Raw genomic sequence first — 57,671 nt, forward strand, 5'->3', positions numbered from 1 at the left:
AAAGCTTTTTTAGAAAGAGCTCTAATTGATGGTTTTTTCTCTTTTATTAAACTCATTATTAACACAATTAAAATTTCTTTTATCTTTTTTCTTAAAGAAAAATCTGGTAGAATATTAATGACCATAGTTTTCACCTCCCGGGGTTTGGATGTTATCTCTTTCTAATCTAATTCTAACCCTGGGAGGTTTTTCTTTTCAAAAACTGATTACAGGTCAGCCAATTATGATTCTTGACAATATACTAAAGGTAGTGTATAAATTTACTTGAGGTTTGAGCCGTTAGCTCAACAGGTAGAGCACCTGACTCTTAATCAGGGGGTTGCAGGTTCGATTCCTGCACGGCTCACCAAAATTGAATATAAGGTGCGAGGGTGGCGGAATGGCAGACGCGCTAGACTTAGGATCTAGTGGGGAACACCCGTGCGGGTTCAACTCCCGCCCCTCGCACCAAGTAAATGATGCGGGAGTAGCTCAGGGGTAGAGCGTCTCCTTGCCAAGGAGAAGGCCGCGGGTTCAAATCCCGTCTCCCGCTCCAATTAAAAAAGAAAACTATATTAAAAACCTCAGAGTAAAATCTGAGGTATTATTTATTTTATAGGAGGGAAAGGATGAGTTTTGACGAAAGAAGTATTAGTTATAATATCAAAAGAGAACCAGGAAGTGTTTTAACAATTGATGTACAAATAGATTCTTCAAAGAGGGATGAATTTTTAAATGAAGCTTATAAGAGTTTAGTAAATAGGGTTGTGGTACCAGGTTTTAGAAAGGGTAAGGCTCCAAGACCCATATTAGAAAAATTTTTAGGAGAAGATTTTTATAGAGAGGCAATTAGATTAGCAATAAGGAGCGCATATAAATACATAATATCTAAAGAAAACATAAAACCATATACAGATCCAGATTATACATATATTCAAGAGAATTGGAATGAAAATGAAAATCTTAATTTTTCTCTTAAGGTTGAGATTTTCCCAGATATTAAAGTAGGGCAATACAAAGGTTTGAATTATGAGTTAAAAGATGTTGAGGTTAGTGAAGAAGAATTTAGTAAGTTTTTGGAGCAATTAAAATTACAGAATAGTAAACTAAAGCCCATAGAAGATAGAGAGATAGGAGAGGGAGATTTGGTTTATGTAGAGAGGGAAACCAAAGATGGAATAAAGTTAGAACCCCTCTGGATTAGATTGAATGGAAGTTATGATAAAGAGATTGAAAAGGAATTAATTGGAATGAAAATTGGAGAACAGAAGATAATAGAGACAAAAATCTCTGATGATTATCCAGATACAAAATTTGCAGGTAAAGTTATACCTGTTATATGGAGAATTAACAAGGCTTGGTCTTATGATGTGATTAGCGATGAAGAACTTGCTCAAAAATTAGGATATTCCAATGTTGAGGAAATGTATTCAAAGATTAAAGAGGCGCTAATAAAAAACAAATCAGATGTTGAAAAAGAGAAAGTTTATAATGAGATTGTTAATAAGATAATAGAAGATAGTGAAATAGATCCTCCTGAAACTTTAGTTTTAACAGTTGCTCAGGCTATGTTTCAGGAATTGTTTAATGATTTAGCAAGAAGTGGAAAAGATTTTGAAGATTACTTGAAGGAGATTGGGATGACTAAGGAACAATTTATTGAAGAAATAAAAGAGAGGGCAAGAAAAAGAATCCAATTAGAGTTTATATTTGAACATATTGCTCAGGAAGAAAATATCAAAGTAACTGAAGAAGAAATAGATGAATATTTAAGTAGGTTTACAGAAGAAGAAAATAAATCTGTAAGTCAAATTAAAGAGGAATTAGAGAGAAGTGGTGATTTAAAGACTTTAGAAAAAAATCTTTTGAGAAGTAAAATTGTAGAGTTTTTAATAGAGGAAAACACAAAGAAGGGGGAAGGTTAATATGACATTAGTACCAATTGTAATTGAGCAGACACCACGTGGCGAGAGAGCATATGATATATATTCTCGCCTTCTAAAAAGTAGGATAGTTTTTTTAGGAACTGCTATTAATGATGAAGTTGCAAATCTGATTATTGCTCAACTATTATTTTTAGAATCTGAAGATCCTGAGAAAGATATTTATCTTTATATAAATAGTCCGGGTGGTGAAGTATCTGCTGGACTTGCTATTTATGACACTATGAGACATATAAAGCCAAAGGTAGCAACTGTTTGTGTGGGGCAAGCAGCAAGTATGGCGGCAGTTTTGTTAAGTGCTGGTGACAAGGGAAGAAGATATGCTCTTCCTCACTCGAGAGTAATGATTCATCAGCCATTAGGCGGTGTTTATGGACCTGCAGCTGATATAGAGATTCACGCTAAAGAAATATTAAAGATTAGAAATGTATTAAATGAGATTTTAGCTTACCATACTGGTCAGCCTCTGGAAAAGATTCAAAGAGACACTGATAGAGACTTCTTTATGTCTGCGCAAGAAGCTAAAGAATATGGTATTGTTGATGAAGTACTTGAAAGTAAGAAATGAGGTGTAGTTATGTCAAATAAGGAAATTAGATGTTCCTTTTGTGGTAAAAGTCAAAAAGAAGTAAAAAAATTAATTTCTGGTCCTGGTGTTTTTATATGCGATGAGTGTGTTTCTCTTTGTTATGATTTAATTAATGAGGACGAAGAGAAGATTGAACAAAATAATGATTTTGTTTTGCCAACCCCATCAGAGATTAAAGCATTTTTAGATCAGTATGTTATAGGGCAGGAGAGAGCCAAAAAGGTATTATCTGTTGCTGTTTATAACCACTATAAAAGGATATATTATGGTAATAAAATAAGTGAAGATGTAGAACTTCAAAAAAGCAATATTTTGCTTATAGGACCTACTGGTGTTGGTAAAACTCTTCTTGCAGAAACCTTAGCAAAATTTTTAAAAGTTCCTTTTGCTATTGCAGATGCTACCACTTTAACAGAAGCAGGTTATGTAGGAGAAGATGTAGAAAACATTCTCCTACGTTTAATACAAAATGCAAATTGGGATGTTAAAAAGGCTGAGAAAGGTATTGTGTATATTGATGAGATTGATAAAATCTCGAGAAAGTCAGAAAATCCATCTATAACAAGGGATGTTTCCGGCGAAGGAGTACAACAAGCTTTATTAAGAATAGTAGAAGGTACAATAGCAAATGTGCCTCCTCAGGGTGGAAGAAAACATCCATATCAGGAATTTATACAGATCAATACTAAAAATATATTATTTATTGCAGGAGGCTCCTTTGAGGGAATAGAAAAGATAATTGAAAAAAGATTGGACATTGAGAATATCGGGTTTGGTTCAAAAGTAGAGCCTAAGAAAAGAAGAAATTTATCCTCTATATTGAATCAAGTTTTACCAGAAGATCTATTAAAATTTGGTATGATACCTGAGTTTGTGGGAAGATTTCCTATAGTCACTGTTTTGGATCCTCTTGACGAATCCGCTCTTTTGAGAATTCTCACAGAACCAAAAAATGCTTTAGTTAAGCAGTATAAAGCTTTACTTGCCTTAGATGGAATTGAATTAGAATTTACAGAAGAAGCATTAAGGGCTATAGTTAAGGAAGCTCAGGAAAAGGCTACAGGAGCAAGAGGATTACGTGCAGTAATTGAAGAGGTTATGTTGGAAGTAATGTATGAATTGCCCAGAAGAAATATTAAAAAGTTTGTAGTTACGCCAGAATTGGTATATAATCGAAGAGGTTTGTCTTGGGAAAATATTCTTAAAAATGCAGGATAAAGGAGGCGAATTAATGAAGGAGGAGCTTCCTGGTCTTTATAATTTTAAGGATGTAGAAGATAAATGGTATAAGTTTTGGATTGAAAAAGGATATTTTCATTCAAAAGTTGATTATAATAAAAAGCCCTTTACAATAGTTTTGCCTCCTCCTAATATCACAGGTTCTCTCCATTTGGGACATGCCCTAAATGCTACTATTCAGGATATATTAATTAGGTGGAAAAGGTTGCAGGGATATAATGCTCTTTGGATTCCTGGGACTGATCATGCTGGAATAGCTACCCAAGCTGTAGTGGAGAGAGAATTATTAAAAGAGGGAAAAACCCGTTGGGATTTAGGAAGAGATGAATTTTTAAAGAGAGTTTGGGATTGGAGAGAAAAGTATGGACAAACAATAGTAGAACAATTAAAGAAGCTTGGGGTTTCATGTGATTGGAATAGATTAAGATTTACTATGGATGAGGTTTATTCGAAGGCTGTTATTACCGCCTTCGTTAGATTATATAAAAAGGGATATATCTATAGAGGAGAAAGAATTATAAATTGGTGTCCTCGATGTAGAACTGCTCTTTCAGATTTAGAGGTCAGGTATGTAGAAGAAAATTCCTATCTCTGGTATATAAGATATCCGCTGGCAGATGAGGATGGAGAGATAATAATTGCTACCGCAAGACCTGAGACTATGTTGGGAGATACCGCCGTTGCAGTAAATCCTAATGATGAAAGGTACAAGCATTTAATAGGAAAATATGTTATCCTTCCTCTTATGGAAAGAAAAATTCCAATAATCGCGGATGAATCAGTAGATCCTGAGTTTGGAACTGGAGCATTGAAAGTTACTCCTGCTCACGATAGTGAGGATTTTGAAATAGGAATGAGGCATAATTTGGAATTTATACAAGTTATTGATGAAAAGGGATTTATGAATGAAAATGCTGGGGAGTTCAAAGGCTTAGATGTTTATTCAGCAAGAAAGGCAGTTGAAGAGGCGCTTAAAGAGAAGGGATTTTTAGTGAAAAAAGAACCCTACACTCATGATTTAGCCACATGTGATAGATGTGGAACACCAATTGAACCTCTCATATCAAAGCAGTGGTTTATGAGGATGAGTGAAATTGCAAAACCAGCTATTAAAGTTGTTGAAGAAGGAGTTGTTAAGTTTATTCCTGATAGATGGAAGAAAATTTACTTTGATTGGATGTATAATATCAAAGACTGGTGTCTATCCCGTCAATTGTGGTGGGGGCATAGAATTCCAGCATGGTATTGTCAAGATTGCGGTCATGTAAATGTGAACATTAATACCCCTACTAAGTGTGAGGTTTGTGGTAGTACAAATTTAAAACAAGATGAGGATGTACTTGATACATGGTTTAGTTCTGCTTTATGGCCTTTAGGAACATTAGGTTGGCCAGAGGATACAGAAGATTTAAGATACTATTATCCAACCTCCGTACTAAGCACAGCAAGGGACATAATAAACCTTTGGGTAGCAAGAATGATTATGATGGGGCTTGAGTTCAAAGGGGATGTTCCCTTCTATCATGTCTATATTCATCCTACAGTTCTAACAAGAGAAGGCAAAAGAATGAGTAAATCAAAAGGAACAGGTGTTGATCCATTAGAACTTATAGAAAAGTATGGCGCAGATGTTACAAGGTTTGGCTTAGCTATTCAATGTACTGAGATGCAGGACTTGAGATTTCATGAGGAAAATTTTGACAATACTAAGAACTTTGCAAACAAGATTTGGAATGCTAGTAGATTTGTAATTATGAATTTAGACGATAACGTGGATTACAATAATATAGATTTGCTTGCTCATACATTGTCTCTATCAGATAAGTGGATTCTTAGTAGATTACAGAAGGAAGTAGAAGAAGTTACAAAATGTTTAGAGGAGTATAAATTTAGTGAATATGTGAAGACAATTTATAACTTCTTTTGGACAGAATTTTGTGATTGGTATATAGAACTGGTAAAACCAAGATTAGCAGATAAGGAAGATGCAGAAAGTAGATTAATAGCTCAGACAGTTTTATGTAAAGTTTTGAAAACTAATTTATTACTACTACATCCTGTAATGCCATTTATTACTGAGGAAATTTGGCAGAAGCTTCCAAATACTTCAGAAAGTATTATGATTGATAGCTGGCCAAAGGTAGAAAGTGAGTTTTTAGATGAGGAAAGCGAAAAAAATATGATTTTTATTCAAGAGGGTATTAGGAGTTTAAGGGCAATAAGAGCAGAATTCGAGATACCACCATCAGAGCTGATTAATGTATATTTCTATACAGAAAATCAAATGGAAAAAGCCTTAATTGAAGGATATTCAGGATATTTCTTTAATTTAGCAAAGGTAAGGTTAATCTTATCTCCATCTATGATTGAAGAGAAGAATACAGCTCACAGTTTAGTAGGAGATACCAATTTCTTTGTTAAATTAGCTGGCTTAATAGATATAAGTAAGGAAAAGGAAAAAGTTTTGAAAGAATTGAAGGAATTAGAAAAGGTAATTGTAAATTTAGAAAATAAATTGAACAATAAAAATTTCTTAGAGAAGGCTCCCATTGAGGTGGTTGAGAAAGAAAGAGAAAAATATAATACTCTCTTAGAGAAGAAGGAATTACTTTTGAGAAGGCTAAGAGTTCTTGAATGAAAGGGAGGAGGAAGTTATGAAAGTTTTTAGCTTTAAAGGGGGAGTTCATCCTCCTGAAAAGAAGGAGCTTGCGAAAAATTCTCCTATTTACTCAATTCCTATTCCTGAAAAATTATATGTTCCTTTACTGCAACATACAGGAGCTCCAGCGCAACCCTTAGTAAAAGTTAAAGACCATGTTTATAAAGGACAAAAAATAGGAGATGCTCAATCTTATGTTACAGCTCCTGTTCATGCTCCAACTTCTGGAACGGTTAGAAGAATAGGTCTTCATCCTCATCCAACAGGAAGGAATGTGCTTACTATTGAGATTGAAAGTGATGGCAAAGATGAGGTTTACCCAGAGATTAAACCAATAGACTGGAAAAATTTATCTCCTGATGAGATTAGGAATCATATAAGGGAGGCTGGTATTGTAGGATTAGGCGGTGCTGCCTTTCCAACCCATGTTAAAATCACTCCCCCGAAGGAAAAAAATATAGATACTGTTATATTAAATGGTGCAGAATGTGAGCCATATTTAACCATTGATTATAGATTAATGTTAGAAAAACCCGAGTGTATTGTAGAGGGCTTAGAGATACTTATGTATGTTTTGGGAGTTAAGCGTGGAATTATAGCAGTTGAGGATAATAAGAAGGATGCTTACGAAGTGTTAAAAAAGCATGTAAAGAGTGGAATGGATGTTGTTTTAGTAAAAACTAAATACCCTCAGGGTTCCGAAAAACAATTAATTAAGGCTGTTTTAGATAGAGAAGTTCCATCTGGAGGACTTCCTTTGGATGTTGGGGTTGTAGTAAATAACGTTGGAACATCCTGTGCAATATCGGAGTATTTTAAAACTGGTTTGCCTTTGATATCACGGGGTGTAACAGTAACAGGAGAAGGTGTTAAAAATCCTAAAAATTTGAATGTTCTAATAGGAACACCAGTTTACAAGTTAATAGATGAGTGTGGAGGTTTTGTAGATACACCTGGAAAAGTTATTTTTGGGGGACCAATGACGGGGGTTGCGGTTTATAGTTTGGCTACTCCTATTATTAAGGGAACCTCTGGTGTATTAGTTATGCCAAGAAGAGATGTAAAAATATATGATCCAATGGCTTGTGTAAGATGTGGGAGATGCGTGGATGTATGCCCAATGCATTTAAAGCCTACTATTATTGCAAAATACTCAAGACTGAAAAAATTTGATTTAGCAGAGGAAGAAGGAGCTTTAGATTGTATGGAGTGTGGTTCTTGCAGTTATATATGTCCTTCAAGAAGACCATTGCTCCAATATATAAGGATAGCTAAATCTGAAATATTAGCAAAAAGAAGAAAATAGGGGGAACTTATTATGATGGAGAAAGAATTAATAGTTTCATCTTCTCCTCATGTTTTTGCTGATGAAGATGTAAGCAAAGTAATGTTGAATGTGGTATTTGCGCTTATTCCTGCTACGGTAGCAGGAATCTATTTTTTTGGCTTATATTCTCTTCAGGTTGTTTTAGTTAGTGTAATATCCGCAATTTTCTGGGAAGGGATATCTCTTTTTGTTAGAAAAAAATCTTTAAGAAACCTGCTGGATTTTAGCGCATTAGTTACTGGATTATTACTTGCACTCACCTTGCCTCCAAATGTTCCTTTATGGATCCCTGTGGTAGGAAATTTTGTAGCTATTGTCATAACAAAACAAATTTTTGGTGGTCTTGGTAATAATTTTTTAAATCCAGCATTAGTTGGAAGAGCTTTTCTATTAACATCTTATCCTGCCATAATGACTCATTGGATAGCTCCCATAAGTTCTTTTATTTCTTCCACAATACCTATAACTTCCGCAACACCTCTTGCTATTGAAAAACTTAAATTACCATACAATTTACCTTCTTATTGGGATTTATTTATAGGTAGAATACCAGGATGTATAGGTGAGACATCCGCACTACTTCTTTTGATAGGAGGTCTTTGGCTTATATATAAAAATATAGTGGATTGGGTGATTCCAGTAAGTTTTATATCTACAATTATGGTAATTTCTCTACTATATGGAAAAGACCCTATTTTTCAGATTTTAGCAGGTGGTGTTTTCTTAGGAGCTTTCTTTATGGCTACTGATTGGGTTACAACTCCTTTAACGAGAAAGGGAAGATTAATATTTGGTATTGGGGCAGGCTTTCTTACCATGATGATTAGAATTTATGGGGTATACCCTGAAGGAGTTTCCTATGGAATATTGGTTATGAATGTATTAACTCCATTAATTGATAGAAGTATAAAGTTAAGAAGGTTTGGTGAGGTGCGAAAATGAAGGAAATAATAACATATGGTTTGATTTTAATGCTTATTTGTGCTATTGCTGCTGGAGCTTTAGCCTATACATATATTCAGACTCAAAAAGTAATAGCACAGCAAAAGGAAAGAGAAAAACTTCAAGCCTTACAAGAGTTATTACCAAATGCAAAAGAGTTTGAAAAGGTATCTAATCTTCCAACTCCAAAGAATAAATTAGTCAAAATCTTTGATATTTATATCGGTAAGAATAATGATAAATTTATTGGAAAAGTTTTTGAAGTAAGTATTAGAGGTTATAGCAGTGATATAAATCTAATGATTGGAATAGATAGCAGTGGGAAGATTGTGAAGGTAAAAGTGATTTCTCAACAAGAAACACCAGGTCTAGGTGCAAACATAGTAAAGGATGAATTTTTAAGTCAGTTCATAGGAAAGAGTTCTCCTAATTTAGAAATTAAGAGGGATATTCAACCTGTAACGGGTGCTACAATTTCTTCTCGGGCAGTTTTAAATGCTGTAAAGGAAGTTTTATCTTTGAAGTGAGAGGTGATTATTTATGTTAAGAGAATTCTGGAAGAACTTTGTAAATGGTATTTTTAGAGAAAACCCTGTATTAATATTAATGATCGGACTTTGCTCTGTGCTTGCGGTTTCAACTAATGTTGCAAACGGTATAGGAATGGGACTTGCCTTTTCTTTTGTGATGGTCTTTTCGAATATTTTTGTATCATTACTCAGACCTATAACACCAAGAAATATAAGAATTCCCATATTTATAATAGTTATTGGAACTTTTACAACTATAACAGATTTGGTTATGTCCGCTTATCTTCCAGAATTACATAAATCCTTAGGAATATTTATTCCTTTAATAGTGGTAAATTGTATTATTATTGGTAGGGCTGAGGCTTTTGCCTATAGAAATAATGTTATTAACTCTATTGCAGATGGTCTTGGAATGAGTGTAGGATACTTTTGGACTATAGTGGTTTTATCTGCTATGAGAGAGCTTTTAGGAGCAGGTACTTTAATGAATATTCCTGTTATGCCATCTTTTTTTAAACCAGCGATGGCTTTTATAATGCCTCCTGGAGCCTTTTGGGGAATAGGACTTTTGATTGGAATTTTAAATTGGTCCTTTAAGAAAATTAATAAAAAGGAATAGGAGGTAACAATGGGGTTATTAGGAAAATTATTCACTTTATTTTTATTTGCCTCATTGGTTGATAATATTGTATTCATGAGGTTTTTGGCTTTATGTTCTTACGTAGGGATGACATCCCAATTTGATGCGTCTATAGGAATGGGAATAGCAGTAACTTTTGTTACTGTAATGGCATCTGTAGTTACCTTCTTTATTTATTATTATATTCTTCTGCCATTGAATTTAGTTTTTTTAAAAATTATAGCCTTTATTTTAGTAATTGCAGCGTTAGTTCAGTTAGTTGAAATGGTTATAAGAAAAACATCCCCATACTTATATAAAGCAATGGGTATATATTTACCATTAATTACAACAAACTGTGCTATATTGGGAGTTACCTTTATAAACATAGATATGTCCTATAATCTTCTTGAGGTAATAGTTTACTCTATTGGAGTATCTATAGGATATACTTTAGCTTTAATACTTTTGGCATCTATTAGGGAAAGATTAAGTTTTGCTGAAATACCAGATTTTTGGAAAGGATATCCTTTAGTCTTTATAACATCAGGGCTTCTTGCTTTAGTATTTTTAGGTTTCCAGGGGATGGCTCATTAGGAGGAGGTAAGAATATATGAATGTAGTAGTATTATCTATGATAGTTTTAGGGGGAATTGGTTTAATTTTTGGTAGTAGTCTTGCTTATGCAGGTAAAAAATTTGCTGTTAAAGTTGACCCAAGGGTTGAAGAGGTTTTAAAGGTTTTGCCAGGGAGTAATTGTGGGGCTTGTGGTTATCCTGGTTGCGAAGGATTAGCAAATGCAATAGTAGAAGGAAAAGCTCCAGTTACTGGTTGTGTGGCTGGTGGAGAAAAAGTTGCAAAGGCAGTAGCTCGAATTATGGGAATAAAGGAAGATATAACAGTAGTTAAAAATGTAGCCTTTTTGACTTGTCAGGGAGGAAAGGATATTGCAAAAGAAAGGTTTATTTATGAAGGAATAAAAACTTGTAAGGCAGTAGATCTGGTACAAGGAGGACCAAAGGGATGTATAAATGGCTGTCTTGGATTTGGAGATTGTGTTGAGGCTTGTCCTTTTTCTGCTATATCAATGGGAGAAGATGGATTACCTCATATAGATGTAGAGAAATGTACAGGTTGTGGTTTATGTGTAAAGGCTTGTCCTCGCGGTGTATTGACCCTTTTACCTGTAAATATCCCACTTCTTTTAGGCTGTAAAACAACTCTTCCTGGTCCTGATGCAAGACAAGTTTGCTCAAAAGCTTGTATTGGATGCGGAATTTGTGAAAAATCCTGTCCTAAGGGAGCTATTAAAATGCAGGGCAGATTACCAGTAATTGATTATAATTTATGTGATGGATGCGGTATATGTGTTGAAAAGTGTCCAACGAAGGCTTTAATATTGCTTAAGAAATAAATGTTCAGAAGGTATTTTCTATTTATTATTCTGTTAATTTTTATGTTTTCTGTTGCCTATTTGATAAAAGAGATTCCAAGAGAAGATTTTGCAGAAAAGCAAGGCATATTAATGGACACCTATGTTGTTATAAGAATTAAAGGAGTGGAGAGTCAAAAAGTCGTTTCCAAGATTTGGAATTTGTTAGAAGATTTAGACAAGAAATTGGATAGATTTAAAAAGGAAAGTGAGATTTATAAGATAAATAACAATGCAGGAAAATGGATAGAAGTCTCGAAGGAAGTATTGGAAGTTATTAATAAAGCATTGTACTTTGCTAAGATATCAGATGGATATTTTGATCCTACAGTTGGACCTTTAATGGAGATTTGGGGATTTTACAATAGTTCTTATAGATTGCCAAGGGAGAGTGAAATTAAAAGGGCTTTAGAATTAGTAAATTGGAGATATATAGATATTAAAGATAATAAAGTAAGGCTATTGAAAGATAAAGCTTCAATTGATTTAGGAGGAATTGCAAAAGGATATGCTATTGAAAAGGCTTTGGAAATTTGTAGGGATAGTAAGATTGATGAAGTTTATATTGATTTTGGAGGTAATATAGCTGTTTTAGGAAAACCTGAAAGGGGAGATTATTGGGAGATTGGAATAAAACATCCTCGAAAAGATGGAATAATTGGCAAAATAAAAATCAAAGAAGGTGTTGTTGCTACATCTGGTGATTATGAAAGATATTTTGTAAAGAATGGAATAAGGTACTGTCATATAATGAATCCTAAGAACGGTTTTCCAGCATCTGATGTTATGAGTGTGACTGTAATTTCAAAAAATGGGATTGAAGCTGATGCTCTATCAACAACATTTTTTGTATTAGGAAAAAGAGCTTTGGATTTTAGAAATAAGTTTTTTCCAGATGTAGAATTTGTTATGATAGATAAAAACGGAAAAATTATTAGGACGAGCGGAGTTATTTTTGAATTAGAAAAATGATGAAATTTAATAAGAGTATAAATTATATAACTTTTTTGGGAGTTATGCTTTCTTTGGCATGTATCTTGTATTATATTGAAGCATTATTTTTGAATCCACTAACCTCTTTACCTGGCTCAAAACTTGGTATTGCTAATATAATAACTTTACTTACAATCTACTGGATAGGTTTAAAAGAGGGCTTAATAATATCCTTTTTAAGAGTAATTTTGGTTAATATATTATTAGGTGGGATTTTTGGACTTTCATTCTTTTTGAGTTTAACAGGAGGAGTTGTAAGTGCCTTTATAATGGGGATTTTGGAGAGAAATAAAAATTTAAAAATTATATATGTTAGTATATTTGGGGCATTGGCCCACAATATTTCTCAGTTGATTGTGGTCTCATTTTTTATATCTCATAAAAGTATTTTATTTTATTTTCCTTTTTTAGTATTTTTTGCTTTTATAACAGGAACATTTAATGGAATTTTGGGGGAGTGGGTGATGAATAAAATTAATGCCATTTTAGGAGGGTAGGAATGAGAAGGAATAGATGGTCTACAAAGTTTTTAATTTTTTTGATAATTTTAGGAATGATAATGGGTGGAGTTTTAGCAGAAAGTTTTAAAGAAAAATTGCAATTTTTATCCAGTGGAATAAACATAGGTTTTTCTCCCTTTACTTTGGATTTATATTTTTTGAACTTGACATTTGGGTTGAATATAAGGTTTAATTTAGGTAGTGTTATAGGTATACTTTTAGTTTTAGTTTTCTATAGCTTATAAACATGGAAATTTTACATGATATTTATAAAGGTTGGAAAAGTTTTACAAAGAAAAGCTTTTTTCTGGTTGCAGGTTTATTTGTCTTTTTTGTTATTTTTATAGTTTTAATTGTATTTATTACATCAATAAACGGCTCTCTTTTAATATGGCAAGATAGAATAAAAATTTATGTATTTTTTGCTCCAACTATTCCTGAAAAGGATATATTTAAACTGCAAAGTGATATTCAATCTAAGTATCCTATCCTAAGTATGAGTTATATAAATCAAGAAGTTGCATGGAATAAGTTAAAAGAAGCATTGGGTAATGAAAAGGATATTTTTGCATGGGGATCTCCATCAAACCTTCCAAAAGCTTTAGAGATAAGTCTAATTAATTTAAGTGATATGGAAGATTTCGTTAGTTGGATTTTAGCTAATCCCTTAGTAGATGATGTGAAATATTCCCTGGAATTAAGAGATCAGTGGATTAATATTTATAAGGTTGCAAAAGTATTGAAAAATATATTTGTAATCATGGGAAGTCTTTCTTTTGTAATTATTATTATTGAACTATTGGCACATTCTCAGATTGCATATCCAAATTATTCAATTATCACACAATTTTTTGAGAATTTCTTTACAGTTTTCTTTCCAGCAATATCCTCCTTAGTTTTAATTTATTATATATTATTTTTCATAAAAGATGCTGTGGAAAAGATTCTCCCATACATCCCTTACGTAATTGACTTAAAACATTTCGTTTTATGGGGTGTGTTCTTCTTTTTATCCAGTCTAATATTAAGTTTTTCTTCCGCATTAATAGGTTGGTATAGATTAAAAGAATGAGAAAGAGAACCTTAAGAATTTTATATTTTATATTTTGGTTCTTATTTATATTCATGAATTTACTCCAGTCCTCTGATGTAATTTTGCAAAAACAAAAAGAATTGCAAGAAAAGAGACAGAAAATTAACGCTTTGAAAAAACAAGTGAAAGTCTTAGAGAGTAAGGAACTTAGTATTTTAAGAGAAATCAATAATATTGATTATCAATTAGATAAAACAGAGAGGGAACTTTCAAATGCTGAAGCAAGATTAGGGGAAGCGCAGTCAAATCTATTGGTTTTGACCAATCAATTGAAGATAATGGAAAGAAATTTAAAAAATAGGAGTCTAAACTACAAAGACATGTTAAAGGACGTATTTAAGGAAAATAATACACATGATGATATATGGCAAGTCTTTTTAGGAGAAAAATCATCCTTTGATTTTCTGGCGATACCGTATTATGTGCGATGCATGTTTAAAATTGAAGCTAATAGACTGAAAACTATTGATCAACAAAGAAGAGAAATAGCAGAAAAAAGAAAGGAATGGGAAGAGGAGAAGAAAAGGGTAGAAAATCTTGTAGAAGAAATAGAGCAGAAAAAAGCTTATATAGAAAAGATGAAGAGTGAGAAAAGTGCTTATCTTGAAGATATAAGAAAGCAGAAAAGACTCCAACAGCAAACAATAGCAACTCTTGAGAGAGAGTCAAAAGAGATTGAAGCCTTGATTAATAAACTTGCATCGGATAAGGTTGCAAAGGCAAAAAAAGGAAACTTATCATGGCCTGTTATAGGAAGCATTACCTCTGGTTTTGGAATGAGAAGACATCCACTGCTCGGTGGTGCTCCCATGTTTCATACTGGTATTGATATCTCTGCAAGTTATGGAACTCCTGTAAAAGCTGTTGCACCAGGTAGAGTTATATTTGCAGGATGGTATGGTGGATATGGGAAACTGGTTATATTAGATCATGGAGGTGGTATTTCTACTTTATATGCTCATTTATCAAGAATTGTTGTAAACTTAGAGGAGCAAGTAAGTGAAGGGGAGGTTATAGGATATGTTGGAAGTACAGGACTAAGTACTGGACCTCATTTACACTTTGAGGTAAGAGTGAATGGAGAGCCTAAGGATCCAACATTATGGTTAAAATGAATAAGATAGGAGGAGATAAATTATGAAGCGGGTTAGGAAATATATATTAATACTTGGTATTTTTATTTTATCTATTTTCCTTTTTACAAAGGTATGGGCAGCAAAAGAGATCGTATACGAGGATATAAAAACCTTTCTTGAGGTACTTTATTATGTAAAAAATGCATTTTTGGAAAAGGATTTGAATGGTAAAAAATTAGAGTATGAGGCGATTAGGGGTTTATTGAAGGGGCTTGATGATCCATATACTCGTTTTCTTGAACCTAAAGATTTTAAAACATTTACCGAAGATATGAGTGGTAGTTTTTACGGAGTAGGAATGAGATTAGAACAAAAGGAAAATAAAATATTAGTAGTTTCACCTATAGAGGGAACCCCTGCTTATAAAGCTGGTATAAAGCCAGGAGATCAAATAATTGAGGTTGATGGGATTTCTATTGAAGGAAAGGGGTTAGATGAAGTTGTGGCTATGATTAGGGGGGAACTCGGGAAAAAAGTAAAGATTAAAATATATAGAGAATCTGAGAAAAAGACTTATGAGTTTGAACTCGTTAGGACAAAAATAGAAGTGCCTGTCGTTGAAGATAAGATTTTGAAAGATAGCATAGGATATATAAAGTTCTATGAATTTACACAAAATGCTCCAGAAAAATTGAGATCATCCATAGAAAATATGAAGAAGAATAATGTCTCGGGAATCATATTGGATTTAAGAAATAATCCTGGAGGAGATTTAAGGTCCGCCATAGAAATTGCCAGTTTCTTTATCAGCGATAAGGATAGTGTAACTACTGTTATAAAAGATAAGAATAATAAAGTGGTTGATACCTTTGTTACAAAAGGGATTGTCGTTTATAGAGAGGATAGAGATGGTAATAGATGGGGAGAAAAAGTGAGAGGCAATGTGATTTGGGATAAACCATTAGTATTGCTTGTTAATAGATACTCCGCCAGTGCTTCAGAAATTTTATCAGGTGCAATAAAGGATTACAAAAAAGGTATATTGGTTGGAGAGAAAACCTTTGGGAAAGGTGTTGTACAAAGCATATTCCCACTATCAGATGGTTCCGCCCTAATAATAACTACAGAAAGGTATTTATTACCTTCAGGAAAGAATATTCATAAAGAAGGAATTAATCCAGACTATGTAGTAGAAATGGCACCGGAAAATGTTGGGAAAGATAATGATATACAGCTAAACAAGGCTATTGAGATTATTAAAGAGCAAATATCTTTAAAAAATAAGAAGACAAAAGAAGGAAAGTTATTAATTACTAATAAAAGTTGAAAATGGATGATAAAACTAAAAAATATTTATTCTATATCGGAATATTTTTACTAATTGTTTTCTTTACCTTCTCCTTAATGAATAAAGAAAATAAAATAGAAAAGGAAGAGGTAGAAAATTATATTGTAGTACATATTGCAGGAGCGGTTAAAAATCCAGGTGTTTATAGATTGTTAGAAGGATCAAGAGTTATTGATGGAATAAGGTCTGCAGGAGGAGCCCTTCCTTCTGCAGACCTTGATAAACTAAATTTGGCAAGCTATTTAGAGGACGGTGCAAAAATCTATGTCCCAGAAAAGATTTTGCCAACTCAAAATATAAATGGAAATAGTGAAGTAAAAAAAGCTTCTAATTCTGGTAATAAAAAGATAAATATAAATACTGCCTCAAAAGAAGAGTTAGAATCTTTACCTGGTATTGGTCCTTCTTTAGCCCAAAGAATTATAGAGTACAGAGAAAGCAATGGGTATTTTAGCTCTTTAGATGATCTTGAAAAAGTAAAGGGAATTGGACCTAAGAAAATAGAACAAATAAAAGATTATATAGATTGGTAAGTGGATAAAATTCCTCCCTCTTGTTATTTTTTAGCATATTTTTTATTAGGAATTTTAGTTTATAAGATTACGGGTCTTTTAATCCCTGCTATAGCGATTTTCTTGATATCAATTATTTTAATTCCCAAAAACTACTATTTTTTGATTCCTTTATTTTTAATATTTGTCTTATTAGGCTACTATTCTGCAAAAAATTCTCTTCCTGAATTTTCTTTCTATAAGGATTTTCCTATACTTAAAGGTTTTGTTGTGAATGCTGAGGAAAAAGAAAAGAGTATGGAGGTTATTTTTAAGTCCTATAATTTTAGAGAAAAAATACTGCTTCGTGTTAATAAAAAAATAGATATAAACGTGGGGGACATAATAATATTAAAAAATCTACATGTATATCCGTTAAATAAGGAAAATTTGGCTTATTATTGGACAGATGAGATTATATATTATGGCATATTTAATGGTTTTTATAAGGTGGGAAAGGCTAAATTAGGGCTATGGGCAAAGATCTCTTTGTATATAAAGGAATATATTAGAAGTGTTTTTAATATACTTTCGGAGGAGAAGAAAAGATTTATTTATGCAGTTTTATTAGGGGAGACTGGAGGTTTATCAAATGAGATTAAAGAGCTCTTTTCAAATACAGGAACCTCTCATATTCTTGCCATTTCTGGTCTTCACATAGCAATATTAATTTCTTTTTTGAGTTTATTTTTTAGAACTAAGATAATGAGGCTATTTTTAGCTATCTTACTATTTTTTTACGCACTTTTAGTAAGTAAACCGCCTGTTTTTAGGGCATGGGGTATGTATATGTTTTTTACTATTGCAGAGATAATCCTTAGAGAGCAAGATTCTCTAAATACTTTATGTTGGACTGCCTTAATCTCTTTGCTTTTATCTCCACTAAACTTGTTTAATATTAGTTTTCAACTATCATATATGGCTATTTTAGGTTTAATTTTATTTAATAATAAACTTGATATGAATTTATTTACAGGCTATATAAAAAACATTATTCAAAATTCTTATATTTTATTCTTCTTTCTTTTACCAATTAATATTTACTATTTCCAAAAAATTACAATTTCATCCATGGTTGCCAACATGTTTTCAATTCCTCTTTTTCAATTAATTCTAACCTTATCATTCTTAATGATAGGTACATCTTTTTTTATGCCATTGAATTTAGTGCTATCAAATTTACTTGATTTCTTCATCTCCATGTTATTTAATGGTTTGCAATTGATTGTTATTAATTATAAAATTAGTATAATTGTATCGGTGATAATATTATTGATACCGATTTTGAAAAGGATGATGAAAAATGAACTACTGGGAGTTTAGAAGATTAATAAAGGAGAAAAATATTCCCTCAGTATACCTATTTGTTGGAGAGGAGAAGTTTTTGATGGAGGATGCCCTTCAGGCTTTAAGAAATAGGCTGAAGGGAGCATCATATCATGCATTTTTTGGGGAAGATATTACTTGGAAAGAGATAATGCCCTTTTTGGAGACCTCATCACTTTTTGGAGTACAAATGGTTGTTATTAGACACGCCCAAAATCTAAAAGAACCGTCAGATAAAGATAGAATATCCCTTCTCTTCAAAAAACTCACTAATACCTTTATTGTATTCATGGCAAATGCAGAGGAGGAGAAAACAAAAAAGAACTACTTACTAAAATTAGTTCCTCCACAAGGTATAGTGGAATTTTCTAAATTAAAATCCGATGGTATTAGAAGATGGTTAAATGAAAAAATAAAAGAGTTTGGTAAAGAGATTGACCAAGATTCTTTATATTTCTTGACTGTGTCATGGGGGGAGAACTTAGCTCTGCTGTATAGAGAATTGGAAAAGGTTGTATATTATGTTGGAGATAAAAAAGAGATTACTTTAGAAGATGTAAAAGCCACAGCATCTCCAAGAGAAGTTGCCTTCTTTACTTTCTTAGATGCTATACAGAAGAGAGATGTTTATACTGCATTATGGGGATTAGATACCTTATGGAATGAGGGTATGTTTCCAATGGTAATATTGGAAATTATTATAAAACAATTTAGACAACTTCTTAGAGTTCATACTCTAAAAAACGAGGGTTATTCTGAAGAAGAAATTGCTAAAAAGCTTGATTTACATCCTTTTGTAGTGAGAAAGACCATATGGGCTCTTTCAAATTATACTGCCGCAGAACTACTAGAATTCTACATGCTTCTGCGGCAGTTAGATATGGAGTTTAAATCAACAGCTAAAGATGAAAGAATTCTATTGGAAAGATTTTTAATTAGATTGGGAACTAATTTAGCTGGCTAATTTAAGCTTCTCATTAAGTAGCTTCATTAAACGGGACTTCTTCCTTGCAGCAGTGTTTTTGTGTAATGTCCCCTTTTGTGCAGCCTTATCAATTGCACTAATAGCAAGTGGTAGTACTTGTTTTGCTTCTTCTATTTTATTCTCTTCCAATAACTTTAGAAACTTTTTAGTGTAGAACTTAATTCTACCAAGTCTTAATCTGTTTCTAAGTCTATTCCTTTCACTAATTTTTATTCTTTTAATTGCAGACTTTGTATTTGCCATATCTCCCTCTCCTTCATATAATTTTTTACATGGGAATTATATCACAAGTTAATTTAAAAGAAAAGAAAAAATTGTAATTTATAGTATAATATTAAATCATGTGGAGAGATATATCTAAAATTAGAAATTTTAGCATTATTGCACATGTAGACCATGGGAAGTCTACATTGGCGGATCGTTTTTTAGAAATTTCAGGAGCTATTGATAAAAGGAAGATGAGAGATCAAGTTTTAGATACTTTGGATATTGAAAGAGAGAGGGGAATTACAATAAAGGCTCAGGCAGTTAGATTCTTTTATAAAAGCAAAAATGGAGAGGTTTATGAATTCAATCTTATAGATACTCCTGGACATGTAGATTTTACATATGAGGTCTCGAGAAGTCTTGCTGCATGTGATGGGGCAATTTTGGTTGTAGATGCTACTCAGGGAATTGAGGCTCAAACAATTAATAATTTGTTTTTAGCCTTAGAGAACAATTTAGTAATTGTACCTGTAATTAATAAGATTGATTTACCTAATGCAGAACCTGAAAAGGTTGCAGAAGATGTTAAAAATCTTCTTGGGAAGGACTATATAGGTGAGACCTTTTTTGTTAGTGCAAAGGAAGGATGGGGAATTGAAGAATTAATGGAGGGAATAATTAAATATATTCCTGCTCCAAAAGGAGATGTTAATGAGCCTTTAAAAGCTTTAATTTTTGATGCTGTCTATGATAGTTATAAGGGTGTTATAGTGTTTGTGAGAATTTTTCAGGGAGAAGTTAAGCCCTTGGATCAAATATTATTTATGTCTACGGGAATAACATATGAGGTGCAGGAAGTAGGTACATTTACTCCTGAAATGACTCCTACTGACAAGCTTTCAGTTGGGGAAGTGGGCTATATAGTTGCAAATATCAAAAACATTCATGAGACAAGGATTGGAGATACTATAACAAATGTCTTGAATCCAGCAAAAGAGCCTTTGCCTGGATATAAAAAGATACAGCCTATGGTATTTTGTGGTATTTATCCTATAAATAATGAAGACTATCCTGATCTTAGAGAGGCTTTGGAGAAGTTAAGCCTCAATGATGCTTCACTTTATTATGAGCCTGAAACCTCGCCTGCTTTAGGTTTTGGATTTAGATGTGGATTTTTGGGACTTTTACATTTAGAAATTGTTCAGGAAAGATTAGAAAGGGAGTTTGGTTTAAATATAATAACTACAGTACCATCTGTTGCTTACGAGATAATAACTATAAAGGATGAAAAGAAATTGATTCAGAATCCCCTGGACTTACCTCCACCTTATGAGATCAAAGAATTTAGAGAACCATATGTTTTTGCAAATATCATCACGCCTCCTGAATACCTTGGAGCTATAATGGATCTTATTGATAGAAGAAGAGGAATTTTTAAGAATATGGAGTATTTAACTCAAGAAAGAGTTTTAATAACTGCAGAACTTCCTTTAGCGGAGATTATTACAGACTTCTTTGATCTATTAAAGTCTTATACGCGAGGATATGGCTCTTTAACTTATGAATTCATAGGTTATAGAGCCAGTGATTTGGTAAAGCTTGACATATATATTAATGGAAAACCTGTTGATGCATTGTCCATAATAGTACATCGTGATAAAGCCTACGAGGAAGGTAGGAAGATAGTACAAAAATTAAGAAATGAGATTCCAAGACAATTATTTGAGGTAGTGATACAGGCAGGAATTGGCGGTAGAATAATTGCAAGAGAAGAGATTAAACCATTGAAAAAGAATGTTTTACAAAAATGTTATGGTGGAGATGTTACAAGGAAAAAGAAATTATTGGAGAAACAGAAAGAAGGTAAAAAGAGGATGAAAAAAATTGGTCATGTGGAGATTCCTCAAGAAGCCTTTTGGTCAGTTTTAAAGAGGGATTGAAGAATGATTATTTTCCTAACAAATGATGATGGAATAAACGCAAAACAAATTAATATAATGATAAATAAGCTTCAGAAAATAGGGGAAATTTATGGAGTTTTCCCTGAAAGAGAAAGAAGTGGTGGAAGCCATGCAATAACTTTACATAAACCATTAAGAGCAAACAAAGAAATCTCTCAAGATAAAGTGAAAATTTGGTCAAGTAATGGTACTCCTGCAGATTGTGTTTTGTTAGGTTTATTCGCTTTACTACCAGAGAGACCAAATATAGTAATATCAGGTATAAATAGGGGTTATAATCTTGGATGCGATATTATATATTCAGGAACAGTAGCAGGTGCTCGGGAGGCTGCTCTCCATGATATTCCTTCTATAGCTATTTCTGTTCCTCATAATGCTGACGTTGAAGACTTTGAATATGCAACAGATTTTTTGTTAAAGATGATTCCAAATTTTATTAAAATAATTCCACCTTCAGTATTTCTAAATATCAATATACCTCCTACAAAGAATAGAAATAATATTGATTTAGAATTTACATTTCAAGGTAAAATGCATTATAAAAATATCATAGAAAAGAGGATAGATCCGAGAGCTCAAGAATATTTCTGGGTACATGGCGAGGCAGAATTAGAGGATGAAGAAGGATCAGATATTTGGGCTATAAAGAGAGGAAATATCTCTATTACCCCACTCCAATCTAATATGACCGATTACTCCTTTTTAAAATATTTAAAAGATAATTTTCCGTATAAGTAAAAATTTATGAGAAGAATTGGGATTTATATACATTATCCCTTTTGTATTCATAAGTGTCCTTACTGTGATTTTGTATCATTTAGACATCCAGGAAAAGAAGATGAAGATATTTACGTTGAATACTTGATAAAAGAAATTGGAATGCGTAAGGATGATGAATTTATAGTAGATACAATATATTTTGGGGGAGGAACTCCATCTCTTTTATTAACAAGAAATTTAGAGTTAATACTAAATTTCATTTCAAAAAATTTCAAGATGGATTCTAATTTAGAGATAACTATTGAGGCAAATCCCGGAACAATAAATAGTTTTAAACTAAGACACTGGACTGAGCTTGGGATAAATAGAGTAAGCTTGGGAGTACAAAGTTTTCTTGAAAAGGAACTAAAATTCTTAGGTAGATTATATCTACCAAGAGATATTTATAAAAGCTTTAATTTTTTAAGAGATTATGGTTTCAATAATATCAATTTTGACATAATCTACTCGTTACCAGGTCAAGATTTAATGGGTCTTTCTTTTTCATTGGATAAAGCTGTAGAATTAAATCCAGAACACATATCTTTGTATAATCTAATGATAGAAGAGGGAACACAATTTTATGAAAGATATAAAAGAGGAGAGTTAAAGCTCTTGAGTGACGATGAAGAGGCTAAGCTTTACGAGTTTTCTATAGACTTTCTAAATAGTCATGGATATACCCAATATGAAATTTCAAACTTTTCAAAGATGGGTAAGTTTCCATGTAAACATAATCTCAAGTATTGGAGACATGAAGAATTTTTAGGATTTGGAGTATCTGCTTATTCCTTTATTTCTTCATGTAGGTATGGAAATTATAAAGACCTTTATGTATACTATGAAAAAATCAGAGAAGGTAAGTTCCCTTTTGAAGAGATAGAATATTTAGTAGATGATGATTTAGCTAAGGATGAGATTTTCGTTAGATTAAGATTAATGGAAGGTATAAATATGGATGAGTTTAAGAAGAAGTATAATAAAGATTTAAGAGAATATTTCCCAAATTACGAAATGTTCATCAAAAAGAACTTCTTGAAAGAAGAAAAAAATTATTTAAAATTAACAAGAAAAGGTTTATTATTGTGGAATGAAATTTTGTTAGATATATTTTAAAGGAGGAATATAGATGAAGCCAATAAGAGTAATAATTGCAGAGGATGAGCCCATAGTTAGAATGGATTTAAAGGAGCTCCTTGAAAGTCAAGGATATATTGTAATAGGGGATGTAGGAGATGGAAAATCCGCAGTAGAGCTGGCAAGAAAGGAGAAGCCAGATGTTGTAATTATGGACATTAGAATGCCAGAAATGGATGGCATTACTGCTGCAAAAATATTAACCGAAGAATTGATAGCTCCTGTTATATTTCTCACTGCCTATTCTGATAAAGAACTGGTTGAGAAAGCAAAAGAGGTCGGAGTAGTTGCTTATTTAGTAAAGCCTTTTAAGGAAACAGATTTATTCCCTGCAATAGAGATTGCTATTGCAAGATTTAAAGAATTTTTAGAACTTAAGGAACAAGTTAAGGATTTACAGGATGCTTTAGAAACGAGGAAATTAGTTGATAGAGCCAAGGGGTTACTAATGGATATAGAGGGATTAAAAGAGCATGAGGCTTTTAGACTTATCCAAAAAGCGAGTATGGATAAAAGAAAGCCTATGAAAGAAATTGCACAGGCTATTATTTTGGCTTATGAATTGAAGTCTAAAAAGGAGAAATAACTATGTATTATTCATTTATATTATCTTTGATTATATCTTTAATTCTAACTCCTTTTGTAAGAAATTTCTCAAATAGATATCAAGTTTTTATAGATAAGCCTGCTGAAAGAAAAGTACACAAAAAACCAATCCCAAGAATTGGCGGACTTTCCTTTTATATCTCAATTTTATTAGTCAACTTAATTTTTAATAAATCTGTGATGATTGAAAAAATCCTTTTAGCAGGATCATTAGTTTTTATTATTGGTTTAATTGATGATTTTAAAGAGTTGAAACCAGCCCCTAAATTTATTCTTACTTTCTTGGCAATACTATTTGCATTCTTTTTGGGTATAAGATTAGAAAGTTTTAAGATTCCATATACTTCTATTACGGTTAAAGGATTTTGGGCTTACTTATTCTCTTTTTTATGGCTATTAGGACTTACGAATGCGATGAATTTTATAGATGGATTGGATGGGCTGGCAGGAGGAACAGCTGTTATTTCTGCCTTCTCCCTTATGATAATCTCCTTGCTTTTAGGAAGATTTGAATCAGTTATATTTTTGGCATCTATGCTGGGTGGAGTTTTGGGCTTTTTGTATTATAACTTTCCACCTGCATCGATCATTATGGGTGATTCTGGAGCAATGTTTCTGGGATTTCTTTTGGCATCTATTGCTATAACAGGAGTTTTAAAGTTTAGTACCTTGATTACCTTATTAGTACCTATATTGATATTAGGTTTTCCCATATTAGATACTTTATTCTCTATATTCAGAAGAATTCTTATGGGAAAAGCTCCTTGGAAGTATGACAAGGATCATATTCACCATAGGTTTTTAAAGATTGGTATGGATACTAAACAAAGTATAGGATTTATATATTTAATAGATTTTTCTATGAGTCTCATTGCTATAATATTAGCCTTGTCTCAAGATTTTGAAATCTCTATGCTAATCTTAATTGGAGGATTAAGCTTAATAATATTCATTCTTGCAAAACTTGGAATATTGGAGGTAAGAAAGAATGGAAAAGTTTGATGTTATTGTGGTAGGTGGAGGACATGCAGGCTGTGAAGCAGCATATGCGTCAGCAAGACTTCACGTTAATACTCTCTTAATTACTATGAATTATGATACCGTGGGTTGGTTGCCATGTAATCCTGCTATGGGTGGTCCTGGAAAGGGGCAACTTCTTCTTGAGGTGGATGCATTAGGTGGTGCTATTGGCAGAATTACTACAAGGAGTATGTTACAGATAAAATGGTTGAATACATCAAAGGGTCCAGCTGTTAGAGCTTTGAGGGCACAAGTAGATAAATGGCTTTACCCACGATTAATGAGGAAGTTTTTAGAAGAACAAAAATATTTGAAGATTTACCAGGGCGAAGTTGTAGATTTAATTGTTGAGAATGATGAGGTAAAAGGTGTGATATTATCCACAGGTAGGGAAATCTATGCTGAAAGGGTTGTTATTACACCAGGCACTTTTATGAATGGTGTAATTCATATTAGTACTTGGTCAAAACCTGCTGGAAGAATGGGAGAGTTTCCCTCTGTGGGTTTATCTGATGCTTTAAGGAGATTAGGATTAGAAGTGGGAAGATTTAATACAGGGACTACTCCAAGGGTAGATAAGAGAACAGTAGATTTTAGCAGATTAATACCTCAATATGGAGATGAATCTCTTCCATCTTTTTCTTTTTGGGAAGAACCAGAATATAGAGAGCAAATACCATCCTATCTTACTCGTACTACATTAAAGACCAGGGATATTGTTTTATCCAATATACATCTAACAGCTTCTCGAGTTGGAGGGATGGTAAAAAAAGGACCAAGATATTGTCCTTCTATTGAGGAAAAATACTTATGGTTTCCTGATCACGAAACTCATCAGGTATTTTTAGAACCAGAAGGTAGGGATTCCATTGAGCTTTATGTACAAGGAATTTATACAAGTTTGCCGGAAGAAATACAAATTAAATTATTAAGAACGATTCCTGGTCTTGAAGAGGTAGAATTAGTAAGACCAGGTTATGCTATTGCTTATGATTTTGTTTATCCTCATCAGTTAAAGCTAACATTAGAGACTAAAAAAATTAGAGGGTTATATCTTGCAGGACAAATAAATGGGACAACGGGGTATGAGGAGGCTGCTGCTCAAGGGATAGTTGCTGGAGCAAATGCTGCCCTTAGCTTAATAGGCAAAGAGCCATTAATAATTGATAGGAGTGAAGCTTATATAGGAGTTTTGATTGATGATTTAGTAACAAAAGGAGTAGATGAGCCATACAGAATTTTAACCTCAAGGGCAGAGTATAGATTGATTTTAAGATGTGATAATGCAGATCAAAGGTTAACCCCAAAAGCTTACAAATTAGGATTAATAAGTGAAGATCAGTGGAAAATGTTTCAGGAGAAAATGGAAAGATTATCTAAGGAAAAGCAAAGACTTGAAAAGACCATCATTTATCCATCTCAGGATGTTAATAAATATTTAGTGGAGAAAGAGACATCCCCTCTTTTAAATCCAATCTCATTATCTAATTTGCTCAAGAGACCAGAAATTACCTACGAAGATATAGAGAAGTTAGGTTTTGGAGAAGATCTAAGGAAAGATTTAAAGTATATTGTTGAAACAGATATAAAATACGAAGGATATATTAAGAGAGAGATGGAAAAATTGAAAGAGTTTAAAGAATATGAGGATCTTTTAATACCGGATGACTTTGATTATGAGAAAATTCCACATCTTTCCAGGGAAGGTAGAGATAAATTAATGAAGATAAGACCAAGAACTTTTGGTCAAGCCCAAAGAATACCAGGGGTAAATGTAGGAGATCTAACTATACTACTATATTATCTGAGAAAGAAATATGGAGAGAAGCAAAGATTGGCGTGACGAGTATTTCAGTAAAGCCTATTATAACTTTTTCGCAAGGCATCTAACTCAAGAAAGAACAGAAAAAGAAGTAGACTTTTTAGAGGTCTCTGTTCCTATAAAAAAAAATATGATGATCCTTGATTTAGGTTGTGGTTTTGGTAGGCATAGTATAGAACTTGCAAAAAGGGGATATAAAGTTGTAGGCGTAGATAGATCTAATGAACTTTTAGAGATAGCAAGGGAAAATGCTAAGAAGGAAGGTCTTATTAACTTGGAATTTTACTGTATGGAATATAAAGATTTATCACAAATTAACTATCTTTTTGATGTAGTTTTATGCTTGTATACAAGTTTTGGCTTAAATTCTTACAAAGAAGACAGAGAAACCTTAAAAGAAGTTTATAAAATTCTGAAACCAAAAGGTAAACTACTTATTGACATAGAGAATAGGGAGGCTTTACTCCGTCACTTTATTCCTTACTCATGGGACATAATGGAGGATTTTGTTCTTCTTACTGAACATAAATTTGAACCTGAAACTGGTTATTATACATCTCGTAGAATCATATTTGAACGTAGCACTGGAGAAGCAAGAGAGTATATTAGAAAAATATATCTTTATACTGCAAGTGAATTAAGTAATCTTTTAGAAGATACTGGATTTAGAGTTATAAAATTCATAGGAGATTATGAAGGACATAAGTACAGTATTGCATCTCGAAGATTGATTTTGTTGAGTATAAAAGAGGGGTAGGGGAGGTTAAGTACTCCCCATTTATTTATTATCGTTCTTATCTTTACTACTATCTTTCTCTTCAGATGACTTCTTTTTATAATCAGTAGTGTAAAATCCTGATCCTTTAAATACTATTCCTACAGGATGAAAAACCTTTTTTAATGTACCTCCACATTTAATACAGACTTTTGGGGGTTCATCCCCTAAATTTGTTATTATTTCATAGCGCTCATTACAATTAGTACATACAAATTCATAAATTGCCATTATTATCACCTCCTATTTTTTCCATAAAATACTATAATTATATTTTACTTGTAGAAAGTAAATTGTAAATCCTCTCTTTTACTTCTATTTGCTCATACATGGAGAGATAAGCGAGAAGATATACTAACAATGATTCTGCTCCTTGATTTAAATTTACTCCTTTAGGAGTTAAACCATCAAAACATCCACCAGTTTCTTCACAATAGACAGGTTTATTATGTCTGTTTTTTCCAAAAAACCAATCAAAGGAAGTCCAGGCTAAATCTAAATATTTTTTATTGGATGTAATATTGTAAGCAGTTAAAAATAATAGAGTCATATATCCAGCCTCTATAGGTTGATGGTCATATTCACTTTTAACCCCATTCTTATAATACCATCCTCTATTACCTATTGGATCTAAATATCCGTTTTTAATTAGTGTCTCTACTAAAAATTCTGTGCTCTCAATGGCGGTATTTAAGAACTCGATTTTATTACTTAATTGATAAGCATAGAACATACCCATAGGTAAGATCGCATTTCCATATGTTAAATATTCCTCAAACCATCTCCAATATCCATCCTTTGTTTTCTCAAACTGTTTATAAAGGCTATTTGCCAAGTCTATTGCTAACATTTTATACTCATTATTATTAGATTTGGTTAAGAAATGATAAATTCCAATAATAGAGTAAGCCTTTGCTCTTGGAGATTGTATTTTTGGAGCATTTATGATGGCTTTATCAAATATTTCCTTAGCTATCAAATCAATATTCATTTCTGAGAAATTACCAAAGACATATCCAGAAGCCCACACACATCTTCCCCAGCAATCTTCAGAAACTTTCTCATCTATAAATCTCCTTTCATAATTCATAAAATTATTAAAAAATCCATCTTTCCTTTGAGCATGATAAATAAAACTTAGATATTTTATGAGCAGTTCTAAAATATTTTGGTCATTTGTTAATTCATAATACTTTGCAGAGACTATTACAGCTCTTGCGTTATCATCAGTGGTATATCCCATATTTCTGTCAGGAATAGTATACTTGGCATGTTGCAGAATGCCCGTATCATCTGTTAATCTGTAAAGATGTTTTAAAGAGAGGGGTGGATATCCTGGTATCTTAATCAATTCTATCACCTCCCCCTTCATGCTACTTGCACTTTTCTTGAGTAAATTACCTCCTTAAAAACATTCACATATTGTTTTGCAATATTAGACCATTTCATTGTTTTTCCTAACTCATATGCATTTCTTTCTATTTCATGTAAGAAGTTTTTGTCTCTAATTAATTTCTCCAAGGCTTCTGCAATAGATTTTGAATCTTTAAAATCTACTAATATTCCTCTATTAGCTGAAAGCATATCTATTGCATAAAGGTAAGGAGTTGATATTATTGCTTTCCCAAAACCAATAGCGTAGGCTAATGTTCCACTGCAAATCTGCTCCCTATTGATATATGGCGTAATGTAAACGTCTGTTGCTATTAGGTATTCAATTAATTCTTCCTTTGTTAAATATTTATTTACAAATACCACATTTCTCTCTAAATTTAACTCTTCTACTATTTTTAGAAGTTTATTTCTATAATCTTCTCCATATAGCCTTTTTACTTTTGGATGTGTAGTACCAAGTATTAAGTAAAGTATTTCAGGATATTTATCTTTAATGTCGCCTAATGCATATAAAGCATATTCAATTCCCTTTCCTGGATTTATTAATCCAAAGGTAGATAGAACAAATCTGTTTTCAATTCCTAATTTTCTTTTAATATCTTCTTTTGATAAATTATCATATTCTGGAACTCCATGGTGTATTAGGATGATATTATCTTTTGTTATCTTATAAGAATCCCTCAAGATATCTATTGCGGATTTACTTAAGACTATTACCTTTTCACTTTTCTCTACCAAAAATCTTGTTATTTCCTTTTTAAGCTCGTCAGGATTTGTTAGAACAGTATGTAGAGTTGTAATTATGGGCTTTCTTAATGCATTTACAAAATATTCTATATATGAGCCACTTTCTCCTCCAAATAGCCCGAACTCGTGCTGAATGTTTACTACTTCAATATCACTTTCATTAATAAACTCTGCTGATTCCATATAAGTTTCAATATCAGAATCTTTAATTTTAAAAACTACTTTATTATTGAAATTATAAGTTCTATCCTTTTCTTCTATAGCTATAATATTGGTTTCGACATTATTATGGGTTTTATCTATTGCATTCACTAAATCATAAGTAAATGTGGCAATACCGCACTCTTGAGGAGGGTATGTACTTAAAAATGCAATTTTTAATTTTTTCATTGTATCACCTCCTTTATGCAACAGCATTAGATATAATTTTTTCATTATCAGATATGGTGCGATGACTTGCTATAACAGAATTCTCAACATATGCATTTTCTCCTATCTTTGCATTATCCCAAATAATACTTTCTTTTATTTTGGCATTTTTCTCTATGATTACATTATTACCTATCACACTCATAGGATGTATTTCAGAATTTTTATCTATAACTGTATTGTCGCCAATTATGACTGGACCCTCAATTTTTGCTTTTGGATGTACTTCTGTGTTTTCGCCCATTACAATCTTATTAGTTGTAATCATTTTGCTTGTTGGCAGTTTTATTTTTCCTAAAAGCATGTCTTTATTTGCCTTTAGATACTTATGTAAATTACCAATATCAAGCCAGTAACCATCAAACTCAAAACCATATATTGGTATATTCTCCTTTAAAAGAACAGGATATATCTCTTTTTCTAAGGATACTTCTCTCCCTTTTGGTATGTAATTTAAAATTTCTTTCTCAAAAACATATATTCCAGCATTTATTAGGTTTGAAGGTGCTTCTTCCTTTTTTGGTTTTTCGATAAAGCTCTTAATTTGGCTTGATTCGTCAAGTAATACAACTCCATACTGAGAGGGATCTTCAACCCTCGTGAGTGCTATAGTTACAAGTCCCTTCTTTGCTTTGTGATAATTAATAAGATCTTCTAAATCTATATCTGTTAATATGTCACCATTAAAGATTATTATTTGATCATCAATTAAATCTTCTGCATTTTTAATAGCCCCACCTGTACCTAAGGGCGTGTTTTCCTCAACATAATAAATTTTTACTCCAAAATTCTTCCCATCATCAAAATACTTTTTTATCTCTTCTCCTTTATACCCTAAACTCAATATTATCTCATTTATTCCATAACTTTTTAAATATTCTATAAGATGATGCAAGAATGGCTTATTAACAATAGGGACCATAGGTTTTGGAAGTACTTTTGTTAAAGGTAAAAGTCTCATTCCTTTTCCACCAGCCAAAATTAGTGCTTTCATTAAGAACCACCTCCTTTGCTTTTTGGATTAGTACATTGAATTGAAGAATTAAATTGATGAAATTGGTTGATATATATATTCTATTTATTTATATACAATATAGAAACAAGTTTTGTCAAGTTGCACAAGCCATTGTAATAATTGAAATTTTGTTGTAAAATGAAACTAAGAGAATGGGAGGTGTTATATAGTAATGAGAAAAATTTTTTTGTTTTTTATATTAATATTTCTTTTTATAATAGCTGGGTGTGTAAAACCTTTGTCAATAACTCCTTCTTATATTAGCAAGGAAGGTATTGATATAAAAGTATCCATCCTTGATTCCTATGATTGGAGATTGCTTGCAAAAGATATATTAGTATTAAACTTGGAAATTTTTAATGGTAGAAATGAACCTATATGGGTATTTCCATTAAGTAAGTCAGTAATAATTGATTCAAAAAATAGACAATATTTTCCTGTAAGAGAATTCCAGTATGTTAAAACGGATACAAAACCAAAAGTTTCTTTTGAAATTACCTTTTCCACTCAGGAACCTCCGCAAGGTAAACTATCAATTTCCTTAGGAGATGAAAAAAAAGATGAAGAAATTCTTAAATTAATCAACAAATATGAGGTTTTGAAATTCAAAGATGGAAAAATACTTGAAGGTGCTTCAGTTAGTGGTATAATTATATTCTATATGCCAAATTATATCTCATCTGCAAAATATATAATTCCTGAGGTTTATTTAGAAAAATCAAATAGGTATGTGGATTTTGAATTTATATTTGAGAGGTAAGGAGGTTGAAAATGCCTAAGGCGATTGGTGTTGATCTTGGAGGAACTAAAATAAACGTTCTGTTAGTAGATGAGAAGGGAAATATATTGGCAAGAGATAAAAGACCTACAGAACCTGAAAAGGGGAAAGATCAGGTTTTAAATAAGATTAAAGACATGGTTTTGAATGTTTTAAAAAGTGCAGACTTAAGTATAAATGATATAGAGGGTATAGGGCTTGGCTTTCCAGGTATTATTGATAGGGAAAGAGTAGTTACTATGTATGCTCCTAATTTAGGGGATGATTGGAAGGAAGAAGTTCCGGTTGGTGAAATATTATCTGAGTTTTTTGATGTACCTATTGAATTGGAGAATGATGTAAACTTGATTGCATGGGCGGAGTGGTTGGTAGGTGCTGGAAGAGGAACAAGAACTATGATTACAGTAGCAATTGGCACAGGAATTGGATCAGGAATTATTTTAGATGGTAAAATTTGGAGAGGGGCTCATGGTATAGCTGGAGAATTTGGTCATACTACTGTTCTTCCTGATGGTCCTCTTTGTGGATGTGGCAATAGAGGATGTATTGAGGCAATTGCTTCAGGTGTAGGAATAGAAAATTATGCAAGAAGCATTCTTAAAGAACATCCAGAAAGTATAATATGGAAATTGTGTGATAATGATTTAAATAAAGTCACAGTAAGACTGATTTATCAGGCAGCTGAGGCTGGAGATACTTTAGCACGTCATATTTTTGATCATGCAGGTTACTATTTGGGGATTGCCTTGGCAAATTATGTTCATATTGTAGATCCTGAGAGGATTGTTATTGGTGGAGGAGTAGCTAATGTTAGAGAGTATATTGGTAGACCTATGAGAGAGGAATTTTATAAGAGAGCCTTAAAATATATTAGAGATAAGGTCAGTTTTGCTTGGGCTGAATTAGGAGATGATGCAGGAGGAATAGGGGCAGGCTTAATGCTTCTTTACAAGTAAATAATATAACTATGACAGTTCCTAATATTATAACTTTAATTAGATTTTTGATAATTCCCTTTTATACTTATTATTTAATAAGGGGGTATTTTTTATACTCCCTTATCCTTTTTATTATTTCAGCATTAAGTGATATCTTAGATGGTTATTTGGCTCGAAAACTTAATCAGACCAGTGAACTTGGTAAGATTTTGGATCCTCTTTCCGATAAGCTAATAATCTTAATAAGTTTGATTTATTTCGGATCTATACGTTACTTTTCCCTTATAGGAGTAATTGTTTTTATTCTGAAAGAGCTAATTATGTTAGTTGTGGGCTTAGTATTTTTAATTAAAAAGGTTGAAATTATTTCATCACGTATTTTTGGAAAGTTGGCTACAGTCTTCACATCTATATCAGTTATAATGGGACTGTTAAGGATATCCTTCGCAAATATTGTTTTTCTTATTGGGCTTTTATTCTCTTTATTAGCTGGATTGGATTATCTCTTCATTTACCTAAAAAAGCTTAGAGTTTTTTGAAAACACAAACGATATCACCAAATTGTAAAATATCGTTATCATTAAGTAGTTCTTTTTTTACCTTAATGCCATTGACAAAAGTTCCATTAGCACTATCAAGATCTTCTATAAAATAATTTTCACCCTCTCTAATTATTTGAGCATGAAATCTTGAAACAGTAGGATGAAATAGAACTATATCATTTTCTTCATCTCTTCCAATCTTTGTAATTTCTTTTTGAATTTTAAAATCCTTTCCTCTCTCTAAACCATGCTTAATGATTAAATATGCCCAATATATAGGTGCCACTGCAGATTCCAACATAATTGTGTCCGATTTGAACTCTTTTAATTCTTTAAATACTTCTGGCTCTTGAGATGTTTTCTTGGTTTTTTGAAGATTAATAATGTTTAATCTAATTAGAATGTCTAAGATAACTACTAAAATTAAAATTCCAATTAATAAATTTAACATATCTTCTCCTCCCCAAGAAATTTTCTTATATTATATATGAAAATTCTTAAAAGTCAATAAATTTTTAAATCATCAAGAAAAATATTACCTTCTATTCCACTGTTATTTAGAAAAACTAAATATATAGATTGTAATTTTAGAGGATATTTGGGTGGAAGATTCCATGAAGAGATTAGAGGTTTAATCTCTCCTAAGTCTTTCTCAATAGTTCTCCATTCATTGGTCCAATCGATCCCTTTAAAAGATGTAATATCAAGTACATATGGCTTTCCATTGCTATCATAAAATAAAGCTCTCAACCATCCTCTTTTTCCATCCCCATATACTTTTAGAGATAATTTTGTCATTTTTTCTACGATAACAGTGTTAATTTCAAAGTATAAAAAGGAATCTCCAGGAAGAGTTCTATATTTTAAAGAGAGAAAATTTTTCCCTTCATATCCATTTTGAGTTGTTATAGAGTAAGTAGTAAACATTTCGTCTATGTTTTTACCTGTAATTCTCCAATTTTTATCTAATTCAAAATCTTCTGAGAAAGTATTAGTATATACTGTTATATTTTTCTTAGCGGAAAGATTACCAATATTTATTGTCAATTCTGAACTCCCATAATCAAGCCCTGTTATTTCCATGGTTTGGGGGTTAAAATCAATTATGGGATTTGAGATACTCCAAGTAAAAGAAGAAATATCCAATTTATGGAAATTACTATCTTGAAGGATTAATTTAATCTTTTTCTTCTCATCTTTTTGTATGTAGAGATCCTCATCAGGAAGTATAAATAAATATTTTGGTTCTGTTGTTTCTGTAATATTTTTTATTAAAAGTGCAGTAGAAATTTCTCGATCTGAGTTTATTAAAGGTTCTTTCCATAGTACCATGTTACTTGAACTTCCACCATCTAAATTTAGTGCATTCTCAACATCTAAAGTTTTTAATAATTCTATAGCCTCCTTTAGAGTCATTCCTGGCGATGTAGTCGTTCTTCCCTCGATAAATAAAATTATTATCTTATCCTCCTTTGTTGCAATAATTGTCCTTGGATGTCTACCATTAATTATATTTTGATCGAAGGGAATTTCATTTGTCTTTCCTAAAACAATTTCCCTATTTTTTATCAAAATAGGACCCCCACAAATCGCTTCTTTAATTGGAATTGTAGGTTTAGATTCTACAATAATTTCTATATCTTTTCCGATTTCGAAGAGGGGTAGGTATTTTAAGGCAGTACCTCCAAGAGATATAACACATCCATTATCTGGAATATTAGAGCTTAGTACACCATATTCTATATTTACAACTTTACCTTTTATATTTCCATGAAAGGGGAGGATATTGTCTAACTCTATAATTATATTTACTCCTGCAAAGGCATTGTTTTGTATAAGAGTCTGTTTTGCAAACTTTTTTGTATATAATACTGCCTGATTTCCTCCTCTTGGTGAATTTAGATTGTCAATCTTAAAAATATTATTGTTTACTTTAACTTTGATGGTAGTTTCAAATATATCTATAACTGCACGTCCATCATAAGTTATGGCAAAGACTCCTCTCTTGATTGGTAAATGAATTAGCTCTCCATTACTAACTACAAGTCCTATAGGTTCTCCTGAATCCAAACTAAAAAAGTTCGCATTAATTGCTAAATCCGCATTGTATCTTTTTGCAATGGAACTAAGTTTTTCTTTTCCTAAGATTTGATCTTGTCCCAATGCAGTGAAAATTTCTATATTTGGGTTTGGAAACTGAATTACAGTAATATGGAAATTTTCTTCGGACTTCTGATAGTAAGCATTAGGAGCATAAAATATTTGTGAAAAAGAAGTTGATAGAAGTATACATAAAATAATCAAAAAAGAGAGTTTTTTATTCATTTTTTCTTTTTCTCCTGTGCTTTCAAATGGGCTATATATAATCTTGCTCTCATTTCTAAGGATGCAGTTTCTAACATAGAAGGATATGGCTTGTTTCTCCATTCATTAAGAATTTTCTCTTGGACACTATCATACCATTCTTCGCCTTGTTGCCTTTTAAAAGTATTTATTTTTTCCATAACCATTTCCCTTATACTTCTCCATTTTCTAAAGAATAATTCCAATAGAAATAATACCATGGAGCATAAGATTAAGGGAATATCTAAGGGTTTTGGTTCTTCGGATTTAAAATTCCAGCTTCTAAAAACATCTTTTGGCTCTTTTATAATTTTTCCATTTGTAGTTGAGGTCAATAAATAAGCTAAATCTTCATTGAAGGTTTTAGGAATAAATTCATTTGTGTTCGTGGTATACCAAAGAATCTTAGCAATGTTGTTGTTATTCTCCCATAATGTAATTTGATATTTCCCAAGACTGTTAATGGGAAATTTGCCTTGATAAAACCCTGGTCCCTTTTGTTCCATTACTCCTTGAATTTCTTTTCCTTTTGGATCAGTTATAATAAATTTTATCTCAGCATAGTTTATATAGTTTCCTTGTGCATCTGCAGTTCTCAAGTTTATTACCCCATTTTCTTCTTCTTGGACTACATCTACATGAATATTGGAAATGTAATGGGGAATAGATCTTCTTAAAAGCTCACTCCAAAACCTTCCTAAATCTTTCCATTTTAGCCAATCCTTACCCCAATATGATTTCAGGGCTGAAGTAAATACATATACTTGCCCTAAACCAAACTGTCCAAAAGCAAGAATCGGGTCTCCTGTAGGATCGCTTATTAAAACAGGATAAGGATACTTGGCAGAGGTCAATACATATCCTGAAAGGGGAGGTAAATTTTGGATATTTAGAAATTCAGGACGGTTAACTTTTGGGGTAAAATTCTTTTCAATTATATTTGAGCGAAGAAGAGCTTTTGTTTCAGAGAGAAGTAGTTGGGGAAGGCTTCTTAAGTCCCAAGCATAATAGTATCTTCCGTTTCCCCACTCTGCTATGTTTTTAAGTAGATTTGTATTTACATCCTCGCCTATTCCGATTGTTGAAATGGTTATCTTATTTTTTGCAAGCCAACGAGATATACCATAAAAATCTCCTCCCTCAGTTTGACCATCTGTTATAGCAATAATATGTTTATTTTGATTGGGAATTTTAATTAGTTCTTCACCAGCAGATTTTAAAGGAGGATACATAGCAGTACCTCCACCAGCCTCAATCCTTGATATAAGTTCTGCTACCTTTTCTTTGTTTGTTAGTCTCTGTAATGGGACTATCCATTGATAGGAGTGATCAAAAGCAATTAAACCAAAATAATCTTCATCATTAAGAAAGTCTACAACTAATTGTGCAGACTCCTTGGCAAGCTCTATCTTAGGTTCTCCTCCACTAAGTGCTCCCATACTTCCTGATGCATCAATTATTAAAACTAATGATACGTTTGATCTCTTTAAAAGTTGCTCTGGTTTTAGTGTTACAGGTAGAATCTCTTCCAGAGGCGTTTGTTGATAATCTCCAGCAGATAAGCTTTTATCTCCTCCCAAGATAAGAAGCGTTCCGCCCTTTTCAACAACAAATCTTCTAATGTTGTTCATTTTATTCCATGTTAATTTATTTGCAGGAATATTATCTAATATTATAAGTTGGTAATTGGAAAGGTCATTTTCTAAGGTGATATATGGATATTTGTCGTAGATAAGGTCCCACCCTTGCAATCTCAAAGCATTACTGAACAATGGTTGAAAATCTTCCCCAATTAAGTATAAAATTTTAGGTTTCCCTTGAACATATACAAAGCTTATAGCAGTATTATTTTCTAAGTAGGTATCTTCAGCTGACTTTATTCTAACACTTACATCTTTTAATCCAGAACTTGTAGACTTTAGATTGAAAGAGAAAAAGTTATCCTCCCTTAAATCTTTAAGTTGGTATGTATATTTTTTATTTTCCCATTCTATTTCTAAAGTTCCCTCCTTTATCCCAAAGCTTTTAACATATACTTCCACTGGAAAGACCTGTCCAGTGTCTATTATTTTAGGGGTTTGAAGTTTCATGAGAATTAACTCTTTGTACTGTTTTGTCTTTAGTGGATAAACATCTACCTGTATTTTTTCATTTTTCATTTTATTTAACAATTTTTCTACGTTCCCTACATTTTCCTGTAGATCGCTGGCTATAATAATTCTTAAAGGCTCTTGTTTTCCTTTTAAAGATATGGCGGATAAAAGGGCATTTTCAATATTTGTGAAGTATGGCGTCTCGACTCCTGAAATTTTATTTAGATTTGGTTTTTCCTTTAGATCCTCTTCTATATTTACATCTCCTGCGAAGGTTATTAAACCTACTTTATCATTTTCACCCTTATATCTTAGAGAATTATTTATAAAATTTAAAACATTCTCCTTTTCTTCAGGAGAAACACTTAGAGATTGATCTAATAAGAATACTACATTTATTTGGGAAAGAGAGGAGAAAAATTGAAGACCAGAGAGTGCTAAGACAAGCAAAAATATTTGTATACTTCGAAGAATAGCTTTCCTTGTTGGAAATTTTCTAATCAAATAAATTATTATTAAGGATAGTATGAGAAATATTGCTCTACTAAAACCTATCATGTAATGTTGAATCCTCCTAAGAATATTATGGCTTCTAATAAAAGCAAAATAATTGACAGAATAAGGGCATATAAAGAAAGATCAATATATATAGTTCCTTTCTCTTTATTTTTATTCTGCTTATTTATTTCAATATTCATCTTAGGTTTTATATCGCTTTCTTCTTTAGAGAATAAGTTTACAACATATATTTCATTTTTTGCTCTCTTTTTGATGTAATAAAATCCAGGTTTTGTAGTTTCAGTAAATTCCACAAAACCGCTTTTATTTTCTAATTCATATCTTCTTTCAGGTGTACCCACATATATCCAGCCGCTATTATCTAAGATCTCGATGGGCTCTCCTGGAGACTTATATGGATTATAGGAATTTTTATAATTTATGATGTTGTAGATAAAAATAGGAAATGAGTCATAATAGATCCAATTAGTGTCAAGCAGTGAAAATGTAAGTACTATAGCGAAAATATCTTTTTTATCATAGATAAAACCTATTGGTCCCTTTTCAGAATATAAGAATGGTGTTAAATCTTTGGATTTTATCAAAATTGCTGAGTAAATATTAACGTTTAATGGTTGTATTAGGCTCATAATTGGAATTTCTTCCCAGCTAACAATTCTTGTATTACTAATTTTTCCAATCTGTTCAAAATTAAAATTGAATGGAGGATAACCTATAAAAATATATTTACCAGGTGACACATACTCAGGTATTAATTGATCAAAAACTATGAAATCAAAGTCAATAAAGTCTTCTTGTGTAACATCTCTCTTTATTTTTAAATCTGCTCCTGGAATTGCTTTTAAAGCCTTTTCTAAATAAGGATTTCCAAGGGTTATTAAAAGTATTTTATGATAAGGCTGTGGTAGATAAAGATGGGCAGAATTGTCTTCTTTTAAGTCGTCATTTATATCTAAATTTATTTCGATTTTTGTTTCTTTATTTGGTATTTCTCTAATAATCTTTTTATTGCTTTTTGGAGCTAATTCAATGTGTAATCTCTCCATTATTGCATTATTTAATTTAATAACAATAGGAACTTTCTGAAATTTATTTGAAAAGTTTGATATTTCTAAATAAAATTCAGCCAAGTTTACATTCTTGGGAAATATTTTTGCATTAGTGATTCCTACATTATCTTCTCCCTTCCCGATTATATGTATATGATAATCGTTAATCGAATTAGATGGAAGAGTAAAAGGATTATTCCCATCTGTCAAAATATGGATCTCTTTTGGAGTATTTGGAAGTAATGATTCCGCAAGTTCTATAGATTCTTGGATAGTATCATTAGAATAAGTGCTTTTCAATTCCTTTATAATTTTTTCGATAGTACTACGATTAGTAGTAAAGGATACTTTTAATTCTGGCTTATACCCTGCATATATGATTGCCATTGATCTAAAAATAGAGTTTTTTGCTACTATGTTTAAGGCTTCTTTTTTTATGACATCAAAACGACTTGGTTTAACATCTATTGCATTTGTACTTGCTGAAGAGTCTATAATGAGTACTAATGGGAGAGCAATATTTCCTTTCATAACCCATTGGGGTTGAGCCAAGGTAAAAACTATAAGAGATAAGATCAATAATTGAAGTATTAATAGGATATTTTTAGGAAGTTTTCTTAGCCATCTTGAAGTTTGACTTTTCCTAAATAATCTCTCCCATAGGAAAAGAGTAGATATTTTAACTAAAATTCTCTTTGGCTTTATCAACTGAAGGATTATAATTATTGATAATAATGATAAAAGCCATAGAAATTGAGGATTTATGAATCTTATCATGTTAACCATCCACTCACTCTTAAATATCTAAGTAGTAAGTCCTCAATAGGAATATAAGTGACTGTTCTTAAATATTCGATATTATAACTTTGTGTAAACCTTTCTATGTCATCTAAAAATCTATGAAACTCTTCCTCATACTTTTTTCTTATGTTATCATCAATGAAAACTTCCCATTTTTCTCCTGTTTCTATATCAGTTAATAATAAGTCCCCTTTATAAAATGGCGAAATTTCCTCTTCTGCTAATGGTTGTATTATATAAACAGAAAACTTTCTAAATTTTGCTAAAGATAAGCCCTCTTTAAATCCATTAGGGGATAAGAAGTCAGATATAATAATTAATATGCCTCTTCTTTTTTGCCAATCCAAATAAGTTTTTAAAGCTTTATTAATATTTGTTTTTCCTTTTGGTTTTATATCTTTAAGGACTCTAAATAGTTGAAATATGTTTTCTTTTCGGCGCTCTAAGGAGAGAAAGTGTTGCAAATCTTCATTGAAGGAACAAAACTTGATTCTTTCCCAGGAATTTAATCCCAAATAAGCAAAAGCAAGTGCCAAATTTTTCCCATAGAAAAGTTTAGATGGACTTCCAATCTCCATAGATGATGATGTGTCTAAAAGTATGTGAATATCCAAATCCTCCTCTTCTTCGAACAATTTTATTAGAAATTTTTCTGTTCTGGCATAAATGTTCCAATCTATGTATCTCAATTCGTCTCCTAAATTGTAATCTCTGTAATCAGCAAATTCAGTACCTCTCCCTACTTTAGGACTTTTTCTCTCTCCCATGTTTCCTGAGATTCTTATCTTTTTAGCAATTAATTTTAGATTCTCAAGTTTTTTTAATATGGATAAATCTAATTCCTCACTCATTTTCCTACCTCAGGAAGGGTATTAATAATTTCATTGATAATTTTATCTACGGTTATTCCTTCCGCCTCTCCCTCAAAATTTAAAATAATCCTATGTTTTAGTGCTGGAATTACTACCCTTCTTACATCTTTAAAGCTCACGTTACTTCTTCCCTCCCATAGGGCAAAGGCTTTTGCTCCAAGAATAATAGCCTGTGCTCCTCTTGGGCTTGCTCCATACTTGACATATCTTTTAACAATCTCAGGAGCAAAGTCACTTTCAGGTTGTGTGGCAAGAACTATCCTTATTGCATAATCCTTGACAATGTTAGAGATAGGGACTAATCTAACCATTTTTTTCAATTCTTCTATAATGGTATCATTTGCAACCTTGTTAACTTTTGGCATTTCAATATTAGTAGTTCTATCTATGATTTCAATTAGTTCTTCTTTTTTTGGATAACTCAATTCCAATTTAAAGAGGAATCTATCCATCTGAGCTTCTGGTAGAGGGTATGTACCTTCCATTTCAATTGGATTTTGAGTTGCGAGCACAAAGAATGGTTTTGGTAAGGGATATATTTTGCCAAAGCTAGTTACATTTCCCTCCTGCATGGCTTCCAAAAGGGCAGATTGGGTTTTGGGAGTTGCACGATTTATTTCATCTGCAAGTAGTATATTTGTGAAGATTGGACCTTCTTGGAATTTGAATTGTTTTCTATCTTTTTCATCCGATACTATTATATTTGTACCTGTTATATCCGCAGGCATAAGATCAGGTGTAAATTGAATTCTTGAAAATTTTAAATCTAATACTTCGCTCAAGGTTTTTACCATTAGAGTTTTACCAAGACCTGGTACACCTTCTAATAAAACATGTCCATTACATAATAAGGCTATTATTATGTAGGTTATAACATCTTGATATCCTACAATCACTTTATTTATTTCCTCTTGAATCCTATGAGTTATTTCTGTAAAATCCTCTAATGTTATATTCAAAACTTTTCCCTCCTTTTATTGAGAAAAATAAGATTTGATAATTTCCTGATAATCTTGAGGAATAATTCTTGTCCCAACCGCAGATTCATATCTATAAGAAGCCTCAAAAGATAAAGAACTTTCTATCCTTTCTTTATTTTCTTTTAGAGATGGGGCAGAAAAAAGATATACTTTTTTCTTTGAATCGTCCATTCCATAAGAAGGAACCTGAACTTGCTCTGGATTAACATTTAATCTTGGAGATGGATTGTTTCCTAATTTTTGTTCTCTTTCTGCAGTACCCGGAAGGGAACCAGAATTTTTCATATCTTTTTGGGATGTATTTGGGCTTGCATTAAATTCCAAACGCTCTCCTTTTTTATATTCCTTAGGAAACTCTGAAATACTATTTTCTCCCTCCTGAATACCTTCACCTTTACTATTTCCCTTCTTTTGCTCTCCTTGTTCTGTAGAGGAGTAATTTCTTAGATTTGATCCACCTTGTAAGTTTGGTACTAAGGATTGAGAGAGAGATTGATTATCTCCTCTTGAATTTTGTCCTTCATTTTTACCACTATTTTTCCCTTCTTCTTTTTTATTCTTAGATAGCTCCTCCATTAACTTCTTTTCTTCAAAATCCCATTCAGAAAGTAATTTCTCTATGTTTTTAAGTTCTTTATTTTTATTATTTTCCAGTTTAGATATTTCTTCTTCTCTCTTCTCCTCAGTTATCTTTTCTCCCTTTATATTTTTAGATATTTTTAAAGAGGGCTTTTCCTTTCTGTCTAATAGTAAGTTAGGCTTTTTTTCTTCTGTAACCTTTTTGTCTTCAAAAGCCAAATTAGTATCTTTTTTAGGAGGGTTAAGTAATTTTATCGAATTTAATATCAGCATTAAAATAGTTATGACAATCAAAAGCTTAGAGAATTTAGATAACTTGAAGGGATAGGATTCTTTAAGAGATTTATTTGATATTTTATCTTCCGTTTCCTTCACCAATTTTTCTTTAAATCCATAAGGATCATTAAAATCTTTGTATTCCCAAAGAGTTATTAATCTCTCCTCCAATGAGAAATATTTATCAGAATTATAAATAATTCTTTCAAAATCAGGTTTTTTGTAAAGGTGAAGATAAAGAAAGAGAGTGATAGGTATAAGTAGTATTGAGTAGGATGCTATATATTTATTTAACATGGAAAAATAGTTTAAAAAGAGCAAGATTAAGCTTTGAATAAGAAGGGAAATAAGAAATCCTTCTAAAAGATAGAAGCTATGAACTCTCTTTTGTAACTCTTGAATCTCTTGAAATATTCTCATTATTTTTCCTCCAATATTTTAATCTTCTCCCAGAAACAATAAGGAGAATAAAGGAGATTAAAGGATAAACTATAATAATAGTCGCTAAATGGGATGTTGTAAACCTTACATCTAATGTTATTAATCTTTGAGCCATGCAGGACCAAAGAATATTATTTAGGGGAAGATAAGGGCTTAGAGTAGGGAACATGAAGGGTAGGAATAGAAATATTAGAAAAGATATCCAATGGGCACTCCAGTTTAAGGTTGAGTTATTTATGGTGGACCATAGTATTCCAAGACTAATAAAAATGGTAGAGTCAAGAAGTACAAGGGGATAAAAATATGTAAGTCTTAATTCAAAGGGCATAGAAGAAAAGTTTACAAGTATATTTAATGGTAGAAGTAGTAAAAGTAGAAAAAGGATGTAGAAGAAAACATTTAAAAATCTGCCTACTACCAAGTCCCATATACTTATAGGGGCATATTTTGCTAAATCAATAATTTTATATTCTCTTTCAGTAGGAAGATTCCCAGAAGCAATTAATGAAGACAAGTAGAATAAAACAATACTTTGAAAAGTAAACATGAAAAGAGATAAATTAGGAATAGAGAAAGTTTTTAGATTGAAATTGGTATCTGGCCAAAAGATTACCACTATTAGCGTTAATAACAAAGAAATTGTTAACTCTAATCTTAAATATCTATGACTTTTAAGTCTTAAATTTAATTCTTTTGTCCACCATAAGGTCATTAAATCACTTTCCTAATTTTTTAAGGGAACTATTAATAGATTGTCATATTTTATGCTATATTTTACTCCCCTTATATTTATTGCTAACAGAGAATTCTCTATTTTACCCCATAAAACTATCTTTTCATTATTAATTATATCACTTTTTACTTTCCATTGGGAAAAAGTGGGAGAAAAAATATCCTCTTCTTTTGTTAGATTTCTTAATGATACCTTCCAGTTCTTTCTTTCGCCATTTTTTAGCTCTCCGAGATAATAGGATTTATCCTCTATATTTAGATGGAGATTTCTAATAAGAAAAGAAGAATCATTTTCTAAGGATAATTCTATGTTTTCATTTTTTATATTATATGTGATCTTAAGTGGAAAAAGTAAAAGCGATAGATATTCTATAAAACTGATCTTATTTTTTTCAATGTATAATCTACCTTCTTCTTTATTTTGGTCTATATTTAATATTCCAATACCTCTTTGGGGTTGATAAAAAGGTTGATATATTTGAATAACATTATCACTAACATTAAAATTCAACTCCCTTTTAAAGGGAGAAAAAACAACTATATGTGAGTATATTTCTGCAATTTCTTTTTGAGGAGTAAGATATACTAAGTTTTTTTCTCCAACAATTAAAGCATCTTTTCTGAATAAATCTCCTTTATACATTGCTATAAAACAGGCTAATATTATGATAACTAATATAATTATGTTTTGAAATCTTAACTTCAAAAATCGTCTTATAAAGTAAAGGGTTATGAAGTAAAAAAATAGAATAAACAAGATCTCAACTCTGTTTGGATATAGAAATTTCTGCATATCTAAGATTGAAAGGTCTTGAGATTCTAAAAAGGTAGGAGGAAAGAACTGAATTTTTGCTGGAGAAAACTTAAAATTCTGAAAAATATTATTAACCTCTTCAAAGAAATATACATTATTGTTAAATATTCTACATAATCTTAGAGCATTTTTTCTATTTGTGCTAATTTGTCTCCAAAAATTATAATCAACAAGGATAAGATCGATTCCATCGTAAGCTTTATAGTTTGTTGGTAGGTCTTTTTCATTTACAATATTAATTACCCTGGTTTTTGAAGGTAGAAAAAATCTAAGATTTTGTCTTTCCCCTATTATAAGAATAATTGGTAATACCGCCCTTTCTAAATTGTACTCTAATTTTTGTTTATAATCTATGTTTCTTTCTTGTGAAGTGATATTAATTTCCAGAGGATATCTAAAATCTAATGGTGGTAGTAATACTTCTAAACTTCTTGTAGAAAGCGCTGGAATTTCAAAATCATAAGTATATAAAGTTTTTGAATTTCCTGAAAATCTTAAGCCTTGAGTGAATAGTATATCTACTTTTAGTGAGACTTTGCTACCTAAGTTTTTAATGTTGATAAATAATGGAGCCCATTTATTTACTTTCCATTCACCTGAAATGCCTAATGAGGTTTTTACTTCAATGTTAGCAAAAGCCTGATTGTATAGTATAATAATAAATGAAAAGATAATAATAATTTTCTTCATGTTATCATCCATTTTAAATCTTGAAATATATTTTTTCAAAGGCTATTCTATATAAATTTTAAATTATTGCGTGAAAGGAGGCAATAAAGTATGTTAGATAGAACAATTTTTAGAATGTATGACATAAGAGGAATAGTTGATAAAAATTTCACTCCTGAAGTTGTAGAGATCATTGGAAAAGCTTATGCTAAATACATTAGAAGTAAGATTAATAAGGAAGAGATAAAAGTTACTGTAGGAAGAGATGCAAGACTAAGTTCAGAGGAGTTAGAAAAAGCTTTGATTAAGGGATTAAGAACAATGGGAATTAATGTTGTGGATTTGGGATTGATTCCTACTCCAGTACTTTATTTTTCTTTATTTAGACTTCCTGTAGATGGTGGTATTATGATTACAGGTAGTCATAATCCACCAAATTTCAATGGGATGAAAATTTGTGTTGGAAAAGAAACTATATACGGTGATATGATCCAGGAGCTGTATAACATAGCAGTAAATTTGAATCCAGAAGAAAAAGCCAAAAAAGAAGGTACCTATGAGACTTATGATATTCTTACTGATTATAGACAGTATTTAATTGAGGAATTTAGTAAAGGTCCAATTACAAAGCTTCCTGCTGGTACTTTGAAGATTGTATTAGACTATGGGAATGGTTGCGGTGGATTGGTAATGCCAAATGTTCTAAAGGCGTTGGGTGTAAATGCCATAAATTTATTTTCAGAACCTGATGGAAGATTTCCAAATCATCATCCTGATCCTACCCTTATTGAGACTTTAAACATTTTAAAGAGCAAAGTCTTGGAAGAAAAAGCGGATTTTGGAGTAGCATATGATGGAGATGCAGATAGAATTGGTGTTGTAGATGAGAATGGGGATGTCGTTTATGGAGATAAGTTAACTTATATATTTGGTAAAAGTATATTAAAGTCTAATCCTCGTGGGAAGATAATTGGAGAGGTGAAATGTTCAAAAACTTTATTTGATGGTATTGAGAAGTTAGGTGGTATTCCTATTTTATCTCCTGTTGGGCATTCTCTTATAAAGAAAAAGTTAAGAGAAGAGAATGCATTGCTTGCGGGAGAAATGAGTGGACATATATTTTTCAATGATAGATATTTTGGCTTTGACGATGCCTTATATTCGACAATGAGATTAATAGAAATATATGCGGAAGAGAAATTGAAAAATCCTGAATTTAGATTTTCCAACCTCATTTCTGAGCTTCCAAAGATGTATGCTTCTCCTGAGATTCGTGTTCATTGTTCTGAAGAGAGAAAATTTCAAATAGTTAAAGAGATTTTACCTAAATTAAAAGAAAAGTATCCAGAAATTTATAAGGATATCAAAAAAGTAATCGATATAGATGGGATAAGAATTGAGTTTTCTGACGGCTGGGCTTTAGCAAGAGCAAGTAATACTGAGCCAGTTATAGTAATGAGGTTTGAGGCTGAAAGTGAGGATAAGTTAAACCTTTATAGTAAGGTGTTTAAGGAGATTATCGAAGGTTAATGGTAAAAGTAGGTGAAGAGTATTTAATAAGAATAGAACATATAAATAATCAAGGGCAGGGGATAGGTAGAATAAATGGCTTTGTAGTATTTGTAAATTATGGACTATTAAATGAGCTTGTAAGAGTTAGGATAACGATAGCAAAAAAAGATTATGCGGTAGGGAAAATAATTGAATTTATTGAGGAAAATAAGAATAGGACCAACCCTGCCTGTAGATTTTATTATTCCTGTGGTGGATGTCATTTAATGCATGCAAATTATAGCTATCAATTAGAGCTAAAAAAAATCATGGTAGAAGATGCTATAAGAAGAATAGGGAAGCTTAATGCTTCAATTCTTGATGTAATAGGAATGGAAAATCCATATAGATATAGAAATAAAGCTCAACTTCCAGTAGGTAAAAAGAATGGAAGGGTATTGGTGGGACTGTACAAACCTGGAACTCACGAGATAGTGGATATTGATAAATGCCTTATACAGCATGAAGAAACCGATAAGGTTATTCATACTGTAAGGGAACTTGTTAAAAAGTTTAATATAAGTGTTTACAATGAGATTATACACAACGGTTTATTAAGGCATGTGGTTGTGAGAAAATCATTTACTTTTCCTGAAATGATGATTATTCTTGTTTTTAGAGAGTTTCCTAATAAGATCAGAATATTAGATCTTGTTAAATTTCTCAGAAGTAGATTAAAAGGTATGACCTCTTTGTATTTTAATATAAATCCTGAAAAAACAAATGTTATAATGGGTGAAGAAAGTATTTTAATATGGGGTGACCCTTATATAAAAGACAAAATTGGACCCTTTATTTTTCATATATCGCCAGAATCTTTTTTTCAGGTAAACTCTATACAAACAGGCATTTTATACAACAAAGTTTTAGATTTTATAGAGGAGAGAAAAAGAGTAATATTTGATGCTTATTGTGGAGTCGGTACAATATCCCTTTTTTTATCTCAAAAAGCAGAAAAGGTATATGGGATTGAGGTTATTCCTGAGGCTGTTGAAAATGCAAGGAAAAATGCAGAAAGAAATAAAGTAAAAAATGTTGAATTTATTTGCGGTAAATCAGAGGAAGTAATTCCAGAATTAATTGAGAAAGGTATAATTCCAGATGTTATTGTGGTAGACCCTCCAAGAAAAGGTTGTGATGAAAAATTATTGAATACCATAATTGAGAATAAAATAAAAGAAATTGTTTATGTCTCATGTCATCCTTCAACCTTAGCAAGGGATGCAAAGATTTTGACAGATGCTGGATATAAATTAGTTTCGGTACAGCCAGTAGATATGTTTCCTCAGACTTTCCATGTAGAAAGTGTGGCTAAATTTATTTTTCATTAAAAAATTTTATTAATCTTGACACTTTTTGTAGGTATAATATACTAATCACATTAAATTTTAGAATTTGAGAGGAGGGATAATTTGCTGAAAAAGTTGCCGTCATTAATAAACTTTCCTCAGATGGAGGAAGAAATTCTACATTATTGGAAGGATAACGACATATTTAAGAAGTCCTTAGAAGAAAGAAAAGGAGGACCACAATTTAATTTCTATGAGGGTCCACCAACAGCTAATGGAAGACCACACGCAGGGCATGTTTTGGCAAGGATATATAAGGACCTATTTCCAAGATACAAAACTATGAAGGGGTACTATGTTCCCAGAAGAGCTGGATGGGATACTCATGGGCTTCCTGTAGAGCTTGAGGTAGAAAAGGAATTAGGTATTAATAGTAAGCAAGAAATAGAAAAATTTGGAGTAGAGAAGTTTAACAAATTATGCAAAGAAAGTGTTTTTAAATACGAAAAGGAATGGAGAGTATTTACAGAAAGAATTGGCTTTTGGATTGATATGGACCATCCTTACATAACATTGAGTAATGATTATATAGAGTCTGTTTGGTGGTTACTAAAACAAATATGGGAGAAGGGGCTCCTTTATAGAGGGTATAAAATTGTTCCATGGTGCCCTCGATGTGAGACCGCTTTATCAGATCACGAGGTGGCTCTTGGTTATGAAGAAGTAGAAGATCCTTCTGTCTATGTTAAATTTCCTCTATTAGATGAAGAGAAAACCTATTTCTTAGCATGGACTACCACCCCATGGACATTAATATCGAATACCGCCTTAGCTGTTAATCCAGATGAAGTGTACGTTAAGGTTAAATATAATGATGAATACTATATATTCGCTCAGAAGAGAGTAAGTGAAGTATTAGGGGATGAAAATTATGAAATTGTTGAAGAGTATAGTGGAAGGGATTTAGAAAGAAAGAGATATAAACCTCTATTTGAATTTATTCCTATAGATAAACCTGCTCATTATGTGGTTTTGGGTGATTTTGTTAGTTTAGAAGAGGGAACAGGTATAGTTCATATTGCTCCTGCATTTGGTCAAGAAGACTTTCAAGTTGGTAAGCTTTATGACTTGCCTCTTATTCAAGCTGTAGATTCTACAGGTAAATTTATACCACAAGTAACTAAATGGGCTGGAGTCTTTGTAAAAAATGCAGATCCTCAAATAATTGAGGATTTAAAAGAGAGAAATCTGTTATTTAAAGCAGAGGTATATAAGCATACATATCCTTTCTGTTGGAGGTGTGATACCCCATTACTTTATTATGCAAGGGCATCTTGGTATATAAAAACAACAGAGAAAAAAGAAGACCTTTTAAAGAATAATGAAAAAATAAATTGGTATCCAGATTATATAAAGAGTGGAAGATTTGGAAATTGGTTAGCGAATAATGTTGATTGGTCTTTGAGCAGAGAGAGGTATTGGGGGACTCCTCTTCCAATATGGATTTGTGATGATTGTGGGTACGAATATTGTGTGGGGAGCTTTAAAGAGTTAGGAATAGAAATAGATGAGAATTTTGATCCTCATAAGCCCTATATTGATAAAATTACTTTAAAGTGTCCAAAATGTGGTGGAACCATGCATAGAGTACCCGAGGTTATTGACTGTTGGTTTGATTCAGGATCTATGCCATATGCTCAATGGCATTATCCCTTCGAAAATCAAGAGGAGTTTAAGAAAGCATTTCCAGCAGATTTCATATGTGAAGGTATAGACCAAACAAGGGGATGGTTTTATAGCTTGCTTGCCATATCAACATTGGTTTCTAATGAACCTGCCTATAAGAATGTTTTAGTTACAGAGCTCGTGTTGGATGAAAAAGGCGAAAAAATGAGTAAACATAAAGGGAATGTAGTAGATCCATGGACTATAATTAATAAATATGGAGCAGATGCGTTAAGGTGGTATCTAATTACCGTAAGTCCACCTTGGATACCATTGAGATTTTCAATTGAAGCTGTTGGAGAAACTCTTAAAAAGTTTTTATTAACACTGTGGAATACTGTATCTTTCTTCTCAATCTATGGTGAAATTGATGGGTTTAATCCTAAGGAACATATAGTTCCATTAGAGAAGTTAACAGATCTTTCAGATCGATGGATAATCTCCAGATTAAATAGTGTTATTAATAAAGTTAATACGGAGTTGGAAAAATTTAATGCAACATCCGCGGGAAGAGAAATTCAAAAGTTTGTAATTGAGGACTTAAGTAATTGGTATGTAAGATTGAATAGAAATAGGTTCTGGAAATCAGAAAAGGATTTAGATAAATGGAGTGCTTATACTTCACTTTATACTGTTATAAAGGAATTGGCAAAATTATTAGCTCCTTTTATTCCATTTACATCAGAAAAGATTTATCAAGAAATAGTTAAGAGTTTAGAAGATGATGTGCCTGAAAGCGTCCATTTATGCTATTATCCAGAAGCAAAAGAAAGCTTAATTGATGAAAAGTTAGAAGAAAATATGGAATTAGTTAGAAGAATTGTAGAGCTTGGTAGGATGCTTAGAAATCAAGCAAATATTAAAATAAGACAACCTCTTGCTAATCTTTGGATTAATTCATCTGTAAAAGATGTCAAAGAATTATCAGAGTTTGTAAATTATATCACAAAAGAATTAAATATAGAGAATATATGGTTGGGAGAAATTCCTGAAGAAAAAAAGGAAGGAATAGTTTTTGCAGAAGAGGATGACTTTGAATTGGCATTGGATACTAATCTAACTCCTGAACTTTTGGAAAAAGGATTGTTAAGAGAGTTGGAGCATAAAATCCAAATGCTAAGAAAAGAGGCAAAATTAGATTATGCAGATAGGATTGTCCTTTATTATGAAGGATCGGAGAAATTAAAGGACTTAATAAAGAAGTTTGAGAAGGAGTTGGCAGAAGAAATATTAGCAGTAGAAATGATTGAAGGAGAAGAAGAAGGAATTTTCAAAAAGAAGATTAATATTAATAAAGAAGAATTAAATGTTGGATTAAAAAAGGTGTAAAAAAAGAGGGGAGATTTTTTCTCCCCTCTTTTTTTTATTAGTGGAAAAAGATTGGAAGGAATACTAAGGATATTACAGCCATCAACTTAATCAGTATGTTTATAGAGGGACCAGCAGTATCTTTGAAAGGATCTCCTACAGTATCTCCTACAACAGCTGCTTTATGAGCATCGGAACCTTTTCCACCATATTTACCATGTTCAATTAATTTTTTCGCATTATCCCATGCACCGCCAGCATTTGCCATGAAGATTGCAAGCATACCACCAGATAAGGTTGCTCCTACAAGCATGCCACCAAGAGCCTCTTTTCCAAGGAGGAATGCTATTATAAATGGTGATAGAATCATAATTAAGCTTGGAAGTATCATAGCCTTTAGAGCGCCTTTTGTAGCAATATCTACACAAGTTGCATAATCTGCCTCAGCCTTTCCTTCAAGAAGCCCTTTTATTTCTCTAAATTGTCTTCTAACTTCTTCTACCATATGAGAAGCAGCTTCTCCTACAGCACTTAATGCTAATGCAGAGAAAAGGAAAGGTAACATTGCTCCAATTAAACCGCCAGCTATGACTTCTGCTTTAGATACATCTATACTTGGTATGCCTGCCCATGTCTTAAAGGCTGAGAATAATGCAAGAGCAGTAAGTATAGCGGAACCTATAGCAAATCCCTTACCCATTGCAGCAGTTGTATTTCCATAAGCATCAAGAGAGCTTGTAATTTCTCTTACTTTTTCACCTTGATGTGCCATTTCTGCAATACCGCTTGCATTATCAGCAACTGGTCCATATGCGTCTACAGATAAGCTAATTCCGAGAGTTGCTAACATACCAACACCTGCTATACCAACTCCCCAAATACCACTTTCTGGTTTTCCTGGTTGCATAGTAGTTAAATAACTAAGAACTGTACCTATTGCTAATATGATTATAGATAAGAAAGTACTTTCCATTCCAACAGAAAGTCCAGAAATAATATTTGTTGCTGCTCCTGTAGTACTTGCATAGGCAATTTTTTCAATTGGCTTCTTAGAAGTATAATATTCACTTACAAGCCCAATACCAATTCCTGCAAAAACTCCTATAACTGCTGCCCAAAAAGTATTTAGGCTTCCAAAGAGTGATTGAGATAAGAAGAATGCTCCAACTGCAGTAAGAATAGCTGTTATAAATGTTCCATTTCTTAATGCATTTGCAACATCAGCATTTTTCTTAGAAGCTGTGTATTTTACGTATAAAATACCAATTATAGAGGAAAAAAGTCCTATAGTGGCAAGTAAGAATGGGAAAATTAGTCCTTTCATTTCTGCAAATGTAAATCCAAGTACTGCAGCAGCATGAATTGCACCAACATACGATTCATATAAATCTGCGCCCATTCCTGCAATATCTCCAACATTATCTCCAACATTATCTGCGATAACAGCAGGATTTCTTGGATCATCCTCAGGAATTCCAGCTTCAACCTTACCAACCAAGTCCGCTCCTACATCTGCTGCTTTAGTATAGATTCCACCACCAACACGAGCAAATAATGCAATAAAACTTGCTCCTAAGGCATATCCACTTATTATTTCAAGTTTTAAACGAGGATCAGGCATAAAATTACTAAGGAGTAAGTAAATTAAGCTGGATCCAAAAATACCTAAACTTGCTTCAATCATTCCCATTACTGCTCCACCAGAGAAAGCAAGATCAAGAGCTTTACCAGACCCATATTTTGCTGCAGCCCAAGTAGTCCTCCCATTAGCACGTGTTGCTATCTTCATACCAATATAACCAGAGGTCATTGAGAAAGTAGCACCAATAAGGAAGGATAAACCAAGAAGTGGTTGTAGTACAATTGCCATAAGTATTGCAAATGCTACCACAAAAATTGCTACTGTCCTTATTTCTCTTTTTAGGAAAGCATCTGCTCCTTGTTGAATAGCGCGCATTATCCTTTTGATTTCATCGGGTCCTTCTTCTTCTTTGAGGATGCCTCGGGCTATAAGATAAGCGAAGATTAGACCTACTAAACCGGATATAGGTACTATCCATAAAAGTTCCTGCATTTTAAACCTCCTATCTTTAAAAAATTTTTCCTCTAAATCATAATAGATTATTGCTACATACTGTCAAGTTAAAATTATTTTAAAATTAGGAGAGTATTTGAATTAAAATGGGTAAAATAAGGAATAAAAATGAGGGGGGATATTAATATACCCCTAAAAAATTACTTAACTAATTTTAAATTGCCAAAGCTTGATGGATTTTGCCAATTAATATTTTCTGTTTCATTCCAAGCAATAATTCCTACTCTGCTATCCCATTCATTGGCGTCATTAACTTGAATATCAAATCCAATAATAGTTCCCTCACTTAATTTTCTTGATTTCATCTTTACTTGTGCTTCTACGATATAGCCAAAATCAGTTTTCTTTGTAGCAGTAACAAAATATTTTGCAGAAGCACCACTACCATAGCTTTGTCTATTGTCAAAGCTCACTCTATATTGGGCATCATTATCATCATAAGAGGTTTTCTTTGAATTATCCTCATCAATAAATATCTCAACAGAATCCTGTTCCCATGCATTAGGATTACCTTTACTCAAATAGTTATCATGAACCTCTGCCCAAACGTAGATACTTTCCTCATCCCAAAGTACTCTAAATTTTGCATAAGCTACCTTCCCTTTTGTTCCAGCAACATAACTATCCGTTATGTACTCTTCGGTATTTTTCCATACATCGTCCATTTCAGCATCAATTTTAGGGGTGCCGTATTTTGCTACTGCAGTTTTAGTATCGCCAAGGGTTATGGAGAACAATAAAAACGTTAAAATAAGGAGAGCAAGCGGGAATAATTTAATATACCTCATAGGAAAGACCTCCCTTTTAGAAATTTTAATCAATTATATTAAAGTTATTTTAAAATGTCAATTATAACTTGGCTGTTTCTAACTGCATTAAAGCATAATTAATCTGATCTTTTGCTACCTTGGGAAGTCCTGGTATATCAAGATTTAAAAATCCCCTTGTTATAGTTGATATAGCCTCGTCTCTATCAAATCCTCTTGTGGTTAAGTATTCAATTTCTTCTTCTGCTATTGGACCGACTGCAGCTTCATGGGAAAGTTCACTATCAGGATGTTCAGCTGTTAAAATGGGAATTGCAATAATTCTTGCACTTTTTGTAATTAACATTCCTCTACAATCTAAGTGTCCTTTTGTTTTTTCTTTTCTACCAATCACTTCTCCCCTACTGTAAATGACTGATGAATCATCGCCTATTATTCTTGAGACAACTTCTCCTTTTGCACCCTCACCTTCTAATACTACTCTTCCTCCAAGGTCAATATAGGAATTTTTTCTTCCATAAATTATGCTATATAATCTTGCTATTCCATTTTTTTCTACATAGACTGTAGGATAACTTTGTATGGATTTTAATGGCTTTAGTGAAACATAATTGTTTATGAAGGTACCACCTTCTTCTACTTTGACAACGGTTCTTGGTCTTACATGGAATTCTTCAGACCAATTATGAATCATAGTAAAGTATAATTTTGCGCCTTTTTTAACAAAGAATTCTGAGATGCCAATATGTAAACCAGGCTCATTCTTTAAATGGGTTAAACAACCTGTTGTAACAAATACTTCTGCTCCTTCCTCAACAATAATAATATTATGAACATTTTGACTTATATCTCCTTCTTTAATATATAGACATGCTTGTACTGGTATTTCTATCTTTTGATTCGGATATACATGAATAAAGTATCCTCCAGTAGGTTTTAATTCTGCCCAGGCTGTATATTTATCTGTATCAGGAGCAACAAGCTTTCCATAATAATTTTCTAACCAATCATATTTTTGCAATGCCTCTTGAATTGAGCTTACTTCTAATTTCCCTTGGTAAATATTGTTAATTTTTTCATATATGACACTGTGATTAACTTGAAAGAAAGTACCTGCTCTTTCCTCCCTATGAGATATTCCTGAATATTCTATATTTTCAAGAATTTCTTGGGGAAGTTCAGATAAATCATTAACGGGATTTTCTATTGATTCTTTATGATATTTTTCAATATCAATATCCGGTCCATATATGGCTGGTTTATCTTTAGCTTTTAAAGCTCTTTCTCTAATTTCCTGAAGATATGTTTTCAACATATACTCGCCTCCTTATAAAGTCATAGCCTCTTTCTTCAATGAGATTAATTATTTCTGAACCATCTTTGTAAATGTATTTGCCATCAATTAGAACCAAAACAGAGGTTGGTTGAACATAATCAAGTACCTTTAGATTATGCGAAACAATCAACAAATTACTCTCTGTGGCTATTTTCCTCAAAGCATTTCCTATTAACTTTAATGCATCTATATCAACTCCCGAATCTGGTTCGTCTAACATTGCAAGTTTTGGCTTTGCTAATAGAACTTGTAATATTTCACTTTTTTTTCTTTCTCCACCTGAAAATCCTTTATTTACTTCTCTCTCTAAAAAGGATTCATCAAGTTCTAAATCCCTTAAATATTTATAAACTATTTCTGGTAGTGGTTTTTTAGGGTCTATATTCAATATTTTCTTTAATATATCCTTTAATTTTACTCCTCTTACTACTGGTGGTAATTGGTAAGCTAAGAAAAGACCCTTTTTAAATCTCTGTTCGGGAGTTAAATCTGTAATATCTTCGCCATTAAAAAATATTTTTCCTTCGGTTTTATATTTGCTAAGTCCCATAATAGCGGAAAGTAAAGTGGACTTTCCTGTACCATTTGGTCCCAAAAGTATATGAACTCCTGGAGTAACAGAAAAATTCAGGTTCTCTAATATAGCTTTATCCCCAATCTTTACGGTCAAGTTTTTTGTCATAATCATGAAATTTTTCATAATGATAAAAATTCCTCCTTTCTTTCAATACCAAGGATTATATCCTCTAAGGTTAGATCTTCCAGAATATTTATTAATTTTTCTTCTATGTAAACCCATATTTTTTTATTTAAACAGCTATTCTTTAAGGTACATGAAGAATCATAAGTATGGATGCAATCTATAATTTGTATAGGACCCTCCAGTGCCTCAAATATCTCTTTCAGAGTAATTTCTGATGGTGATCTTTTTAATACATAACCTCCTAATACTCCCTTATAGCTTTCTACTATATTTTTTCTTTTTAGCTCCAGCATGATCTGAGCCAAAAAGTCCCTTGGTATGTCTTCTAATTTAGAAATCTTATTCAGGGATAGAACTTCTTTGTTATAAGATCTTGCCAAGAGAGTTAAGGCTCTCAAGCCACAATCTAATTTTGAAGAGACCTTTATCATACTACCTCCATAAATATTGACTAATTTACTCAACATTTAGGATTATAATACTGCTTTGTATTTTTGTCAAATAAAAGTTATAATTGATAAGTAATAAATATGAGGAAGGAGGATAAGGAATGAAGTTTATTACTCAGCAAAAAGATTTAAAAGAAGCTTTACAAATAGTAAAAAATGCTACTGCTTCTAAAACTACTATGCCAATTCTCACATATATATATTTGAAAGGTGAGAACGATACATTATATCTTCAGGCTACAAATCTTGAAATAGGAATTTCAATGAGTATGCCAGTTATATTAGAAGAGCCAGGAGAGGTTTGTCTTCCTGGAGATTTATTCGTAGACTTAATAAATAAGCTTCCTTCAGTAACCTTAGAAATAAATATAAATGAGAGAAATAGAGCCATTATTCATGCGGGTTATTCAACAGTTGAAGTTCAAGGAGAAAGCGCTGAAGAATTTCCTAAGTTAGATCTTGGAAATATTGAACCACAAAGTTATATGGACAAAGATGAATTTGTAAAAGCGGTCAAGCAAACTATTTTTGCAGCTGCAGAGGATGAAATCAAACAAATTCTTACAGGAGTTTTAATTGAAGGAAAAGATAATTACATAAATTTTGTTGCTGTGGATGGTCATAGATTAGCACTAAAAAGGTTGGAAGGGGATCTTGCCATATCTAATGTGGTTATTCCAGCTAAAAGTTTAAAGGAGTTACAAAGAATTCTTTCTAAGGCGGAAACTGATAGAGTTGGTATGAGTAAGATTGACAATCAAATGTTATTTACATGTGATTCTATATTTTTTACTACCAGGCTACTTGAAGGGCAATTTCCAGCATACGATAAGATTATTCCATCAGATTTTGTGATAGGTTTTCGTTGTAATAGGGAAGATCTTTTAGATGTTTTGGAGAGAATGGAAGTATTAGCGGAGGCTGATCAGACAAATACTGTAAGAATCTCTATTAATTCGCAAGAAGTTGTTCTTTCTTCATTAACATCAGAAAGAGGTGCTGGTAAAGAAACCTTACC

52 protein-coding genes and 3 tRNA genes (1 of these 55 running past the window's edge) are annotated in these 57,671 nt (G+C 32.1%); 36 read left to right on the forward strand and 19 right to left on the reverse strand.

The window, feature by feature from the left end; all coding sequences use genetic code 11:
• The first annotated feature begins 273 nt into the window (after positions 1-273).
• From CBR30_00005 to holA, 22 genes are all read left to right on the forward strand, one after another.
• Positions 274-349 (forward strand) — tRNA-Lys (locus CBR30_00005).
• Between the two features lie 16 nt (positions 350-365).
• Positions 366-450: transfer RNA gene (locus tag CBR30_00010), tRNA-Leu, on the forward strand.
• 10 nt (positions 451-460) lie between these two features.
• Positions 461-535: transfer RNA gene (locus tag CBR30_00015), tRNA-Gly, on the forward strand.
• A 73-nt stretch (positions 536-608) separates the two neighbouring features.
• A complete protein-coding gene (tig, locus tag CBR30_00020; protein PMQ02083.1) occupies positions 609-1,904 on the forward strand; it encodes a trigger factor in 1,296 nt (431 codons plus the stop codon).
• Position 1,905: 1 nt separating this feature from the next.
• The gene (clpP, locus tag CBR30_00025; protein PMQ02084.1) at positions 1,906-2,490 is read left to right on the forward strand and encodes an ATP-dependent Clp endopeptidase, proteolytic subunit ClpP; all 585 of its coding nucleotides are present in this window, start codon (positions 1,906-1,908) and stop codon (positions 2,488-2,490) included.
• Positions 2,491-2,499: 9 nt separating this feature from the next.
• Positions 2,500-3,729 carry an ATP-dependent protease ATP-binding subunit ClpX gene (locus CBR30_00030; protein ID PMQ02085.1) on the forward strand — a complete coding sequence of 410 codons (1,230 nt, stop codon included), beginning with the start codon at positions 2,500-2,502 and terminating at the stop codon, positions 3,727-3,729.
• A gap of 13 nt (positions 3,730-3,742) precedes the next feature.
• Positions 3,743-6,388 carry a valine--tRNA ligase gene (locus CBR30_00035; GenBank protein ID PMQ02086.1) on the forward strand — a complete coding sequence of 882 codons (2,646 nt, stop codon included), beginning with the start codon at positions 3,743-3,745 and terminating at the stop codon, positions 6,386-6,388.
• A 16-nt stretch (positions 6,389-6,404) separates the two neighbouring features.
• The gene (locus CBR30_00040; GenBank protein ID PMQ02533.1) at positions 6,405-7,715 is read left to right on the forward strand and encodes an electron transport complex subunit RsxC; all 1,311 of its coding nucleotides are present in this window, start codon (positions 6,405-6,407) and stop codon (positions 7,713-7,715) included.
• Between the two features lie 12 nt (positions 7,716-7,727).
• A complete protein-coding gene (locus tag CBR30_00045; GenBank protein ID PMQ02087.1) occupies positions 7,728-8,678 on the forward strand; it encodes an electron transporter RnfD in 951 nt (316 codons plus the stop codon).
• On the forward strand, positions 8,675-9,205 hold the full coding sequence (locus tag CBR30_00050; protein ID PMQ02088.1) for an NADH:ubiquinone oxidoreductase: 531 nt from the start codon (positions 8,675-8,677) through the stop codon (positions 9,203-9,205). The genes CBR30_00045 and CBR30_00050 overlap by 4 nt, the downstream gene beginning before the upstream one ends.
• A gap of 13 nt (positions 9,206-9,218) precedes the next feature.
• Positions 9,219-9,827 (forward strand): electron transport complex subunit RsxE, encoded by a 609-nt coding sequence (locus CBR30_00055; GenBank protein PMQ02089.1) that lies wholly within the window; start codon positions 9,219-9,221, stop codon positions 9,825-9,827.
• A gap of 9 nt (positions 9,828-9,836) precedes the next feature.
• Positions 9,837-10,424, forward strand: coding sequence for an electron transport complex subunit RsxA (locus CBR30_00060; protein PMQ02090.1), 588 nt, complete (start codon positions 9,837-9,839; stop codon positions 10,422-10,424).
• Positions 10,425-10,440: 16 nt separating this feature from the next.
• Entirely contained in the window at positions 10,441-11,241 is an 801-nt protein-coding gene (locus CBR30_00065; protein ID PMQ02091.1) for an electron transporter RnfB, read from the forward strand.
• Positions 11,242-12,231 carry a thiamine biosynthesis protein ApbE gene (locus CBR30_00070; protein ID PMQ02092.1) on the forward strand — a complete coding sequence of 330 codons (990 nt, stop codon included), beginning with the start codon at positions 11,242-11,244 and terminating at the stop codon, positions 12,229-12,231. It abuts the gene before it with no gap.
• Complete coding sequence (locus CBR30_00075) at positions 12,228-12,749, forward strand: heptaprenyl diphosphate synthase (protein PMQ02093.1); 522 nt, start codon at positions 12,228-12,230, stop codon at positions 12,747-12,749. Before CBR30_00070 ends, CBR30_00075 begins: the two co-directional genes overlap by 4 nt.
• Positions 12,750-12,751: 2 nt before the next feature.
• Positions 12,752-12,997 (forward strand): hypothetical protein, encoded by a 246-nt coding sequence (locus tag CBR30_00080; GenBank protein PMQ02094.1) that lies wholly within the window; start codon positions 12,752-12,754, stop codon positions 12,995-12,997.
• Between the two features lie 2 nt (positions 12,998-12,999).
• Positions 13,000-13,824: a hypothetical protein gene (locus CBR30_00085; protein PMQ02095.1), complete on the forward strand. Its 825-nt coding sequence runs from the start codon at positions 13,000-13,002 to the stop codon at positions 13,822-13,824.
• 53 nt (positions 13,825-13,877) lie between these two features.
• The gene (locus CBR30_00090) at positions 13,878-14,960 is read left to right on the forward strand and encodes a peptidase M23 (GenBank protein ID PMQ02534.1); all 1,083 of its coding nucleotides are present in this window, start codon (positions 13,878-13,880) and stop codon (positions 14,958-14,960) included.
• A gap of 19 nt (positions 14,961-14,979) precedes the next feature.
• Entirely contained in the window at positions 14,980-16,248 is a 1,269-nt protein-coding gene (locus CBR30_00095; GenBank protein ID PMQ02096.1) for a peptidase S41, read from the forward strand.
• A 2-nt stretch (positions 16,249-16,250) separates the two neighbouring features.
• Positions 16,251-16,802, forward strand: a complete 552-nt coding sequence (locus CBR30_00100) for a competence protein ComEA (GenBank protein ID PMQ02097.1) — start codon at positions 16,251-16,253, stop codon at positions 16,800-16,802.
• A complete protein-coding gene (locus tag CBR30_00105; GenBank protein PMQ02098.1) occupies positions 16,803-18,143 on the forward strand; it encodes a hypothetical protein in 1,341 nt (446 codons plus the stop codon).
• Entirely contained in the window at positions 18,124-19,110 is a 987-nt protein-coding gene (gene holA, locus CBR30_00110; protein PMQ02099.1) for a DNA polymerase III subunit delta, read from the forward strand. Before CBR30_00105 ends, holA begins: the two co-directional genes overlap by 20 nt.
• Here holA and CBR30_00115 read toward each other — a convergent pair.
• Entirely contained in the window at positions 19,099-19,374 is a 276-nt protein-coding gene (locus CBR30_00115) for a 30S ribosomal protein S20 (GenBank protein ID PMQ02100.1), read from the reverse strand. The genes holA and CBR30_00115 overlap by 12 nt on opposite strands.
• Before the next feature lie 98 nt (positions 19,375-19,472).
• Here CBR30_00115 and CBR30_00120 point away from each other — a divergent pair, with 98 nt between their 5' ends.
• From CBR30_00120 to CBR30_00150, 7 genes are read left to right on the forward strand one after another with little or no spacing between them, the layout of a single operon-like run.
• Positions 19,473-21,278, forward strand: a complete 1,806-nt coding sequence (locus CBR30_00120; GenBank protein PMQ02101.1) for an elongation factor 4 — start codon at positions 19,473-19,475, stop codon at positions 21,276-21,278.
• A 3-nt stretch (positions 21,279-21,281) separates the two neighbouring features.
• Positions 21,282-22,037: a 5'/3'-nucleotidase SurE gene (locus CBR30_00125; GenBank protein ID PMQ02102.1), complete on the forward strand. Its 756-nt coding sequence runs from the start codon at positions 21,282-21,284 to the stop codon at positions 22,035-22,037.
• Positions 22,038-22,043: 6 nt separating this feature from the next.
• Positions 22,044-23,174, forward strand: coding sequence for a coproporphyrinogen III oxidase (locus CBR30_00130; protein ID PMQ02103.1), 1,131 nt, complete (start codon positions 22,044-22,046; stop codon positions 23,172-23,174).
• Between the two features lie 13 nt (positions 23,175-23,187).
• Positions 23,188-23,781: a response regulator gene (locus tag CBR30_00135; GenBank protein ID PMQ02104.1), complete on the forward strand. Its 594-nt coding sequence runs from the start codon at positions 23,188-23,190 to the stop codon at positions 23,779-23,781.
• Positions 23,778-24,803, forward strand: a complete 1,026-nt coding sequence (locus CBR30_00140; GenBank protein ID PMQ02105.1) for an undecaprenyl-phosphate alpha-N-acetylglucosaminyl 1-phosphate transferase — start codon at positions 23,778-23,780, stop codon at positions 24,801-24,803. Before CBR30_00135 ends, CBR30_00140 begins: the two co-directional genes overlap by 4 nt.
• Complete coding sequence (locus CBR30_00145; protein ID PMQ02106.1) at positions 24,790-26,664, forward strand: tRNA uridine-5-carboxymethylaminomethyl(34) synthesis enzyme MnmG; 1,875 nt, start codon at positions 24,790-24,792, stop codon at positions 26,662-26,664. Before CBR30_00140 ends, CBR30_00145 begins: the two co-directional genes overlap by 14 nt.
• Positions 26,639-27,400, forward strand: a complete 762-nt coding sequence (locus tag CBR30_00150) for a methyltransferase type 11 (GenBank protein PMQ02107.1) — start codon at positions 26,639-26,641, stop codon at positions 27,398-27,400. The genes CBR30_00145 and CBR30_00150 overlap by 26 nt, the downstream gene beginning before the upstream one ends.
• A gap of 21 nt (positions 27,401-27,421) precedes the next feature.
• Here CBR30_00150 and CBR30_00155 read toward each other — a convergent pair whose 3' ends face one another.
• From CBR30_00155 to CBR30_00170, 4 genes are read right to left on the reverse strand one after another with little or no spacing between them, the layout of a single operon-like run.
• Positions 27,422-27,649: an FmdB family transcriptional regulator gene (locus tag CBR30_00155; GenBank protein PMQ02108.1), complete on the reverse strand. Its 228-nt coding sequence runs from the start codon at positions 27,647-27,649 to the stop codon at positions 27,422-27,424.
• Between the two features lie 37 nt (positions 27,650-27,686).
• Positions 27,687-28,790, reverse strand: a complete 1,104-nt coding sequence (locus tag CBR30_00160; GenBank protein PMQ02109.1) for a glycosyltransferase — start codon at positions 28,788-28,790, stop codon at positions 27,687-27,689.
• Positions 28,787-29,950 (reverse strand): glycosyl transferase family 1, encoded by a 1,164-nt coding sequence (locus CBR30_00165; protein PMQ02110.1) that lies wholly within the window; start codon positions 29,948-29,950, stop codon positions 28,787-28,789. Before CBR30_00165 ends, CBR30_00160 begins: the two co-directional genes overlap by 4 nt.
• Before the next feature lie 13 nt (positions 29,951-29,963).
• On the reverse strand, positions 29,964-30,983 hold the full coding sequence (locus CBR30_00170; protein ID PMQ02111.1) for a nucleotidyltransferase: 1,020 nt from the start codon (positions 30,981-30,983) through the stop codon (positions 29,964-29,966).
• A 193-nt stretch (positions 30,984-31,176) separates the two neighbouring features.
• Between CBR30_00170 and CBR30_00175 the strand changes: the two genes are divergently transcribed.
• The 3 genes from CBR30_00175 to CBR30_00185 are packed head-to-tail and all read left to right on the forward strand — an operon-like array spanning position 31,177 to position 33,259.
• Positions 31,177-31,764, forward strand: coding sequence for a hypothetical protein (locus CBR30_00175; protein ID PMQ02112.1), 588 nt, complete (start codon positions 31,177-31,179; stop codon positions 31,762-31,764).
• 11 nt (positions 31,765-31,775) lie between these two features.
• Positions 31,776-32,738, forward strand: coding sequence for a glucokinase (locus tag CBR30_00180; protein PMQ02113.1), 963 nt, complete (start codon positions 31,776-31,778; stop codon positions 32,736-32,738).
• Between the two features lie 11 nt (positions 32,739-32,749).
• The gene (locus CBR30_00185) at positions 32,750-33,259 is read left to right on the forward strand and encodes a CDP-diacylglycerol--glycerol-3-phosphate 3-phosphatidyltransferase (protein ID PMQ02114.1); all 510 of its coding nucleotides are present in this window, start codon (positions 32,750-32,752) and stop codon (positions 33,257-33,259) included.
• Here CBR30_00185 and CBR30_00190 read toward each other — a convergent pair.
• From CBR30_00190 to CBR30_00230, 9 genes are read right to left on the reverse strand one after another with little or no spacing between them, the layout of a single operon-like run.
• Positions 33,246-33,713 (reverse strand): forkhead-associated protein, encoded by a 468-nt coding sequence (locus tag CBR30_00190; protein ID PMQ02115.1) that lies wholly within the window; start codon positions 33,711-33,713, stop codon positions 33,246-33,248. The genes CBR30_00185 and CBR30_00190 overlap by 14 nt on opposite strands.
• Positions 33,714-33,766: 53 nt before the next feature.
• A complete protein-coding gene (locus tag CBR30_00195) occupies positions 33,767-35,689 on the reverse strand; it encodes a hypothetical protein (GenBank protein PMQ02116.1) in 1,923 nt (640 codons plus the stop codon).
• Positions 35,584-38,256 (reverse strand): VWA domain-containing protein, encoded by a 2,673-nt coding sequence (locus CBR30_00200; protein PMQ02117.1) that lies wholly within the window; start codon positions 38,254-38,256, stop codon positions 35,584-35,586. Before CBR30_00200 ends, CBR30_00195 begins: the two co-directional genes overlap by 106 nt.
• Positions 38,253-40,052 (reverse strand): hypothetical protein, encoded by a 1,800-nt coding sequence (locus tag CBR30_00205; protein ID PMQ02118.1) that lies wholly within the window; start codon positions 40,050-40,052, stop codon positions 38,253-38,255. The genes CBR30_00200 and CBR30_00205 overlap by 4 nt, the downstream gene beginning before the upstream one ends.
• A complete protein-coding gene (locus CBR30_00210) occupies positions 40,040-40,918 on the reverse strand; it encodes a DUF58 domain-containing protein (protein ID PMQ02119.1) in 879 nt (292 codons plus the stop codon). The genes CBR30_00205 and CBR30_00210 overlap by 13 nt, the downstream gene beginning before the upstream one ends.
• Positions 40,915-41,898 (reverse strand): AAA family ATPase, encoded by a 984-nt coding sequence (locus tag CBR30_00215; protein PMQ02120.1) that lies wholly within the window; start codon positions 41,896-41,898, stop codon positions 40,915-40,917. Before CBR30_00215 ends, CBR30_00210 begins: the two co-directional genes overlap by 4 nt.
• A 15-nt stretch (positions 41,899-41,913) precedes the next feature.
• A complete protein-coding gene (locus CBR30_00220) occupies positions 41,914-43,194 on the reverse strand; it encodes a hypothetical protein (GenBank protein PMQ02121.1) in 1,281 nt (426 codons plus the stop codon).
• Positions 43,148-43,927, reverse strand: a complete 780-nt coding sequence (locus CBR30_00225; protein PMQ02122.1) for a hypothetical protein — start codon at positions 43,925-43,927, stop codon at positions 43,148-43,150. Before CBR30_00225 ends, CBR30_00220 begins: the two co-directional genes overlap by 47 nt.
• Before the next feature lie 12 nt (positions 43,928-43,939).
• Complete coding sequence (locus CBR30_00230; GenBank protein ID PMQ02123.1) at positions 43,940-45,451, reverse strand: hypothetical protein; 1,512 nt, start codon at positions 45,449-45,451, stop codon at positions 43,940-43,942.
• Positions 45,452-45,541: 90 nt separating this feature from the next.
• Here CBR30_00230 and CBR30_00235 point away from each other — a divergent pair, with 90 nt between their 5' ends.
• The 3 genes from CBR30_00235 to CBR30_00245 all read left to right on the forward strand — a co-directional run bounded on the left by CBR30_00235 (position 45,542) and on the right by CBR30_00245 (position 51,324).
• Positions 45,542-46,960 carry a phosphomannomutase gene (locus tag CBR30_00235; GenBank protein PMQ02124.1) on the forward strand — a complete coding sequence of 473 codons (1,419 nt, stop codon included), beginning with the start codon at positions 45,542-45,544 and terminating at the stop codon, positions 46,958-46,960.
• Positions 46,960-48,312: a 23S rRNA (uracil(1939)-C(5))-methyltransferase RlmD gene (locus CBR30_00240; protein PMQ02125.1), complete on the forward strand. Its 1,353-nt coding sequence runs from the start codon at positions 46,960-46,962 to the stop codon at positions 48,310-48,312. The genes CBR30_00235 and CBR30_00240 overlap by 1 nt, the downstream gene beginning before the upstream one ends.
• A gap of 81 nt (positions 48,313-48,393) precedes the next feature.
• Positions 48,394-51,324 carry an isoleucine--tRNA ligase gene (locus tag CBR30_00245; GenBank protein PMQ02126.1) on the forward strand — a complete coding sequence of 977 codons (2,931 nt, stop codon included), beginning with the start codon at positions 48,394-48,396 and terminating at the stop codon, positions 51,322-51,324.
• 37 nt (positions 51,325-51,361) lie between these two features.
• Here CBR30_00245 and CBR30_00250 read toward each other — a convergent pair whose 3' ends face one another.
• From CBR30_00250 to CBR30_00270, 5 genes are all read right to left on the reverse strand, one after another.
• A complete protein-coding gene (locus CBR30_00250) occupies positions 51,362-53,377 on the reverse strand; it encodes a sodium-translocating pyrophosphatase (protein ID PMQ02127.1) in 2,016 nt (671 codons plus the stop codon).
• Between the two features lie 161 nt (positions 53,378-53,538).
• Positions 53,539-54,186 carry a 1,4-beta-xylanase gene (locus CBR30_00255; protein PMQ02128.1) on the reverse strand — a complete coding sequence of 216 codons (648 nt, stop codon included), beginning with the start codon at positions 54,184-54,186 and terminating at the stop codon, positions 53,539-53,541.
• Positions 54,187-54,247: 61 nt separating this feature from the next.
• A complete protein-coding gene (locus CBR30_00260; GenBank protein ID PMQ02129.1) occupies positions 54,248-55,480 on the reverse strand; it encodes an ABC transporter ATP-binding protein in 1,233 nt (410 codons plus the stop codon).
• A complete protein-coding gene (sufC, locus tag CBR30_00265; GenBank protein ID PMQ02130.1) occupies positions 55,452-56,201 on the reverse strand; it encodes a Fe-S cluster assembly ATPase SufC in 750 nt (249 codons plus the stop codon). The genes CBR30_00260 and sufC overlap by 29 nt, the downstream gene beginning before the upstream one ends.
• Positions 56,198-56,635, reverse strand: coding sequence for an Rrf2 family transcriptional regulator (locus CBR30_00270; protein ID PMQ02131.1), 438 nt, complete (start codon positions 56,633-56,635; stop codon positions 56,198-56,200). The genes sufC and CBR30_00270 overlap by 4 nt, the downstream gene beginning before the upstream one ends.
• A gap of 119 nt (positions 56,636-56,754) precedes the next feature.
• On the opposite strand from CBR30_00270, the gene dnaN reads away from it, so the two are divergent.
• A protein-coding gene (dnaN, locus tag CBR30_00275; protein ID PMQ02132.1) for a DNA polymerase III subunit beta crosses the window boundary here: on the forward strand, positions 56,755-57,671 show its 5' portion. Its footprint extends 187 nt past the window's final position; the window shows 917 of its 1,104 coding nt (coding positions 1-917); the start codon lies at positions 56,755-56,757; its stop codon lies off the right edge, out of view.

The sequence above is a fragment of the Dictyoglomus sp. NZ13-RE01 genome (genome assembly GCA_002878375.1).
Lineage (GTDB): Bacteria > Dictyoglomota > Dictyoglomia > Dictyoglomales > Dictyoglomaceae > NZ13-RE01.

Bases quoted from the DNA above. Each gene is read 5' to 3' on its own strand.
- tig (PMQ02083.1), top strand. From the start codon at position 609: ATGAGTTTTGACGAAAGAAGTATTAGTTATAATATCAAAAGAGAACCA.
- clpP (PMQ02084.1), top strand. From the start codon at position 1,906: ATGACATTAGTACCAATTGTAATTGAGCAGACACCACGTGGCGAGAGA.
- CBR30_00030 (PMQ02085.1), top strand. From the start codon at position 2,500: ATGTCAAATAAGGAAATTAGATGTTCCTTTTGTGGTAAAAGTCAAAAA.
- CBR30_00035 (PMQ02086.1), top strand. From the start codon at position 3,743: ATGAAGGAGGAGCTTCCTGGTCTTTATAATTTTAAGGATGTAGAAGAT.
- CBR30_00040 (PMQ02533.1), top strand. From the start codon at position 6,405: ATGAAAGTTTTTAGCTTTAAAGGGGGAGTTCATCCTCCTGAAAAGAAG.
- CBR30_00045 (PMQ02087.1), top strand. From the start codon at position 7,728: ATGATGGAGAAAGAATTAATAGTTTCATCTTCTCCTCATGTTTTTGCT.
- CBR30_00050 (PMQ02088.1), top strand. From the start codon at position 8,675: ATGAAGGAAATAATAACATATGGTTTGATTTTAATGCTTATTTGTGCT.
- CBR30_00055 (PMQ02089.1), top strand. From the start codon at position 9,219: ATGTTAAGAGAATTCTGGAAGAACTTTGTAAATGGTATTTTTAGAGAA.
- CBR30_00060 (PMQ02090.1), top strand. From the start codon at position 9,837: ATGGGGTTATTAGGAAAATTATTCACTTTATTTTTATTTGCCTCATTG.
- CBR30_00065 (PMQ02091.1), top strand. From the start codon at position 10,441: ATGAATGTAGTAGTATTATCTATGATAGTTTTAGGGGGAATTGGTTTA.
- CBR30_00070 (PMQ02092.1), top strand. From the start codon at position 11,242: ATGTTCAGAAGGTATTTTCTATTTATTATTCTGTTAATTTTTATGTTT.
- CBR30_00075 (PMQ02093.1), top strand. From the start codon at position 12,228: ATGATGAAATTTAATAAGAGTATAAATTATATAACTTTTTTGGGAGTT.
- CBR30_00080 (PMQ02094.1), top strand. From the start codon at position 12,752: ATGAGAAGGAATAGATGGTCTACAAAGTTTTTAATTTTTTTGATAATT.
- CBR30_00085 (PMQ02095.1), top strand. From the start codon at position 13,000: ATGGAAATTTTACATGATATTTATAAAGGTTGGAAAAGTTTTACAAAG.
- CBR30_00090 (PMQ02534.1), top strand. From the start codon at position 13,878: ATGAATTTACTCCAGTCCTCTGATGTAATTTTGCAAAAACAAAAAGAA.
- CBR30_00100 (PMQ02097.1), top strand. From the start codon at position 16,251: ATGGATGATAAAACTAAAAAATATTTATTCTATATCGGAATATTTTTA.
- holA (PMQ02099.1), top strand. From the start codon at position 18,124: ATGAACTACTGGGAGTTTAGAAGATTAATAAAGGAGAAAAATATTCCC.
- CBR30_00115 (PMQ02100.1), bottom strand. From the start codon at position 19,374: ATGGCAAATACAAAGTCTGCAATTAAAAGAATAAAAATTAGTGAAAGG.
- CBR30_00120 (PMQ02101.1), top strand. From the start codon at position 19,473: ATGTGGAGAGATATATCTAAAATTAGAAATTTTAGCATTATTGCACAT.
- CBR30_00125 (PMQ02102.1), top strand. From the start codon at position 21,282: ATGATTATTTTCCTAACAAATGATGATGGAATAAACGCAAAACAAATT.
- CBR30_00130 (PMQ02103.1), top strand. From the start codon at position 22,044: ATGAGAAGAATTGGGATTTATATACATTATCCCTTTTGTATTCATAAG.
- CBR30_00135 (PMQ02104.1), top strand. From the start codon at position 23,188: ATGAAGCCAATAAGAGTAATAATTGCAGAGGATGAGCCCATAGTTAGA.
- CBR30_00145 (PMQ02106.1), top strand. From the start codon at position 24,790: ATGGAAAAGTTTGATGTTATTGTGGTAGGTGGAGGACATGCAGGCTGT.
- CBR30_00150 (PMQ02107.1), top strand. From the start codon at position 26,639: ATGGAGAGAAGCAAAGATTGGCGTGACGAGTATTTCAGTAAAGCCTAT.
- CBR30_00155 (PMQ02108.1), bottom strand. From the start codon at position 27,649: ATGGCAATTTATGAATTTGTATGTACTAATTGTAATGAGCGCTATGAA.
- CBR30_00160 (PMQ02109.1), bottom strand. From the start codon at position 28,790: ATGAAGGGGGAGGTGATAGAATTGATTAAGATACCAGGATATCCACCC.
- CBR30_00165 (PMQ02110.1), bottom strand. From the start codon at position 29,950: ATGAAAAAATTAAAAATTGCATTTTTAAGTACATACCCTCCTCAAGAG.
- CBR30_00170 (PMQ02111.1), bottom strand. From the start codon at position 30,983: ATGAAAGCACTAATTTTGGCTGGTGGAAAAGGAATGAGACTTTTACCT.
- CBR30_00175 (PMQ02112.1), top strand. From the start codon at position 31,177: ATGAGAAAAATTTTTTTGTTTTTTATATTAATATTTCTTTTTATAATA.
- CBR30_00180 (PMQ02113.1), top strand. From the start codon at position 31,776: ATGCCTAAGGCGATTGGTGTTGATCTTGGAGGAACTAAAATAAACGTT.
- CBR30_00185 (PMQ02114.1), top strand. From the start codon at position 32,750: ATGACAGTTCCTAATATTATAACTTTAATTAGATTTTTGATAATTCCC.
- CBR30_00190 (PMQ02115.1), bottom strand. From the start codon at position 33,713: ATGTTAAATTTATTAATTGGAATTTTAATTTTAGTAGTTATCTTAGAC.
- CBR30_00195 (PMQ02116.1), bottom strand. From the start codon at position 35,689: ATGGAGAAACAAGCCATATCCTTCTATGTTAGAAACTGCATCCTTAGA.
- CBR30_00200 (PMQ02117.1), bottom strand. From the start codon at position 38,256: ATGATAGGTTTTAGTAGAGCAATATTTCTCATACTATCCTTAATAATA.
- CBR30_00205 (PMQ02118.1), bottom strand. From the start codon at position 40,052: ATGGTTAACATGATAAGATTCATAAATCCTCAATTTCTATGGCTTTTA.
- CBR30_00210 (PMQ02119.1), bottom strand. From the start codon at position 40,918: ATGAGTGAGGAATTAGATTTATCCATATTAAAAAAACTTGAGAATCTA.
- CBR30_00220 (PMQ02121.1), bottom strand. From the start codon at position 43,194: ATGAGAATATTTCAAGAGATTCAAGAGTTACAAAAGAGAGTTCATAGC.
- CBR30_00225 (PMQ02122.1), bottom strand. From the start codon at position 43,927: ATGACCTTATGGTGGACAAAAGAATTAAATTTAAGACTTAAAAGTCAT.
- CBR30_00230 (PMQ02123.1), bottom strand. From the start codon at position 45,451: ATGAAGAAAATTATTATTATCTTTTCATTTATTATTATACTATACAAT.
- CBR30_00235 (PMQ02124.1), top strand. From the start codon at position 45,542: ATGTTAGATAGAACAATTTTTAGAATGTATGACATAAGAGGAATAGTT.
- CBR30_00240 (PMQ02125.1), top strand. From the start codon at position 46,960: ATGGTAAAAGTAGGTGAAGAGTATTTAATAAGAATAGAACATATAAAT.
- CBR30_00250 (PMQ02127.1), bottom strand. From the start codon at position 53,377: ATGCAGGAACTTTTATGGATAGTACCTATATCCGGTTTAGTAGGTCTA.
- CBR30_00255 (PMQ02128.1), bottom strand. From the start codon at position 54,186: ATGAGGTATATTAAATTATTCCCGCTTGCTCTCCTTATTTTAACGTTT.
- CBR30_00260 (PMQ02129.1), bottom strand. From the start codon at position 55,480: ATGTTGAAAACATATCTTCAGGAAATTAGAGAAAGAGCTTTAAAAGCT.
- sufC (PMQ02130.1), bottom strand. From the start codon at position 56,201: ATGAAAAATTTCATGATTATGACAAAAAACTTGACCGTAAAGATTGGG.
- CBR30_00270 (PMQ02131.1), bottom strand. From the start codon at position 56,635: ATGATAAAGGTCTCTTCAAAATTAGATTGTGGCTTGAGAGCCTTAACT.